Genomic DNA, 43,635 nt, shown 5'->3' with positions numbered 1-43,635 from the left:
ACGGTGATAAGTCGCTGTAGCAATTCGTTATAATCCCATGAAATCCCGAACACAAGCAACACCGCTTGCACAATGAAGAATAACGCGGCTATCGTTGAGATAACCCACGTTTTATTTTTAAATCTTACCTTCCAGTTAATTTTTTTCATTTTGTTCACTCCTTATTTTTAATTAATAATTGCTTTGAGGATAGCTGCGACAATAGCGCCAATTACTACGACGCCCCCAGCAGCAGAAGCCCATGACAATGATTTATAAGCTGTTTTATACTTATCTACTTCTAAATTTCTAATGCGTTCATCTTGTGCTTTTATCTCACTCATTACATCACTTAATCCGTTGCGTACGGCGTTCTCCATCATCAGAGATAGAGTGTCCTCATTTAAAACACGATTGTGTTTCACTTCTTCTAATTCCGCTTGCATTTTACTCATCGCTTCGCTATGTTCTTGTAAATCTTCTTTTAGCGATTCGACATATTTTTCATTGCTTTGTATCCTTTTATTTAATTTAAGATACTCAGCGTTAGAAATTTTTAATTCTTGTTCCATCTCATTTGCTCACCACCTCAATCAATATCTAACGTTATCTCTAACCATAAATTGTAATTCCCTGACGCAGAAACCAACTCGACACGACCGTCATCATGAACATACACAGTAGCGACTGCGCCTGCCGCACCTATGACCATCGCCACCGCAAATCCGTGGCGTTCTGCCGGTCTAAAACCTACTGGAAGCGTAAAAATAGCCCCTGTCGCTGTCGTACGCCCTACAGCACCTTTTATTTGCAGTGTAGACCCTTTCAGTCGATACAGAGGCGGAAATCTACTGTCTAATATAGAAAATCCGCTATTCAGCACAGGCGCCGTCCATGCGGTTTTTGCAATTTTCGGCTCGTACAAACTTGCAGCATCTGTTTTCGCGCCATCAAGCGCTTCATCTGCTTTCGCTTGTGCGCCAACAGTCGTTTCTTTTGCGTTCCAATTCGTTTTATCCGCTGATGTTACGTGAATATCCGCATTATTTACATGTGCATTTAAGTCCGTTTGTTGTGCAAATTGTGACGGATTAAAACTATCGAATTGCGTTTGTAGATTATTCGCTTCTGTTTGCAATTTACTCGTTTCTGTGTCAATTTTTGCGTCAAGTTCAGCTATTTCAGTATCTAATCGCATACTTTCACTTGTCACTTCATCATGTAAGCCTGCGATTTCTGTTTCAACATCATGTATCATTTGTTCTAATCGCTCGAAATCACTTATATAACTTTCAGCAATAACTTTACCTTGAAGCGGGTCTTTCTCTACGTAATAAGTGAAACGAGGCATACCGCTTAGCTCCGTTTTGTCTTTTTTCTGCAAAATAAAACGGGCTGTATCATATACGCCCGGAACTGAAAACGCTTCTTTTACGAAAGTATATTCGAAGTATCCTTCGCTCAATCGGCTAATATCAAAATGTAAATCGTCAATGACATACTCGCTTGTTCCCGGAAGCACCACCGCAAAAGTAGGCGTATAATCAGTTAAGTCCATCCCTTTACCGTCTAGGACGATTCGCGCCGCAATTGTTAATGAATCAATATCGCCCTGAATCGCTTCAATACGTTCAATACTCCAACTTTTTCTGTTCAAGTCTAACGTTGCATTTATTTTTCGTAAGTTGCTCATTTGTTCACCTCATTCACTAATTTATTAACTAAGTCCTTCAGCTCTTTTACTTCTGCTTTTAATGCTTCTTTTTCTGCTTCGTTTTCTTTTGCATATTGATAAATCCATGCAACGGAATTATATAAATCAATTGCCTTTCCGTCTGCGGTGGTCAATGAATCAGAAGCTTGTTCCGCAATAAAACCGATTTTCTTTTCATTAGTTTCATCTGCGATATGTGAATACGTAAAAACATCTGTTTCATTTATGACTTGCTTCGCTGTTTTACCAAAGGCAGTTTTCTTTACTTTACGTATATTTTTCTTGTATTCCTCTGAACTAGCAGTCTCAAAATTACTAGCTCGATGCGGCACATAGCGCAGTTGAGGACCACCGCCAGAAACCCACGTGTGACGATCAATAGAAGCGGTTTTCCCGTCCGAATTAGCACCTATACAACACCAGCCGTCACTTTGAATCAAAGGAGTTTCGATGCCTGCAAACGGTGATAGTCTGACAACTCTGTCCGCATCAATTGCACCTGTATTTTCGTTCACAGCTTCAATCGCAAGACCTAAATCTCCGTTTGTGTTCATCCGAACTTGCATGGCAGGATAAAGCTTACTTGTCGACTGTGCAGTTAAATTAAAACCAGTCCCACCGCCCATTTGAAGTTCTTCGCGATACTGCGGTGCCGGAAGACCTGGTAAAAAACTTGAGTATAAAACATCGAAATATCCGCTTGAACCTGTGATGGTTACGCCCTCAATGTCAATCGCTCGCAACGTACCGGTTCCAATCCAATCTGCGACAAATTTCCCATCAATTCCCCAAGCCGTTTTAGGAGTGCCAGTTATTCCGTTTTGATAAAACGCTATGCCCTCTCTATTCATAACCATCACTTTTTTAGCAGTATTCACATCATCTGTATCCATAAAATACATTGTTGAAGGTTTGAAAGTAGGAAATGTATAAATATTTCCCCCATTCGCACCTTGAATGCTGTCACCTATTGCTTTCAGTTCATTCTGCATCCAATCTTGGGTAGGAACCTCATCGACAACTTTGCTAATGTCTGACTTTAACGTGTCTGTAAAATCAGCTTTAATACTGCCAAGTTCTATTTCTTCATATTTTTCAGTAATGACATTATATTTTGTTCGAACCGCTTTTGCAGTAATATTTACATTCAAATCCGGATGATAAACGGTTACAGTGTCACCTAGTTCAACCATTTCTAAGTTTTTATATTTTTCGTATCCCCTCATTTCAGAGAGGGGTTCAAAAGATACTTTAATATTTATCTCTGGTATGTCAGTTTTAGAATTAGTAAAATATTTTCCAGCTACATTTCTAAGAGTTGTAACATCTGTCACTTCTTCATCAGATGAATAATCGACTGGTAAAATTTTTATATTCGAATATGCATTAATATGTTCACTGTCTAAATATTTTTCAGGTAATACTATTGTCTGTTCATTACCGTTTACATCTTGTTTATTTGCAAACGGATAAATGCGAGTAATTACATTTTCAGTATCTACATCTGTTTCTAAACCAGTCAAATTCTTTCGATATCTAATAGATGCGACGTTATCTCTGCCACGACGTTTTAATAAATTTATACTAAAATTATCACGAACTAACTCCCCACCCCATACGTCCAAGAGCGAGCCTTCCACACCTGCAATAATTTCAAGCGGGTTTTTTCGTTGTATGCTTGTACTTGACAAAGTAGTGATGTCTGACGTTCCAGAAAATTTAGAAGGGTAAGCGGTAGAAGAAAACAATTTACTCAAAGCGGCGCCAGGTGTGATATTTTCGACAGTGAAATCTTCTACAAAATTCGAAGTAGCGTCATTTGTAATATGCCTAGCCTTGACTATGATTGAGCTAGTAAATTCGTCACACGCAATGTTATATGCTCGGAAAAGTTGAAAATTTTGCGCTTCATTTGCCTTCACTTTAAAAATAGATTCATCAATTATTTCATCAAACAATCTAGCTGTCATTGGATATTCAATTGTCAATTCACATGAACCGTTTAAAGTTTCATCCACCGATGCAGAGATAGTATCTTTTAGCAGTCCTAAGCCATTGCTGTCAAAATTAGTACTTTTGGAACTGTATAAAACTGGTATCATTACACATACCTCCAATACGGATTAACTTCGATTTTTTCGACATTTCCAATCCAATCAAAATAATTTTCTCCCGCTTGGAGCACAGGGAAATCTGGAGTAAACATTTTATCGTCAGCTGGAGCAATTACATCATTTACTGTCTTGTATGCCATTAAATTTTCGCAATCGAGTTCTATATATTCATCAATTCCTTTAAAAATAAAGTTATTTCCTGAAATGTTCAAAGTGACATCCCCTGTTGCGAAAATTTTTATATAGGGCTGCGATTCCACACTACCTTCATTCATAAGCAAATCCCCTTTATCAATATCAATAATGCTTGTATTAATATATTGAAATGGATCTAAAGTGAAGATAACATTAAACAATCCGTACTCTAATATCGTATTTTCAGCATCGGCAAATGACACATGGACTATTTTTCTGTAAACATGGGGGTCATCTGAAAACACAAGTTTTTTTCCATTCATAAAATACTTTTTCGCTTCTCTAAATAGTTGTTTGAATGATTTAGTGTCGTCTAAAAAATTGAATGAAATTTCTTCTTCGATATTTTTAAATCCGTACGGAATTACAAAAGCTCCATTTCTTCCTCTGATTTCTCTGACTTCAATGTCCTGTTCTGGTGTTTTTAAAACCGGTCTCTCTGTAACACATAATCCATAATCAGTGCAAGGTGTATCGTCTATTAATATTTGATAATTCAAGATGTTCGCCCTCCCCACGCCGTCGTTTTAGAATTCATTCCATTTGTGATTTCTCGTTTTACCTTGTTGACCAATCTGTCCTCATCAGCAGCACCATATAGATTATTGTTCATATTGATTTCAACTTTTACATCATTATTATTTTCTGATATTTTACCTTGAGCCATTTGCGGTAAAGATGATAGCATTCTATTTGATACAGCATCAGCAAAAGGATCCATGCGTTTTCCTTGAAGAGGCACAGCGGCTTCTGGACCTTTTTCCCCAATGCCGATTACAGAGGCGGAATTAAAGAACCCACCGTTCGCATGCCAATCCACGGAAATACTTGGCACTGTCATTTCTTTTAGACTAAATTTCCCTTTCGTCTTCAAATGAGGCAATTCTGGCATCTCGATCTTTGGGAACTTAATATCCAATTTTTCAAATGTATCTTTGATGTCCCCCAAAATCTTTTTAACTTTATCATATGCATTTGAAATTGGTCTTATAATTTTATCTTCCACTTTAGACCATGCGTTAGAAATATTTTCTTTAATGCTATCAAAAGCAATCTTAAAAGCGGCTTTAAAAGTTGCTAAAATAGCTTTAGCTCTATTATTTGCGTCTCTAATAGGATTAATGATATGATCACCAATCCATTTCCATGCAGATTTTGTAGCATCAGTGATACTTTTCCAAATGGCACCAATGTCAATTCCAAAGGATTTTAAAATATTGTCGACCCATTCGACCGCCGCAAAAAATATACCTTTAATAGCTTCCCAAACAGCGCTTGTCATTTTTCGAATGCCTTTCCATACTCTATCCCAATCCCCTGTAAAAATACCTGCCCAAAAATCAATTAAACCTCCGAGATAGTTTAAAGCAAATTTTACAACAACTAAAATTGCATCCCATACAAATTTGAGTGTGCTTTTCAATCCTTCCCATAAGAATGTCCAAACCGGTTCTAACCAAGCAATGAAATCTACGATATAATTCCACACAGCCTGCAACGCCCCGATAATTGTCGGACCATATTCTTCCCAAAACTTTTTCAACGCGTCCGCAATTGCTTGTATTCCAGGTTGAATATACTCCCATGCGGATTGAAATGCGGATACTATACTTTCCCATAGTCCAATCCAAAAGTTTCGAAATCCTTCACAATTGTCCCATAACCATTTAAATCCAACGATTAATACAGCAATCCCTGCAACAATTCCAGCGATAATCCCAATAACAGGTAACATAGCTGTTCCTAATATGCCTACCATCGCAACAACCGCAGTAACTACGGGCAGCAAAGCGGTAAAACCTATAATTAAAAGCCCGATTATAACAGTTACTTGTCGAATGGGAGCAGGTAAACTATTGAACCAACTCGATACTTTTTGCAAAAGAGATGATAACACATCTAAAATAGGAGCTAGTACCTCTGCTATCGAATTGCCTAAATCTCCCATCGCCATTTTCACATTATTCAATGCGACATCTTGACGATCAATTGGATCCAGTGTTGCTTCAAATGTTTTAGAAACAGTGCCTGTTGCTATTTCTGCTGTTCCTGCTAAGCCATCGAGACTTAAACGACCATCCTCAATGGCTTTGACCATCCGTGGCGCACCTTTTGTTCCAAAAACTTCTGCCGCTATATTGATTTTTTCTGTTTCAGTCTTCGCACCGAGTATTTTATCTTCTAATTCAGATAAGCCCTGGGCAAGTGTTTTATTTTCCTTTGCGTACACCACGCTTGCTTTTGTCAAACTTGATAATGTAGCACTGGAATCCACGCCCGCTTTATCCATGTTTGCCATAAGTTGCGCACCATCGGCAAAAGATAATCCTAACGCCTCAATCTGCGGCGCCCCTTTGACAGCTTTGTCAAAAATATCATCTACACTTTGTCCGGTACCTTGCGCGACATAAGTTACAGAATCTAAAATCATCGATAAATCTTTATTTTCCAGTCCATAAGCTTCCATCGCTTGTTTTGCTTTCAAAGTACTATCAGTAACATCTGAACCATTAATATCAGAGAACTTTAATAATTTCATTGAATTTTTTTCTAATTCTTTTCCTGTAAATCCGAACTGAGTATTCAGTTCTCCTACAGCATCACCAACTGCTTGAAACTCAAATTTAGACTTACCAGCAATGTTATCAAACACTTTCGATAAATCTTCTCCGGCTTTTCCGGTAGCTCCTGTTTTTGTAATAATTGTATCTAATCCTTCGTCTACTTCTCTAAAAGCTTCTAATGCATACTGACCAATTTCTTTCAGTTTTTCACCAACGGCTGCAATTTGCTCCGCCGCTTCCATCATGACAGCGCCAGATAGTTTGTTATTTAATTCATCCATTCCTTGTCCAGCATTATTTGAGTCACCTTTAAACTCTGTTAATTCATCCCCAAGCTTTGAAACAGATGTCTTAGCTTCATTTAGTGATGTTTCCATTTTTAAAGCTTCTGTGCTATTTTCACCATATTCTTGCTTGACAAGTTCTAACTGTTGTTCCATATTTTTAATTTTTTGCTCTGCGACATCTGTCTGATCAGCGAGATACTTTTCTGCTCTTGCCAACTTCTCGGCTTCTGTAGCAGTCCCTTCCATAGCCGCTGATTCTAGTTTATATTCACTCGCTAATTTTGCTGATTGTGCTTCTAAGTTTGATTGTTCTGATTGTAATTTATTTAATGAAGCGACTCGTCCAGATTCTGCTGATTTTGCTTTTTCTAATGCATCAGTTGTTAATTCAATTTTATTCGCTAGTTGCTGTTCTGTGATTTGTGCACTTTTCAATGCTGTTTCCATTTTATTTGCTTCTGTACTGTTTTCACCAAATTGTGTTTTAACTTTCTCTAATTGTTGAGCAGTTTCTTTTGTTTTTTGACTCGCTACATCATATTGTTTTTGCAATCCATTTAAATCAGCTGTTAATTTATCTGTCTCAGAACCAGTAGTTTTCAACTGCTCTTGCTCTAATTTTAATTCTTGTCTGAATTTCTTACTCTCAGCATTCATTTGTGACATCGCACTATTGAAATCTTGATTAAACACTTTAAAAGTTATTTTCGGCTGGTTACTTGCCATTATTTTCCACCTGCCTTTTCATTTTCATAATTGGACCATTTTTCGATTGCTGTTTTTCTTTCCGCAATCATCTGTACAGATTTAAGTGGTAGTTGCCAGACATCATTTCTATCTAATTCGAACACATAAAGATACAATGTGTATAAATCTTCAACGCATTCTATTACGATTTCTGGCAGTTTTATTTTTTTCCTTTTGAACTACCTGTTTTCTTTTTAAATTGTTTTGCAAATTCTTCCCTAGATTTTTTTGTGACAATTGCAAAATATACTTGCATGTCTACTTCTAAATCCATTTGATAATTTTCCATAAATTCTTCAAATTTTTTCGCATCTTTTTTATCATTCGCTTGTCTGTACGCGGCGTATACTCCTTGAGCAATAGAAATAGGGTCTAAATCCATTTGTTGTTGCATAAATCCTTTTAAAAACTTCCCGTCCACTGCGCCATCACCTTCGTTTTGCAAACGATATAAAGTTAACATAGTGACATTTGAATCTAGTTTCGCTTCTGTTCCATCTAAAAACTCTATTGTAAATTCCATTAAAATTCCTCCTATACAAATAAAAAAGACGGGATAAACTACCCCGTCTTACTCTTCTGAAATGTCTTCTTCCGGTACGTATTCTTCTGAATTGTCCCCTATGCTTTCTTCAATAATTTCACTTTTTTCCAGCAATTCTGGGGGAGTTTCAGGGTGTAGCAATAACCATATCTGGTGTGAAATTTGTGTGCCATTGCTTTACAAATGCATCCTTGTCCGCTTCGTCCAACTCAGAAATAATTGCTTCGTAATAACATTTTCTATTATCATCAATCATTGCAGTGAATTCCAATTCAACTTCTGCAACTTCATCCGCACCATTTTCAACTGTTATTTTTAATCCCGTTGCCGCGACACAATTGGAGAACGCAATTAATTTTGTTTGCGCTTCAAACTCATCTAATACATCTGCTGTCAGTACAAAAGGTTTACTCAAGCTATCGGCACCGTAGGAATAAACGCCTGCTTTTAAACCTTCGTTTGAAAGTCCGAAAATATCTCGTAAAACAGGAACTTTCACATGTCCGTTTAATGTTAGTGACATTTTTTGAGGTGTAGTTTTTTTCTTTGTTTCTACTCCCTCACATTTTTTTACTAATTCCAATAACTCTGTTTCTCCTTCGATTGAACCTAAACAACCAAAGGCAATACTTGTAGCATCTTCTGAAAATTTAGTTCCAACGTTCGTAACACGAGTTGCGTCAAATTCTTCAATGATTGTTGCCATTTTTCAATTACCTCCTAATATATTATTAATCTCTTTTAATACATCTTCTTCTAACATTTCTACTATTTCTGCAGTAGATTCTTCTAATCCTAACAACATAAAATCTTGTTTTGTTTTATTATTTTTTCCAACCCCTTGGTCTGGAAAAATCAAGTAATTAAACTTTGGTTTGGAAACTAACTCAAATCCTAAATTGCTCATTTTTGCAACAAATGGTCCAGCTGTTTGCGCGTGATTTTTGTTTAATAATTGTCCTTTCCAATTCTTTGAAAGGTTTATTCGCTTCTCAATATTTTGTTTTGCAAGTGGTACTGCTTTAGTTTCCAAGGTTTTGTTAATTATTTCCTCAGATTTGTTTGGAATTTTACTTATCAATTCAGTTAGTTTATCAACGTCCGCAAAATCTACTGACCATTTAGCACACATACTTAAACGACCTAGTGAAATTCAATTCCAGCGCATCGACATAATTATCTTGTTGTCCTTTTTGAATTTGACCTTTAGTAGAATTTAAAAAATAATATGGACCTGCTCCTGAAATCCCCTCAAGACTTGTAATAATATCAACTTGCAATCCATCAAGGTCATCAGTATTTTCAGTGGCTACTTGAATTGAAATTTCTTGAACTAGTGTAAATTGAGAAGTATCACTTTTTGAAAAACCGCCGGTCGAAAAAATAATGTAATCATAAACTCCATTAAGTTCTTCGTTCAATTCTGTTTCACTCACATTATCTTGATAGACATTAAAACCTGTATTTTCACTTAATTTTGCAATTAAATACATATTAAGTTTTGAAATTCTCTCTTTTGTTGGCTCATTCAATTTCATCACCTGACCTTGTCAAGTACCAAAATAAACGCACATTTCTATCTTTATCAACATAACTAACTTCATATTCAGTGCCTTCAATTTGTATTTTTTGATAGGAGACAGCTTCTTTTCGATAAGGCGTTTTAATTTTTAAATTCAAATCTTTACCCATCGCATTAATTCTCATAACATCTTGATCGCGCATAGAAACTTCTTCATAAAACAATTTCCCCCTGCTAACAAAATTTGTTCCTATTCGTTTTCTGTTAGTATCGCGAATTGTTTCTGACAATCCATAATGCAAAACACCGTCGCTAAATGTATCATGATTGACTTTCTGCATTAACATTCACCGCCACGTCAAATTGTAAACTTTGAATTTCTGAAATAAAGTTTTCTTGAAAATATTCAAAAGAATTATTATATGCGTATCGGACACCATCGAAAAGTAATTGTTTTGCAGCATCTTCTTTTTCGAAAGTAAAAGGCACGCCAGCCAATTGACTGATGCGTGCCGAAACTCTTTCAATTATTTTTCTTAGTCGATTATCTTCCGTTGTGTCTGTCCAAGTGATTCGCAAATAGTCTTTTATTTCTTGCAGTATTTCATCAGACACCTGCATTTAAATCATCCTCCTCTAATTTCAATATCAAGTCGGATTTCAAATCAGAAGTATTATACGGAATTTCTCGCCTATCCAATTCCTCTTTCAATTCAACAACTTTCATGTTGCTGTAACCATTCCCTGCACTAGTCAGCAGGGGTGTCTGAGGGTGTCGCGTCATTCACCACATTTACATCAATCGCAGGTGAACCTTTTAAACCAGTAATATCGAAAACTAAGAAAGAAGTATTGTCTTTAGGTCGTCCATTTGCGTACTGTTTCGCATAATAAAGCGTTTCGTCATCTAATAAACGATATTCAGTTGAAGTGCGAATAACTTGTTCTGAACCAATGCCCATGAAATAATCTTTAGCACGTCCTGCGACAGCTTTTCCTACTGGGACAGCGACAGATTGAATGATTTCCAACGGCACTGGTAAAATTCCGGTCACCCAGGCACCTTGAGGGGTCATGTAAGTTGTAGCTGCGAAAATTTTACTCCAATAATCCGCTGGATTAATAACTAAAATAGCATCATTAACAGACTTTTTCCCATTGTCCGTCAATGGGAGCATGACATCGTTTGCTAAAGTTTGAGGTGTTAAATCCGTTAACGGAGTAGCTGTTTTTTCAGGGTGTCCATCTGTGCTGGAATTGTCCACATCACGCATCATGCCGATTGGTTGGTCTTTTCCAGAGCCATTTACAATACCAGCCTCAAGACCAAGCGCCATTGCTTCGCCTAAAATAGTACGTACATATTGATCTAACCAGGATGGTCCTAGGTCAAGCATTGCATTACAAACAGGGATGTATGCAGATAACTTGTACATTCCAGTTTGAATTTTATCAAATCCGTTATCTAAAATTTCTTTAATCTCGGCACATAAAGGACCCCACCAAGCAGTTGCCACGTCTCCAATGCTAATAATCCATTCCGTTGTAGCAGTAGTATTAACAAAATTAATTTTGCTCAACAGTGGATGTTCTACTGTTAAATCTTCAAACACACGTTCAAAAACGGTAGGCGGTAACAAGTCAGTAACCCCAGCAAAACCATCGCCCGCAATAACGGCATTATAGTATTTACTTTCATCACTGGTTAAAGCGTTGGCACCACGGCTAGCGAGTACATTATTATCGTTCATTTCTCGATTTACTTCCTTACGTGCTTGATTGATAATATTATTTTGAATTTGTTCAGCCATATTTGTAAATGCTGTTACTTGTTCTGCTTCTGTTGCGCCTTCTTTGATTGCGTTTAAAAATGCCGTACTGATATTCAATGTTTCTGAATCTTTTTTATCAAGGTTATTCATTTGTCATTTCCTCCTAATAAAAAAGTATCGCTTCTATTTGCGATACTTTTAAAAATATTATTTTTTGTTTGAATTGCTTTATTTTCAGTTGATGCAACTACTTTATATTTATCAACTATACTTGCTACTGTTACTGCTTCACTTGAATTCTCAGTAACTTGTTCATCATCATTTAATTCAATTTCCCCTATAGAATCACAAAAACCTAGTGCTACACACTCATCAGCTGTTAACCATTCTTCATTGGTAAGTAATGTTACTAACTCTTCGCGCTCCCCAACAAATCGCTCTGTGTAACTTTCCGTCACAGCATGGTCTATCTTATCCATATCATTTGCAACTTTTCTAAACTCGTCTGCATTACCAGCTGCTATTGTCCAAGCTTTATGAATCATCATCATTGCGTTGCTTGGCATAATAATTTCATCACCTGCCATCGCAATTACAGATGCACCACTCCCAGCAAGAGCATCAATATAAATACTGATTTTAGCCGGGTGTGCTTTTAATAGATTATGAATAGCAATGGATTCAAAAACATCTCCACCACCGCTATTGACATGTACATTTATTTGAGAGACGCTAGATGTTTTTAAAAAATTCTGTACTTCACTAGACGTAATATCATCAAACCAGCCACTACCTATTGATCCGTATAAATACAGGTCCGCGATTTCTGGGTTTTCAGAGCTGTTTTTAAACTCTAATCTATTTTCTATTTTAGGAATCTCCTTTATTTTCATTTATGTCACCCCCTTTCAAATCTTCTTCATTCTCACCTAAAGGTGCATAATTTTTCGTAACAAAACGCTCTTGGGTTTCCGGACTCATTACAGGTTCACGTCCAATCATCCTTAAATTATCATCTATTGTATTTACACCAATATGGAACAGTACATCCATTGAACTCGCAATTTCTTGAATATCTTGAACCTTAATTCTTGTAGTATCTAATTTCATGTAGGTTCTTTCTAAAACCGAATCCCTACCATAAAACTTTCTATTTCCTTCATCGGTAAACATTTCGGCGATAGGATTTATACTAAACATTAAGAATGAATTAACTTGCTCGCTTAAACCTACAGTGTCACCTTTCGCCAAACCAAGAGGGATGTTAAAGCTATTTGCAATCATCTCAAAGACGTCATCTATCATTTTTTTTATATCTCTTGACTCTGCAATACTAGAATCCCCATTAAGCTCATCAATTTCCATACCGTCTTCTACGGGTAAAGCGGAATCCCCTTCAGCTAGAAACTTCTTCATCCTCTCAGATAACATAAGTCTCAATTTTTCTTCTTCTTCAGGAGCTTGCCCAAACATACCTTTTAATTTAACTATTATTTTTCTAGAATTTATTTTTTTGTATTTATTCACTGCTGCTGAAATCAAATCTCCATAAAGCAAATAAAACCCATCGATGATGGATTTAATACTTTCATTATTCAAAGTAAGATGTAAAACTTCTGATTCTTTAAATTCTTTGTTTAATGTGAGGTCTTTTAAAGTAACTTCTGTATATGTGTTTTCATACAGTGATTTATCATTTTTAGCAAAACTATCAGCTACATAAATATATTCATCTTGCATAAATATCAAAGCTTCATTATCATACACAAGTTTGTATATTGCTTTCTTCCAAAACTCTGTTGCATTCTGATTTTGATTTGCTTCAACATTAAACATGTACCAATTTTTTTTACGGACTTCTTCACCTTTTTCATAGGTGAGTACCTCTGCACAAGATAGTGTGTTGGCAATTTTATTAGCACAAGAATCAATTGCCCACTTCTTTATAGACAATTCTTTTAGTTTCTCAGAAGGAATAGAACACCACACCGTGTCCGTTAAATTCAATGTTCTTTGTTCTTCATTAAAAAATCCACTCACCCAACTTTTGAATCCCAATATTTATCACCTCCTAATACGTAGTCACATCATACAGTTTTATTTCTCGCGTCTCTGGCAATTCTTCATCAAGCATTAGTGTGTGCAGCAAAGCAAAGAACCCATCCGTTTTACGTGTCTTCGGCTCAATTTTTATATATGTTTTTTCACCACGTGCGTCAAATTTAATAGCTACATTGTTACAATACCAACGCATTAACATGTCATCACCAAAAATGATTTTATGCGAGGCGAACAATTTATCTACCATGCTCGACAGTCTGTTATGCGAATATGGACCAGAGCGGACTTGAACTAGAGGCGCACCTGCATTCGTAAATGCTTCTTTCAATGACTTGTATCTGAAGCTATCCGTTGCAATATTTATTATGCGGTATTCCTTTGCTTGTTCTAAAAACCATTGAAGCGGATAATCTTCATCAATATAATTATCATGTATGATAGTTGCCAATCCTTTTTCCACAGCTTCATGAATCGGAAATTTAAATTTCGTGATCTTCAAGGACTCAGCACAAATGAATGTATGATGTTTAAAGATATACTTACCTCTTTTTTTAAATAACAACCCTACCGCACAAAAGTCTCTAACATCCGCGAAATCAATGCCCCCAATTGCAGGAGCCATTTTCAAATCTGGTATTGGTTGATTTGTTGCTTTAATATCATCCCATTTTACTGCTACAGTGGTTGGATCTTGAGTTGGACAGTTCATTCTTTTAGTCATAAACTCAACCATGATTTCAGAAGATGATTGCGCATCATCCCAGTGTTGGTCAATTTCAATTCGCAATGGTTTGTAGTATAAAATCATAGGATTTGCTTTTGGCCATTTTGTTTTATCTTGAACTTCGTCCGGATTATCCAACTTGCAAATAAAAGGGAACATTTTTGAGTTTGGCTTTTCTCCGTTTAATACTTGTTGTGCTAATACTTTTCTGTCATCTAAAACGCTTCCGCGAACATAACCATCGGTCGTTAAATGGAATCTACGTGACCGTTCTTTTTTACCTAATCCAGAAGTGTGTACTGCATAATTTGAATAATCTTCATATGCGTGTTCTTCATCAAAGGCAACTGCACCAGGTCTTGAACCATCTTTTGTTCTTGCATTTGATGTTTTATATTTGATAGTTGATCCATTTTTCCGATGTTGTATTGCAACTAAATTCCAGCGATAGACGTTTTTCATCGTTTCTTTATTTTCTTCTAACATGTTATAAATATCTTCAAAGCTTGTTTTTGCTTGGTCTTCCGATGTCGCAACAATATCAATATTATAATGGTCCACGCCATGATTTTTAGTTGTACATTCAAAAATCATACAACTTAATAAACCATTTTTACCAAAGCCTCTACCAGCATAAATAAAATAGTCATTAAACATTAATTGCTTATCGCCATCTTCATCTATTTCAAATACAGCAAATACAAATGCATATATGAATTTTTGGAACGGGAAAAGTTTATAAAAATACCGCTCTGCCGTAGCAATAGCGGTATCTAAAGTATCATAATCAATGATTACATTTTTTTGTTCTAACCTGCCTCTGACATATTTCATCAATAATTTTTGTTCTTTACAATTTTCCACTTCATCATTTTCAACCATTCGCATCCACTCTGATATTGCAGGGTGCCATTTATATACATTAGAGGGCTGGGTCATGAAGTTCACTTCCTGTATTCTTTACTTGTTCAGAAGGTGGTTTTAAAGATAGGAATTGTAAAATATCCATTGCTTGCTTAGTGTATTTTTGTAGCAATAATGCACTATCATTTTTGCGAGTCCCTTTTTGACCGCCGCCGTTATCATATTCAACATAAAATCCACGCTCGTTAATATCCCGTAACAGATTCTGTTCCATATCCCAATAATATAGATAAGCATTGACTCTATCCTCATAAATAGGACTAGTTAGATTTTTATCTTTTAATTGCTGTTTTAAATCTTTTTCAATTTTATTTCTTGCAGTTATTAACTCTTTGCCTTCTTTCAATCGCATAAACGACACAATACCACCCCCTCATGTGAAAAATTAACGTTGCATTTTTTGGCGCTACTCTCCCCCGTTGTCACACCCTCTCAAAAAGTTTTAAAATTTTTACCCGGGGGGATTAAATCCGTGGAAAATATTTTTCAATAAAAATAAAAATAGAATTTATTTCTCCATCAGTGAATGAAAGCAATTGATACACTTGCAATCTATTATTATTTATTTTTTCTTTCACTTCTTTTTGCTTCAAGCCTTGACACTTATTATCAGACACAACGGAACGCATCGAACGATATGCTTTATACATTACATTGCGCACTGCACTTTGCTTATACATATCATATTGTTCATAGTCATCTGTGTTGTACTCAATTCCATCAATATCAAACAACAATCACATCACCATCTTTCTTGATTAATAATCTTCTTCTCTTGTTGATTAGGTAAACGCTCGTGCTCTTCGTTATGACATTGATTACATAAACATTCGAGATTACTTAATGTTAATGCAAAAGCGGGAAACTCTTTTACATATTTAATATGATGTACACAGTCTGCTTGACGTTGCTTACCTTTCTTCTTGCATCGTTGACATTCATAGTTATCGCGCTTCAATGCTTCTTGTCTAAGAGCCAACCACTCTTTACATTTATAAAACTTCATCAGCTGATTAGTATTGATTAAGTTATAATGTTTAGATGTCATATGCATATGTGCCACTCCTATATAAAAAAGCCCCGAACTATCGGAGCTGTAATTGTTAATATAATCCGTAGTTATAAAACCACAAAGACTTCTACGGTAGCATTCGTCAATACTTTGTCTTTCTTCTGATTAACCTTTAGTATAGGCTCGCGGACGTCAGAAAGTGGAATCTATAAAACGACCTCGGCTGTGGCACATTATTAAGAGGTGTCCGAAGTTCTATTCAGTTAATATACTCGGCAAGGATTTGCACCTTGCAGTTGGTTGTAATCAGCCCTTTGATATACCAGATCATGCAGGCTTAACGTCTACCTATTCCGTCACGAGTATGCGCTTATAATTATTTATAGACGCTTTTGCTTACGTCTTCCCACACGTGTGTTTAACGTCCGCTATGCGGTTGCAGACGGAGATTGAACAGGAGTGTCGTCGCCTGTTGGGACTAGTGTCCAGATACAAAGCCTCTGTCCGGCAATATAGCAACCTCCCGCTATATCATCATGTGATTATAGATGCTCAGTTCCGTCTAACAGTTCATGTTCCATTGCTTCGATTTCATTATCTGAAGCAACACCTTTAATCGCTGATATGTGAGACATCTTATTCGTTCTTGAGTAATAAGACGGAATGAACCCATTATGTTTGTTTCTTAGTTCTTGACGTTCTTTATATAATGCTTTAATAGAAGGAACAAGACGTCTAATATTTTGTTCAATAAATCTAGTTGGTATTCTAATAATTTCCCAACCGTGTTCAGATTTATTCAAAGTATTAAGGATAAACACATCTCGTTCTGAATCTTTACCAATCCTAAAACGATGGTGCCCTCCATCAATCTCTAATACAACCTTCATGTCTGGCAAAATAAAATCTACTCGTTTGCGCCCTATTCTTTGTTGTGTTTTTACTTTAATCTGATTTCTTAACAATTCGATACAAGCCATTACCTCATGAGCAGAATCAAACTTGCTACTGTCATTTCTATAAAATTGGGCTACTGTGTTATATGGGTCAAGGTATTCATCCATTTTCATACTACAGTATTCTTGCATTTCTATAAGATGTATTGCTCGTTCAAGTGTTGCTTCGATTTTGTGCGCAATATATTCTTTTTTCTTTTCTTCTATTTTTTTTCGATACTTATGTTGGCATTCAACGCATAAGTTTCTACCGCCAGACAAATCTCTGAAATGTACGGAAGCTTCCTGCGAAATATATTGCTCGCATTCCCAACACCTAACTAAATTCATATAGTCCCCTCGACTTTCATTTTTAATAGGCCCTGCCTATAATACTATAATAAACCTTTTTCGATGCCCAAAAGTCTCACTTTCGTCTCACAATTAAAATCCAAGGAACCTACCAATTTCTTTTATTACAACGTCTCGATGTCTTATTGCTGTTGCTCTACCCATATGCGATTTCATTCCAATGTGCTCCCAAGTATATCTCTCACGTGACCAGTAACGAAGCTTAATAACCATCCTGTCATTATCATTTAAGTTTGCAATCACTTTATCAATGACCCTAACAACTTTATTCATACGTTGTATTTGAATATCCATATCTAACAAAGTAACTCTTTGCTCTACTTGATTACTAATATTACCTGAAGAACTACCACCGATATTTTCATCAATATATTCTTGATATATAGATCCCGTAATGACATTCAGTCTTAATTGTTCCAACTCTTTTTTTGTATCGTAGTAATGTCTAAGTTCATCTTCGATATATTGAAATTGTGCTTTAGTTAATCGTTTTGACATTGTATCACTCTCCTTTCAATAAATACGCATGTTCTTTTGTTTTGAAATTTGTAATATAACATTGTCTACATGTGCCGTTTGCAAATAATTTATTCGCCTCAGCTCTCGCTTCTTCTTCTGTTTTATATGAAAACTTGTAACAGAATGAAGTTTCTTTTCTTACGTATAGATCCCACATTATTTACTCTCCTTAAATAAATTCAAAGAAACGGCACATGCTATAATTATGAATAAAAGAGAATTGAATTCCGAATTACTTAAATATCCTAAAAACTGACAAAATGCAAGTATAAATATCATGATTATATAAAACCGAGCTAGTTTATTTTTCATTCTTCTTCCTCCTCACCATAAATATCTAGAGTGGCATCAATAACAGGTAATATTGTCAATGTGTCTACTGTATTTAAACTCATAGTTCGTTCGCCATCTTCATCATCTTTAACTTGTAACATCATGCCCTGTCCATCAGCGAATGGTTGTATTATGGTGAAATCTGTTTCTTTGATGTCATTACCATACAGCTCTTTAGCTACTTTCATCCCCATGTCTGAAAATGTCTTAAGTTGTTTCATCGTATCTAATTCTTTTGTCATTCTTCCCCACTCTCCATTTCTTTAATTAAATCAATTAAATAAAACTGCGCTTTCTTCAAGTCTTCTAAGCCGTTTTTATGTTCATAGCGAGAAACGTATTTAAGTATATTTCCGACCGCATATGACGAATAATCAGATACTTTTGCTTTGATGTAGTCTAACGTTTCAATACCACCGCTTGTATAATGTGCGGGATTGTTTATGTTGTCACTATCTGTATTAATTACAGATGTTTTTACTGCTTTCACAGCATGGTCATACCATGCTTGAACTTCGTCTGGTAATTTACCTTCTGTGATAATGTCAGGTCTATGACTTGGTTCTTCTGTATTTTTCTTCGCTTTGAATTTTTCGATGGTCGTGTCAGGGTGTATATAGTTAGCACAATAAATGTCTCCGTAAGTTATTCTTGATTCTCTTACAAATACAACGGTCTCTCGTTCATACTTTTCCCACATCCACGAGTCATCTGGCATAATAATGTCACCGAACCGCCATCTGTACCCCTCATTTTTCAATTTTCCCAACAAAGCATTAAAATCTCCCTGTGTTTCTGTGTGATATATTTTCATTTGTTTATCCTCCTTGTTCAACGGAATTATCACATCGAGACTCATAAGTTCAATGTATATCCCTTGATTAAATTTCCATCTGTTTATAAATTTTCGAATATGGTTGAACATTGTTATCCCTCCACAATTTGCAATGCTTCTTCTGCACTTCTAGCAACCCCACAAATTGCTGGCGTTATTTCCATTGCTTGTTGAAAATTTTTCTGTTCTTGTCGTAACTTTCCAATCTCATTTTTCACTTCAATAAAAAACATTTTTCCATCTGTTCCACGAAAGCCAAACAAATCCGGAAAACCTTTCGGTAATCCTGTATCAAAAATTCGTCCGTTCGGCATTCTGATTTTTCCCACATTTGCTCTGAAAACATAATGTCCTTTTTTCGCTAAGGCTAAGCGTATAGAATTTTGTATATCCATTTCTGCTGTCATTTTATACCTCCTGAAATCGAAGTTACCGAAAATGAAAAGTTACCGTAATGGGTAACCTTGAAATCGATTGCGACTCTAGTACTTTGGACGTTTTTTATTGAGGTTACCGAAAAATGTCAACTCTTTATATTTTTTACTTTTTTTATAAATAGTATAAAGAGTTGAGGTAAAACGGTAACTCGGTAACTTTTCTTTCTAACGCTTAGAGTCTGTTAGTGTTTCGCGGTTACCCAAATTTTATTTACGGTAACTTACGGTAACTTTTGGGTGTTTTCGGTAACTTTTTTATAAAAATCAAACAACTTTCAATGTATTATTTTTTATGAAACACACATAAGTGACGGAATCCTTTGGTTGTTGGTAACGGTAAGGATGTATTCCTGTTGGAGTATCTGCAGGGTCAAACTTACCGCTTAACTTATGTTTACCTTTTTCCCAACCTTCTTCTGAAAGAATTTCACCAAAACGTTTATAAAACGAGCGATCGCCAACTGGTTTTAAATTATTTGATTCGCAAAAATACTTGTAAAACTCGTAGACAACATAAAGCGGAATTCTAGTACTTTTATATTCTTTAAAAATACGTTCGTAATAATCTAAAATCGGGTCGTTATCTAGTTTATATTCCTCCATGATTTTTTTTGATACATCTGGTTCAACAAATCGTTCAAAATCCATATTGATTGCATGAAATAAAATATATTGTAATACTTCTTTATTCTGTATATATTCATCTTTAATCTTCCAATTGTCTTTTCCACCTTTTAAATTAGCTTTAAATGGAACGATAATAAAACGGCGATATGTTCCATCTGTTTTATTACGCATTTTAGGCATACCATTAGTGGACTGAATCACTGTCATATGAAAATTTGCGCTATATGGGTGTTTGTTTTTTTGCTCCACCATAATTTCATCACCTGTTACAACAGAATTAAAATTGGAAGAATCATCAATATACACACCAGCTGGGACATCGTCACCGATGCAACATACTTTTTCTTCTAAAATTGATAAGGAAAAACGTTCTTGAAATTGCGGTAATTTTAGTGTTGCAATATTAGAATTTCCGATTAAATTACGCAATAACTGTTGAAAAGTCCCTTTACCGTTATTTCCATCTCCTAGCAACCAAATAGAACTTTTTCGTGAATAATTTCCGTTCAAGGATGCGCTGATAACTTGCCACAACAGTGATGTTATTTGTTCATCACCACATGCTATTTCATCCAGCCATGTATGAACATCCCACCCATTTATGTTTTGTTTCGGTGGATTTGCAACATATGGCGTAGCTATTTTGGAAGTGAATACATAATCAGGCGTGAAGGCTTCTAATTTCTTTGTTTTAAGATTGAATACACCGTTTTTAACTGGTATAAGATACTTTGATACTGTTTTTTCTTTTACTTCGGCACCTTTCCACAAATGATAAATAACATCACTCGCTTTATTTGCATTTAGTGTTGGTTCTAAAAATCCGATAAAACGTCGAATGTAAGTTTCATTTTGTGTCCAAATGCCATCTTCTTCTAAATACATAGCTAATCGAGTGTTTTCATTCATATTAAATAGGCAGAAACGGAAGAATTCTTTCAGTATAATAGCGCAACCAATTGGTGATATAACGCTTGGTTGTTTTCCTTTCCCACCACTTATTAACCATTCTTCTTTTAGCTTTTCTAATTCTTTTTTACGTCTTTCATTTAATAATTGCGCCCAATTTTTACGCGACTTTAAGTTGATATTGTAACTGTTGCCACTTTGTTTAGGCGAGTAAACTTCTGAACAACCTGATATAGCTTTACCTAATGTTATTTGTCCATAAGTGTTTTGCCCTCGTTTTTGGTCCCATTTATCACGCATCAACCCTGAATCTCGGAAAATAGTATCCATTTTGTCATAATCTGCTGCTGTCCAAAAAGCTAACATATTTGCAAAAGCTAGATCTGCATCTGACTGCGAAGCGTAATATGCTTCCCAATTTCCCTCGTACAATGTTTTAAAGTATGGACCATTTTGGCTATTATATGCTTTTTCCAATATTTCACTTTCAGACAAATCATTTGATGAATTTTGATGCTTAGTTAGTGATGTGTTTTCAGTTGTTCCGATGTATTTCTCATGCAGTATTTTTATTGCTGATGTCGCTTCATTGACTTGTCTGTAGTTATCAATTACTTGACCCGTCATAACGAAAAACCGACCATCCGGATACATTTCAATATTACCTTTGCGCCGACCACCTTCCGGAAAATCGCCTTTTGCAATAATATGAATACCTGTCCCACTCACACTGTACTCAGTGTAGCTAGCTAACGTTTGAATAAACTCACCAGCAATATTTTCAGTATTTCCATATAAATAATCTTGAATATCGTCTTTTATGTCGTCTATATCCACGCCAAAATACGGCGCCTTGAAGTAAAATCCTAACCCATCGAATTGATACTTTTCGAGTGAAGCAAGGGCAGTTTCAAAATCTGCCCAAGTTCGCTCGTCTACACTATTGCCATATGCTCCAGTATTTGCGTTCATTGGTATCTTTTTATTTTTGCCACGCTCTTCATCCCAAACCAGTTGAAAAGCGCACCACTGTTTTAATCTTCTTAATTCGTCTGGAATTTGTTCATACACGTTTGTGCGCTCCTTTCATTGTTTAGAACGGTAAATCGTTTTCACTTATTTCTACTTGTGTTGGTTCGTTTTCTTTCTTTTTAAACACATGTTGTAGAGGTCCAGTAATTTTGCTTTCAGCCCATGCCTTTACATTTAGATTTTTATAAACTTGTCCATTATATTCAGATTCTTCGTTTTTCACCGTAACTTGGCAGGTTTTAGTCAACAAGTCTTGTAGCAGTTCGTTTACTGTGTTATAGTCTTTTCCATTTGGGAGTTGGATAGCTTTCGCAATTGTATTTAATGCCGTTTGACTATATTCATTTGTTGCTTTTGCTTTCCACACTCTGTGAAAGATATGTGCATTTTGAAATTTTTGATTTACATCGTTGCGAATAATTAAGTCAATATTAATGAACTCAGCACCACTTTTTGTTGCGTCTTCATTTGCATTATATAAAACAACCTCATACGTACCATTTTCTACTCCATTTGTGAAAACATCATTATGATCTACTTTAAACATTTTTAAATTCCTTCTTTCGTTTTTTTATTTGATAAATCCTCGTGCTTTTCCTTGATGGAATGCCCATCCATTTTTATAATTGTGTTCTTTTGCATATTCATATAATTCTTTCATGTTTTTACATTCGTCTGGACTGCTATAATTCACTTTAAAAACGGCTTCTGTTATTTCTTGTAGCTCCGCTGCCTCATCAATTTGTATTGGTTTTAATTCTACTTTGAATTCATGGCCACAATGCTCACATTTTTTATTAGTAGATAAAACTGTCATAAAACAGTCAGGGCAAATTTTTACAGGTGCTTCTGATTTGTTGCTGTTACTTCCTTTTTTCGCTTCTAAGGACCATGTTCGTTCCATGTCTGGCAAACCAAAGCGATTGACATTTCCAACGTGGTCAATAATAATAGCTGTTTTACCAGTTCGATATCGCATACCTCTCATTGATTGCTGAATATACAGGGATAGAGATTGAGTTGGTCTTAGCATAATCACAGTAGAACAATCTGGAACATCGAATCCTTCACCAATTAAATCTAAGTTGCATAGGACCTTTATTTTGCCCTCTCGAAATCGTTTTATAATGTCATCACGAATGGATTTAGGTGTTTTCCCGTCAATATGTGCGGATGTAACGCCAAATGATTCAAAACTCATTGCCATTTTTTTGCTTTGATAAAGGGAAGAGGCATAAAGTATTGCTTGTTCTCCGTTTGCTAACTTTTGATAATGTTTGATGACATCGCCCCAAATCATTCTTTTATTGAATTGCTCGTCAAGCCCTGTCATGTCAAATTCTCCAGTTTGTTTGATATTTAATGTTTCTGTCTGAACGATTTCGGGAGCAAAATATTTGTAAGGTGCTAAGAATTGATTTTCAATTAACCACTTCACATCAACTTTTTCAATTAAAATATCGTTTATATCTCCTAAACCACCCCCATTTATTCTCACTGGTGTTGCTGTAAATCCAACTACTTTAGCATTAGAAAAATGATGGATTATTTTTTTATAACTATTTGCAAGCACATGATGACTTTCATCAATAACAATTAAAGCAGGTTCAGAGGTCTTGTTTAAACGTCTAACTATTGTTTGAACCATCCCCAAATTGACAAAATTCATGTCAACATCATTCATAGTGAGTGTATTTCTGATTTGGTCAATCAATTCTTTTCTGTGAACTAGGAAAAGAACATTATTTTTATTGCGCGTTGTCATGCGAATTATTTCTGATAAAATAACCGATTTACCAGCACCTAACCGCAGGGAGCAACAACGCACGGTCTGTTATATCCCTGTAAAAAAGCCCCCTTTACATCATTTATAATTTCTTTTTGATATTCTCTAAGCTTTAACATCAATATCACCAATTTGGAATAGGTCTTCTTGCAAGGCAAACTCTCTATTATCTAGCTGATTTTTTGCAAAATTACCATTGTTTTCTGTGAGTAAGAAACCCCTCTGACCTGTTTCAGGATTTCTTATTAATCTTGCGACTATAGGAACAATTCCCATAACGTGATTAACTACCTTTTCTCTAATGTCAGGCAAAAATTGATTATACAGTTGCCCACTTTCCATCTGTATTTGACGCGTGTTTTCCCAAGCTGTATATACTATATTTGTGTTTGATAAATTATTAAACACGGAAATCAAATGTATTAAATGTGTGTCAAATATTCCATAGTGTTGTAGTTCTGGTTGACCTGATTTTGTATTTCTCCCATTAAACATTAACCATAATTTTTGATAATGGCTTAAATTATCAATTACTACATTGTCATATTCCTCTGCATGTGCCTTCGCATATCCATAAAAATCAGCCATATCTTGTACGGGATTTCGAGGATCTAATGTCGCAATCGTGATATTAGGTAATCCACTTAATACTTTCGACGTACCATCACAATCCAACATTAATGTTTTTCCTTCTAAATACTTAATCGTCGTTGTTTTCCCTGCTCCCGGTTTTGCATAAATCATAATATTAAAATACTCCGACCTTTTCATTTTTTCTGATTGAATAAATTCCAATGAAATTCCTCCTTATTATTATTTTATTTGTAGTCTTTCTGTTTGGACCAAGATAGCTCCTGGTACTTCAATGCCTTTTTTTAAGTCATCTTTTAACTTAGTTTTATCCAGCTTTTTAGGTTGCTCGACTAAATAATTAATTAACTTACTCTCATCTTCTACAAGCACACTGTGAGGGTTTTTCCGAATATCTAATGTAAATAGATTCGTTTTTATTTTTTGCTTATTAGCAACTAGCATAGCATCATGTAGTGATTGTTTCAGTCGCTTCACATTATTGTTAATCGTGTTTTTTCGTTCTGATAAACGTTTAATTTCTACATCTAAAATAAGTGATTGCCCTTCTAATTCTTTAATGACAAACGTAACATTTTCTGCTTTTGTTTCTAATTCATCTTCAATGCTTTCAAGGGTATCTTTTAATGTCTCCGGATCTAATTGCTCAGCTAAATTTAATAATTGTTGATACTTTTCTTGAATGGAATAAAGTGTTGTCATATTAATCATCTCCTTTCAAAAATGCTGTTGCTGTTATTTTTCCGTTTGTTGCTGAAAACCATTTCACATCCATTGACTGTTCAAATTTAGGTTTTCCAACTTTTGACACAAAATTGGTAGCATCTGAAACATTAGCAAAATACAAGCGGAATTCAACATCATAAGCTTCTTTGTAAAGTTCACTTATTAACTGACTCTCTTCTTTCACTTTCTTCACTTGTCTGCACGGAATATTAAAAGACGAGAAACCATCTGTATCTTCTACTGTAAGCAAACCATCGTTATTGATTAGAACATAAAACTGTTCTCCATCGACACATAAATCAGTCACCCCTGTCCTATCCTGCACTTCTACTTTATCGCCCGGTTGAATAGTCATTTTTTTGCCTCCAGTTCATTTTTATAGTCCCACATGTCTTGTGATAATTTATCCAGTCCAATCGCGAAACGTTCGAGATCTTTAGGTGTTTTGATGATTGATTTACTTAGTTCTTTGCTTTTTCTGTGAAGTAAACTGTTAGCTTCGTTGATAATTATTTGTTCGGTCATTACTATTAATCCTCCTCTACAACAATATGAAAATCTGTTTCATCATTTATTTGTGCAACCATTTCGTCTAGTGATTTTGAACATTTAATGATTTGTTTCACTTTAAATTTGTGTTTATTCACACGATTTACAGAGTGTATGTTTCCTAATCGTTTCAAAATAGCTGTCTTTAAATCTTCCAATGATGTGTTATATTTTGTGAAATCAATCAGCGTTTGTTTTGTACTATTTTCAAAAACGGAAAGTGTGGTGTGGTAGTTTGTCATGATACCAACTCAGATGTGATGTAAGCTATCTCAGATAAATCAATACCATATATTTGTCGAGAACTTTCATCAAAATAATTGAATTCAACTCGTACTATAGTGTCTGTTTGTTTATGTTTGAAAATTCCTAAACTGTCTGTTTTAATTGTTGTTTGTACTGTCGTCCCATTTTTAAAATGATAAGTTAAAATGCTTTTGTTTTTCATTCTTCATCCTCCTTTTCAATTCGAGCATATAATAGGTTGAGTCTCACCCATCGCAAATCATTATAATATTCAATAATATCAGTATTTATATGTTGTCCTTTTTCTAATCTACGCATAATGATAGTCTTTATTTTTGCATATTCACTTGTAACGATATCTATAGCGATAATTAATTTGTTTAATTGTTCGTGTTGTGAGTCTGTTGGGTCGACTTTGTGACAGAACCTACGAGCTCTGTTCATTACGCTTCCTCCCAAACTTCCTCAAAATCTCGTATATCAATCGCTTCTGTCCGAGATATTGTAAAATAATTTGGTAAATAATCATGTCGTTCAGCCCAGTCTCTAATCAAATCTTGCAATTCATTCTGATGTTCTTTTGTCACATCATCTAAATAATCCTCAGCGTAATCTCCAACTTCGTCATAAACATCTTCTGCTATCCTTTCTAATAAATCGTCTGTCCTATTTGGAAATTTCACTTGTTCAACTAGACCAACGCTAAAAATATAAATCGGCTCATTGCTGATAGGTGAAAGAGGTACTGGATATGCACCCATATCGTCAGTTAAGATTTTGCGATTTTTTGCGTCATCGGGATTGCTATTATACTTTCTTAGCATTTCAATCCCAAAATCAATCGCTTCTTCTTTTGTATTAAATCTTGCAGTATCTTCCCAGAAATAGCATTCAACTCCATTTATCATCCATTGTCCTTGGCTCATTTTCCTTCATCCTCTCGTGCAATCAAATCAGCTGTTTTGCCTACATAAGTATCACAATCTACGCAATAAGCCCGCTTTCCAACCTCAGTGATTAAGCTGTCAAACATCGCAGAGTTATCTCCCCACGTGCCGTCTGAATTGTAGGTGGTGATAACACTACCTGTCACTATTTTTTCAGGTGCGTAAAACCCATTTTTTGAACCGCAATTTTTACAAATTAACATGTCGCCACCTCCACCTCTAAAAAAATCCAAATGCCTTTTTCAATCCTACCCGTCCCGCCGAATAATGAAGGCTTATGCGATGAATAATCTACGGTTACGCCGTTCTCCATAGGGGAATAGCTATATCCTCCTTTCATAAATATAGGTTTTATTTCTCGATAGACGGTAGGCGCTTCGATTCGCTCGTTAAGCATTTTTTCATAAGCTTTTAATGCTTTTTCATATAGCCATAAAGCATTCGATAGATCAGCAGTTGTTACGTCCTCGTTATTCCGCAATTTATCTCGTAAATCGTGATACATTTTCTCTCTGTAGCTATATTGCCTTGTCATTTACTCACCCTCCACCTCTTTCTTACGCGCAATTTCACGAGCTAATAACTCTGCTTCCCGTTCTAGATATTTAACCTCTGACGCTTCGACGAATGCAGAGTTTTGCACATCTCTGTTAGATTTAAAGTATGCAAACCCGCTATTATCAAAATCGTAAATAACTTCAACTTTCCCCGCAGCTGCATAGTTCCAGCAAAATGTTCTAAATTCCATGTCCATATTGTATTTTTCTCTTAGTTTCGCATAAGAACTAATTAATTCCTTCATGACCACTTTGGGAGTTAACCACTCGCCTTGATAACGTTTAAATTTCGATAACCATTCTGGTTTAAATTTTTCTAAGATGTTTTTTTGAATAATTAACACACTGCGATTAATACCTATGTTTTTATTTGCTTCAAAGCCGATTAATTCACTCACTTCATCCAGAAAAGCGTCTATATCTTTATTGAAAAGCTTGTCCAAATATTCATATGCACCTGTTCCTTTTGCTATGCTATAATATTTTGTCATTTATTTTTCCTCCACTTCTTCCTTCCAAAATTGGATACTATTCGAAGCAGTTTCGACAACTACTAAATAATCAAAGCTATCTTTCGTAAAGGCGTCCCCTGCTTGGAATTCACCTATTAATAATCGACCGTCGTCGATAAATTGTACTCTGTCACCTTTTTTAATTTCATTATTCTGATACCTCGATTCCGAGAAGATTTTTGTCAAGTGGAACAATAGCGATTTTATTTTGCTTTTGTTTAGCTTCTACATCAATACCACTTACGTCAAAACCTAGATTTTTTAATAATTCATATCCTTGTTTTCCTGTCAGAGCTTTTATTTGACCTTCTAATTTTTGATATTCTTGATAGACAGAATTGACTTCTGAGTCTTGATTATATCTAAATTGTCTAAGTTCTTCGTTTCGTGTAAATTGCAGGTGTGATAGCTCTGTAATCAAAAAATCATAGGACGGGACTATCGACGTATTAGCAGTAGAACTAATTGACCCGAATCCAGTTGGTATATACTCGTACAATTTTCCGGCTAGGCGTACAGCTTCGTTCTTGCATGAAATAAATTCCTTTAAGTCTTCTTCTAAATTGTTGTCTTTTATGATTTGTTCAATTTTCGCTTTAACGTCTTTGCGGTGTTTTTCCTTTAATTTGTTGATACGTTCCTTTTTTGCTTCTTTAATAATTTCGTACAAATCTCTTTTGTAAATTGTCATTCCGCTTCCTCCTTACGTTGTAAAATGTAGTTTGTAAATTCATCTAACGTTTTACGTGTAATAATTTTGTCTGTATCAAAATACTTTTTTATTTCAGCACACAACTGATAGCTTTTGAGTCCTGAAACAGAGTGTATGAGACGCTCTGATAAAAGATGTTCTAAAACAAGTGTATCGATTTGACGATTCGTATTAAATGCGCATATAGCTACTTCAATCGTCCATCCTAAAGTGTTTTTACCACTCACTTTCTTTATTGAATTATATAGTTCTGTTTCAAGCTTAGTGCCATTTATTTTATAATCCTCAATATTTGATTCGTTAATATTCTTGAATAAATCAATGAGCGACAAATAGCGTTTTATCATCTCTATATCGTCCAGAAAGGTGTGAACGAAAGCTGATTTTGTCAACACAATCGCTATATAGATTTCATCGTCTACTTTGTAAGTCACGCCTGCCCTCCTAGTCATCTTCAATTTTTATAACACACAAACCGTTATCCCCAACCCGTTTTTTATAAGCGCTCGACATATAAAACAATATCGTATCGCGAGTTACGTTTTTAAAATCTGCTAGTTCTGTTAGCGTGCCGATTAGTAGTAGATCGTCGCCTTTGTATAGTGCATATTCTGTCATGTTCTCACCGCTTTCTCTTTTTTCTTTTAGCTCAGCAATTCACGTGATATAATTATTGTGAAAGCGAGGTTTTATACAGTATGATTTTTCTTCAAAATAACATAATACCTATTACAGTTTTCATTGTTTCGTTAGTCAGTTTCTATTTTGCATTATCGAATTATTTAAACCAACGCCCTAAACTATATTTGCAACAGCATAATCTACAAAAGACGTCTATTATCATTGAACCAGACCGCGATTCTGACAGTGACCCTGATAAACATCATCACATTCCCTACCGTGTTATTTGCGAAGTTGTATTGACAAATAATAGTTCTTTGCCGATTAGCATTATTGAGTTTAACTTAAACAATGATTTAATTTTCAATAGCTATTCCCAACCCGGAAGTAAATATGAATTTAGCTCAAAAAACATTAAAAATTTACCTGAACACGAGAATATTACATCTGAATTTAAAAACGATATAAAAACACAAGTATTTCCCATTGGTCCATATATCTTAAAGCCAATAATCAAACTCGACCCCTATTCGTCAGTTAGAGGTTACTTGTATTTCAAATTCTATGATAAAGAGCAAGTTCGTGTAGGCGAAAATAAACTTCAAGTAATCACATCACGTAAAACTTTTAACTTCGATATAGTGGTACATGAAGCTCTCTACCGCCATTAAGTTTACCTACAAGATAGATTTGGTCAGGGTGAGCGCCGGCGTTAACATAAAAAAGTTTGTCCATATAATCAATTAAATGTTCTTTATAATCGAACTCGTCAGCAATTATGCTATTTGTTTTTATTAAAAGCTTTTTTATTGATTTTATTTCTTCCATGAGTTCCATATGATTCTGCTTTTTTTGCATTGACTTAACACCTCCTATTTTTTTCTTAAAATTTACTAACAAATTGTTTGGAACAATCTGTATTACCAGTCATTAGAGAAATAATAGAAAAGTCATAAAAGTACATATTAAAAGAGAATAAATCAAATACGTAAGTGACAACTGTTTGTAAATAATATAAAAATATATATTTCCAAAAATTGCTGCTAATATTAATAATAAAAGCATAACTTCATTTATCATTTTATAGATCTCCATTTCACTTAAATTATTTCCTTCAATGTCGAAATCCGTCGTCCCACCAATCATCAACTATTAACGGATTTTCTACGTTCATTCTCTATCACCTCTGGCAAGTAGCATTAACAAAAGAATCAATGCAATAATCGTTATTAATTCAGCCATTTAAAATCAACCCGCTCACGAAAATAATAAATGTAATTAATATGATTGAAGCTAAACCAATCAATGCGTACCTATCTGATTTTTCAATATATTCATTTCCGTTTTCATCTATACTTACTAGTCCAAAAAATCGTAATAACTTCATTTCAAAACCTCATTTCAAAAATAATGTGAACCATCCGAGTAAAATGTAAATTACTGATATAAACATGCCGATTTGTAAGCAAAACAGATAAATTAATAATGTGTTTTCATGTTTTTTGATTAATTTTTTCATTCTCAAAACTCCGTTTCTGTGATATAATTAATTCAAATATTATTTTGTAACTCGCGGTTTTAGTAAGCTCTAACTTACTATTTATAACTGTGAGTTTTTCTTTTACCAATGCCGCTCAAGTGAATTAGCGAAGCGATGTTTGTACTTTGGTCTTTTTTTATATTTAATTTGATGATCTAAATGCTTTGATTGAAGTTCAACTAGCAAATAATTTCCAACTGATTTTGGAACGTAACTTGGGTCGTATTTTCGTATCTCAACAATTAAATCTTGAATTTCTTTGTTCATCTTCACACCTTCTTGTATTTATATTCACCTCTTCAACATTCTCTCCCAAGAATCCAAAACATCTGCTCCTTGATAATAAAGTGTTTTTCCTAATTTACGTGCAGATAACTCTCCTTTTATCTCAAGATTTCTCAATGTTTCATAACCGATACTTAATTGTTTAAGTAACTCTTGTTGCGAATAATAACTGTCCTTGTCTAATTTGATGATCATTTAATGTCAATCTCCTTTCTAATCGACTTCAATTTCTAAAATTTCTGCAATCTCTTTTCTAACTTTCGCCGCGTCTCTTTTGCCGTTTATGATATCTGATAAATAAGGATTGCTAATGCCTAACATTTTTGCTAAATCAGATTGTTTCATGTTTATAGCTTTTAACTTTGCGTATACCGCAACAGCGAAACGCTGATGTTCTACTGACATGTTTTTGCTCCTTTCTATAATTTGTTTAATAATCTTATATGCTGCGCTGAGGCTTCCAGTCTATATTTTGGGTCCACATCGGAAAACATAATCTCTTCCAAGAAGTCCAATTGACGATTGTACCGCTCTTTCTTGTTCAATTTGACAGCAGGTTCTTTTAGTACGGTGATAGTACGTTTATCTCCTTGTCCCGAAACCTCAATATCCCCTCGTGATTTCAATTTTGAAATGGTTACTTTTGCATGATTCTCTTGTATTTCGCAGAAATTAGCGATATCTGAATTGGTTGCTTTAGGATTTTCCATTAAGTAAAATATGATTTTATCGTTTAAAGTCATTATTGTTATCCTTTCTTGTTTAGGTTTTCACGTGTTATAATTTATCTTGAAAGCGAGGTGGTTACATAATGATATGGAAAGATATCGCAACAATTTCTTTGTCTAGTATTGCGGTACTAATATCCGCATTTACTTTATTCAAAAATCGAAAGAATTTAACAGTCGATATTTGTAAAAATCTTGAAGTCATTACAGATGGACAGATTGAACTAATAAACCCAACGGAAGAAATAAACAGCTATGGTGCCGGCTTTTTGTACCAAGTACAAGTTGTAAATCCATCTCCCAATGATATTGCATATTTCGATATCAGAGCATTTAGTCCTGATAATAATCAAAATACTTATTTACTAACCAGAAAATCTTTAGCTCCTAGTGTAAAGGATGCAAAAGTTTTTAAACGTGAAGGATCGGAAATTTTTGAATTAGAAATACCAGATAAAAATCATGGGATTTTCAAAGCTAATTCTTACACACATCTTGATATATTTATCCTTCCACAAGAACACATCAAAAATAATATTATTGTCTCGTTTAAAATTGCAAAAAGTGCAATACTACGTGATGCTTTTGCTGTTACAAAGAGAAAACGTTACAAATTTTATAGTACAAAATTTGATCTTAGCGATCCAGTTCTTCCAGAAGTCCCCATAGAGCAAGACTAACAGCAATTATAGAAATAATGAGTGCTATATTCCCAAACAAATTCAACACCTCCTAATATTTACATGAGATTGTGTTATGAATAAAGCCTTTTCAAGTAAAGCTCTTTGTCTGCCAGATATAGAGCTTTATTTAATTTGATGTAATTTAAATTAGACTCGTCACAAATTTTCTTAACGCTATCAATTACGTTTACAATTTCTGAATCTCTTTCCTCCACCATTTCTCCAATGGTGTCTGCAAGTTGTATTTTTTTCATTTTCTCACCTCCTTTCTATCTTATTAGCTAATTATTTAGCATAATGTTGACAAATTTTAAACTTTAGTGTAGAATCTAGACATAGCTAAATAAGCATACAATTGAGCCATAAATCGTTGGGGAACGAGTATTTTATAGGTTTATTCGTTGACTCGTTTAGCTAAATAATTAGCTTATGAACATAGTATATTAAACTTTAAGTTAGATGTCAACCATTTTCTTTATTAAAATTTAAATTGTTCATAACCAATATGAAAAGGTGTATGATATGACTACATTTGATAGGGTGAAATTTTTAGCCGAGAAACAAAAAATTAGCATTGTTGAACTAGAAGAAAAACTGGGATTTGGTAGGAATTCACTTTATTCCTGGAAGAAAAAAATCCCAAACGGAGAAAGTTTAAAAAAAGTAGCTGATTATTTCAATGTTTCTACAGATTATCTTTTAGGTAGAACTGACAACCCCTATGTCGACAACGACATCCCTCAAGAAGCGGCAACACTTGCAGCTCACATTGATCCATCCGCAACAGAAGAAGATATGAAAAAAATTCTTGAATATATTGACTTGATTCAACAAAAATATAAATGAGAAATGAGATGAATGTATGTATGTGGTTAGATAAATACAGAGAGCAATTTCCTGAACTAACTATTATTGAAGACAAAAATATGCAAGAATTTCATAAAGGATTATATTATAATAGTAGAATATTCGTAAATCCTCGACAAAGTGATATTGAAATGCGGTGCACTATAGTAGAAGAAATTGGACATCACAAATTGACAGTTGGGAATATTATTAATCAAAATACAGTTAATGAAAGAAAACAAGAAAAACTTGCGAGAAATTGGGGTTATGAATCACTTGTCCCTTTACGAAAAATTATTGATGCTTATTACGAGGGTTTCACTGAATACTACGAGGTTTCAGAGTTTTTAGAAGTAACCGAAGATTTTTTAAAGCATTCTATAGAATATTATAAGAATAAATACGGAAATACAGTTGAATGCAACGGATATGTAATCATTTTTAGAAGTAGCATTCAAATTATCGCTTGCTAGGTATTTGCACAAATGTGTTTATATAAAAATTTGATAAAGGGAGAGATGAATTTGGATTCAATTTTTGCGATATTAGGAATTCTGGGGTTTTTAGTTGGGATCGTTTGGCTAATTGTTAATCTTTTTAGAAAGAAACAAAAGAAGGTTCCTATGATTATTTTGATAGTTGGTTTTTCATTATTTTTAATAGGATTGATAATGGGAACATCTGCTATTAATGAAAAGAAAGAAATGGAAAGAACAAAAGACACAGCGGTACAAAATCAGCACAAAGAAAAAAATTCTACAAACTCAAAGAACGATTCAAAAAAGAAAACAGAGCAAGACTTGAAATCAACTAGTGATAAAATAACTAAAGAATTTGATGAAAATTGGGATACCAACTGGAAACAAGCATTTGCCTCAATAGAAACTGACGAAGATCTAGAAACATTAAAATCAAGGTTATCTACACTAATTACAAAATATGAAAGTCAAAAAAACTATATACAATCCTCTAAGATTTTGAAAATTGATTCTGAAACTGAAGAATACGCTAGGAAAATGGAAGAAGCGATTGACTTGCGCATTCAAGCAGCAAATGATGTAAAAAACAATTTGGATAATGGAAACTTTGATAATTTATTAAACAATGTTAAAAATACAATAAGTCAGTCTGATGAAGCCTTGACTAACGCTCTAACTAATTTAGTTAGTAGTGAATATTATCCAAATGATGATGTAAAATCAAAGAATACTACCGAAAAAGAAGAAAGTAAACAAACAGATGCTTTAATTAGTACAAAAAACTATACTATCAATGAAATAAATGAAAATGAAGAAGCACAAGGTAAACATTTAGAAATTGTCATAAATGATAAAATTTCAAAAAAACAATCTGAAGAAATACTAAATAAAGTAATTGACAAATACAAAGACAAAGAAGATGCTCTTTATGTAAATATGCATTACAAAGATGGAGCGTATTCAGCCATTTTAAATGCTCGTCACTCTTATAATAAAAATGGAGTCAAAATAACAGGATTAAAAGCAAGCGAAACAGAGATTGAAATAAATAAAAACTTCAATAAAGATAAATAACAAAAAACGCCCTCTCCGCACAGAGATAAGCGTTTTCAAATACACACATAGGAGTATGCAAATTCATTTTAACATAATTTGCTGTACCCTTCAAAAGAACATACATTCGGTTAGGAGGATAAAAATGGATAAACGTATTAAATCATATTTGAATTCAAAAAATGAAATTCGTTATATGTTTCGAGTTTATGCTGGTATAGATAACATGACTGGAAAACGAAAACAGACCACTCGCCGAGGATTTAAAACAGAGAGAGAAGCTAAAATGGAGCTAAAGCGCATTGAAATGCAAATATTAGAGGAAGGTGGATTGAAAACCAAAAAAAAGGCGCTGAAATTTGAAGAAGTGTATTTTTCATGGTTAGATCTCTATACGCAAACAGTCAAAGAAAGCACGTTAGAACGCACTAAAATATTCTTCAATCATCACATATTACCATTTTTTAGCGATAAGTTTATCGATAAAATAGACATACATTTCTGTCAGCAAGTCATAAACGCATGGTCAAAAACAAATTCGACATCATATAAACGTTTGAAAAATTTAACTTCTCGTGTCTTTAAATATGCAATATCATTACACTTAATTGATACTGATCCGTTTGTGTTTGTCATTATTCCGCGCGGAGAAATGATAGAAAAAGAGGAAAAAGATATTACATTCTATGACAAGTATGAATTACGTTCGTTTTTAGATACTGTCAAAGACGATATTTTCAAATATACATTTTTCTATCTGTTAGCTTTTACGGGATTGAGAAAGTCTGAGGCACTAGCGCTGACATGGAAAGATGTAGATTTAAACAACAAACGTTTGTATATAAATAAAACTCTCTCACGTGGCGAACATGCTCGCATTTTAGTGAATACTACTAAAACAAAAGCTGGTAAGCGAGACATAAGTATAGATGTATCTACAGTTGATGTGTTAAAAAAATGGAAAAAGTATCAACGTGAAAATCATCATATTTTGAGATTAGATAAAGTACAAATCATATTCGACAATGAAGGAAATTATTATAATCCCAGCTCTACTTATTCGTGGTTAGATAACATTTTTAAACATCACACTGAATTAAAAAAAATAACTTCTCATGGCTTCCGTCATACGCACGCTTCACTGTTATTTGAAGCTGGCGCATCATTAAAAGACGTACAAGAACGCTTAGGACATGCAGATATACAAACTACATCTAATATTTATACGCATGTTACGCAAGAAAAGAAAGATTCTACAGCTTCTCTTTTTTCTGATTTTATGCTAAAATAAAAACTGTTGAAATTGATTTGATAGTCAAAATGATAGTCAGAAAATCATAAAGGCTTGTTAAGTCGTTGATACGCCTACATGGAGAAATACCCAAGTCCGGCTGAAGGGGACAGACTCGAAATCTGTTAGGCGGTGTATGCCGCGCCGGGGTTCGAATCCCCGTTTCTCCGTTTTATCAATTCGTAAAAAAGATCATCTTTTATAAAACGGTTCTACAAATCCGGCTTATAAAAGATGATTTTTTCTATTTAAATCAGCATATTTTAGAGAATTTTCACTACGAATTTGTGACGACAGTATGATATTGAATGATTCTATGTAAAGTGCAATACTAAGAATAATTTTTTCGATTTCATTCAACTCTTCGCTTAGTACTATTGTCTTTATCACGTTTTATCTCTAGTAAACATGACAGTGCCAGCGATTTTTGCTTGATATATTTTTCATAAAAAAGAGCAAACGAGTTTATCAACATACGATTTATTTTAGCAATAGTTGTATGATTTTCTGTTGATAGCTGTATTTTGTTTATTCTTTAATTTTAAACCGTTTTGGATTGCTTGTATCGTACATGATTGTAACTACTTTGTTTTCATATAACCATGAGCTATGTTTAGTCTTTATAGTTACCCATCTTTTCCCTTCAAACTCACTTCCATCTCGTAATTTGAACCTTACTGTTAGCTCCACTCTACGGACGGTCTCGCCTTGTGCACGTGATATTTCATCTCCCATTGTTCGGCTAGTGAATCTGCTAGCTACGACGAGAGCATTAGTCTCCTCCCAGTTTGTATTGCTCGCTTTTTTAACTGCAGTCGCAATAATAAGGTATAACGAGATAAAAATAACAATAATTATCCCAACAATAATCGATAAGGTAATAATCAAGTAAGCCACTCCTTCTATTATTCATTTTCACCTGTTCTTATTATAACAATTTTTCAGAAGGTAAAAAAGATTATTAAAAGTACTAAATGAAGCCTTTTGGAAGCGCAAATAAATTGCCCATGTGCAAAATAAATGGATACCAGGAAGCGCCCTAGAGTTTCTTTATTTTGAAATTTCCTTTTCTGAGACTATATTTTTTATTGAAAGATTCTTTCAGATTAGTGGAATAAATACTTCAGTGGATACTCGTTGGAATTCATAAAAAAGTAATAAATTTGGACTTTCTATGCGTGACTGCATTACTTTAGAATAGCTTGTCTATCGTTTTTCAATCACACTAAATAAAAAAATATGTGCGTTTTCCTTTGATTGGACTTGATATACTGCCTTAAAATCATCACAAATTATTTTTCAGTCTTTGATACGTACTTTATGAGCAAGATTACAAAATTAAAAAGCAAATTAGTATACCATCTATACATCAATGAACCGCCCCCAAAAATTTCTTTGGCACGCGGTTCATAGTAATGTTAGACTTGTTTTTCTATTACGTCTTGTTCAAAAAGTGCTTCTGCTTGTTGAGTTTTAAATATAAGCGTTGGAAAGTTAATTTCCTGCATCATTCTCTTACTTACTTCATCAAAGCGTTTATCACGGGTCTCACCTACTTGATGCCACCAGATATCTGCACCTTGACTTGTATATTCCATGAGTTCAGTCATTGTCGGACGTTCCGTGGAGATAAGCAGAAGTTGTTCCCCTGCTTTTTCTAACTTGTCAAACCAGGGATACGCCGCTTTCTCTGCTACTGCTTCGCCAATCAAAATCATCGCTGGATTTTGGATTTGGTTCGTCTGTAGTTTGGAAAGAATATCATCCACTGTCCCAAAAATACGCTTTTGCCGTCCTAAAGTCCCCCATTCAATAATGGCTAGATGGACGTTTGTTTGGCATTCTTTCAACTGAGGAATAAGCGTTTTTAATGCCTCCATGCCCATATATAAACACAGTGTTTGTTCTTTTGGAAAGTTAATGACCTGATTCACTTGATTTTCTTTTAAATGACCTGTGAGAAAAGTCACGCCTCGAGCAATTCCCCGCTTAGTTAATGATAACCCACTGTAGGCGGCACTTCCACTTGCTGCAGTAACTCCAGGAACAATTTCAAACGAATATCCCTCATTTGTCACAATCTCTAGTTCTTCAGATAAACGACCAAAAATTTCTGGGTCCCCACCTTTAAGCCGAACAATCCGTTGATACTTTTTGGGTTTCTCTTTAAGTAGCACATTAATTTCTGTTTGCTTTGTTGAGTGTTGATAAGGGGTTTTCCCAACATAATAAAAATCACATGTAGCTTTACAATGGAATAATAACAGCGGATTGACTAATCTATCATAGATTACTGCATCTGCTTGTTCTAATAGTTGCTGGCCTTTTACTGTCAATAGTTCAATGTCTCCTGGACCGGCCCCTACAAAGGAAATCATTCTTACACCTCCAGATAAACATCATCCCCAGAAATTTCCACTGGATAGATTGTTAACTGTCCTTCATCTGGTTCCTGAATCTCACCAGAAACTAAGGAAATCTTATATTCCCGCATTGGTTCATAGAGAAAATCTCCTGAAACAATCCCTTCTAAAATTGGTGAATCTGTTAACGGGCAATAATCTTCTAATGCATAAACCTTTTCTGTAGTTGTTTGAAAAAGAGCAATTCGTTTCTCTCCAATAGTGACTAAACGTCCAATGCGAGGAATTAATTTTGATTTTTTTGTAGCTAAAACTTTAGTCATTTTATTTTCCTCCTACTAGTTCAGGATTCTCAATAGTATACATTTTTTCTCGTAAGTCGACATCTTCGGTTACCTGTCCCCATGGGTCTTTGCGTCCTTTAGCTGCTGTTGCTTTATTCAAGGCTTCCCATAATTCTTTTCTTTTTTCTACATCTAGTAAAACTGTCTTCACATTTTCAAAGCCCATACGTATTAACCAAGGCGCAGTTCGTTCACCATATATCCCTGTTTCACGATAATATTGTAGCATCGCACCACAAATATCGATGACTTCTTCTTCTGTTTCAGCGGTTGTTAATAATTGCGCTTCAACTAAATCAGTACCGCCATTGCCGCCAATCATAATTTGGAAGCCATTTTCTACACCAATAATGCCAAAATCCTTCACAGCTGATTCAACGCAACTTCTTGGACAACCAGAGACACCGACTTTAAATTTATGTGGGGTATCAATATATTCGAAACGTTCCTCTAATTTGACTCCAAGTCCCATCGTATCTTGTGTTCCATAACGACAGAAGCTTTTTCCAACACACGTTTTTACAGAACGGAAAACTTTACCATAAGCTTGTGCTGACACCATTTCTAGTTCTTCCCAAATTTTTGGTAAATCTGCTTTTTTCACGCCATATAAGCCGATTCGTTGTGAACCTGTCACTTTAACTAATGGCACATGATATTTTTCTGCTACTTGAGCAAGCCGCATTAATTGTTGTGGAGTTGTTTGTCCACCGCGCATTCTAGGTATAACTGAAAATTTACCATCTTTTTGAATGTTAGCATGCATTCGCTCATTGACAACTCGCGACTCACGCTCATCTTCATGCTCAAGTGGCCAAGCAACATTTAAATAAAAGTTAACTGCTGGACGGCATTTCGAACAACCTTCTTCATTTTTCCAATCCAGTGCATCGAAAACTTCTTTCGTACTAGTTAAATGTTTGGCGTAAATTTGGGTCATGACTTGATCACGATTTAAGTCTGTGCAGGAACATATCCCTGAAGCAGTAGTCACATTTTCTCCCAGCTCACTTTCGAGTAGTGTCTGAATCTGTGGTTTACATTTTCCACATGATGTTCCTGCTTTCGTTATTTTTCCAACTTCTGCAACACTAGTTAGACCTTTTTCTCGGATATTTCGCAAAATATCGCCTTTTGAAACACCGTTACAGCCACAAACAGTTTCATCATCTTCCCAAGAAAGAACATCGTCACCCATACCTGCACCTTCACCAACTGCTTGTAAAACAGCAATCGATTGTAAATCCTCAATAGGTTGCTCTTTTTTCATCATATTATAATAGCGACTTCCATCATCTGTATCCCCGTATAAAACGATTCCTTGGATTTTTCCATCTTTCAAGAAAATTTTCTTATACTTTTTCGAACTACTATCAAACGCTTCAATACTATCCATGTCTTCTGTATTTAAAATATTTCCTGCTGAATATAAATCTGCTCCTGAAACTTTCAATGAAGTAAAAGTGGCTGATCCTTGATATGGCTTTGCTTCATTATCTGTTAACACATCAGCTAAGACTTTTCCTTGTTCAAATAAAGGTGCAACCAATCCATAACAGACCCCATTATGTTCGGCGCATTCACCTACAGCATAAATATCGGGTAAACTCGTATGCATGAAGTCATTCACAACAATTCCTCGATTAACTGTTAGACCCATTTCACGGGCTAATTCAACAGCTGGTCTAATTCCAATGGACATGACAACTAAGTCTGTTTCTATTTCTGTTCCATTAGCAAATTTTAAGCCAGAAATGCGTTCATCGCCAAGCACTTCTTGTGTTGCATATTCCATTAGAAACTTCAAGCCTTGATCCTCCAATTCCATTTGTAGGAGTTTCCCAGCCTTTTCATCCAATTGTGTTTCCATTAACCATTTTGCTAAATGAACAACTGTCACGTCCATACCTTGCTCTTGTAAACCTTTGGCTGCTTCTAACCCAAGTAAGCCCCCACCAATAACTACTGCTTTTTTATAGTTAGCAGCAGCTTCTAGCATTTCAGTTGTATCATCGATTGTTCGAAATGCTACAACTCCCGCTCTATCTGCACCTGGAATTGGCAAAATAAATGGATGTGAGCCTGTCGCTATAATTAATTTATCATAAGGAATTCGTACTCCAGATTCAGTAGTGACGCTTTTCACTTCTAGCTCAATTCCTACTGCTGGATCATGATTGATTAAGGCTATATTGTTTTCGTTATACCAATCAAACGGATTTGTAATGATTTCTTCAACAGTCAGTTTTTTTTGTAAAACATTTGATAACATAATTCGGTTGTAATTTGGATATTCTTCTTTACCAATAATCGTTATTTCATAACGCTCTGGGTCACGGTTGATTATTTCCTCGACAGTTCTTACCCCCGCCATTCCGTTCCCAATAACGACTAAACGCTCGCTCATAGGGCACACCTCTTTATAATTTTTAATTGTTATCCTATTCACAATATAATGGATAACAATTACTATTTATATTAGGGAATACCCTATATATTAAAAACCTCAAAAGCATCCCATTATTTTTTAGGGATGCTTTTGAGATTGGGTAGCAACATTTTTAGTAATATATAGCAACGTTTGCTCTCTATATTACCTCATGAACTCTTTCTAAAATAGCTGCTTTTAGTTCGTCGCTATCTTGTAATGTCGGCAAAAATGTATCTTTTGTTCCTCGTTCTGTTTGAATGGTCGTTTTGATTTTGTCTGTTAAAAATCCATCCGTTAAAAATAAAGGCTGAATCAGCAGGCTTTTAGAGTAGTCCTCTAAAAATTCCAAATATGTTTGTTGTCCGATATGATTAGCTGTATAGACGTCTACCGCAACCCCCTGCTCAACAGTCCTTGCTAACTTTTTTAGTTGCTCATATGGTTGCTCGTAATGCGGAGTTCCATGTGCGATTAATAAAACTGCTCGCTTGTCTTCAACATTTGCTGCTTGGATTGTACGAACTAAAAACCTTTCTACTGCCTTAGTAGTAGCTAACGTCTCTAAAATTTGATAGCTCACTGCATCATGTAAAAACGCTTCTATTCGTTCTGGTAAATCTTCTCTAGCGTGGGTTGCTGGAAATAATAATACCGGTACAAAAATAATATTTTTGACCTTTTCTGCAAGAAGTTCCTGCATCGCATGCTCTATTGTTTGCTGCTCTCCTTCTAGTAAGCCCACTTTTCCTAGAATTGCAAAAGGTAACTCGGCAATCACGCTGTCTACAAGTTTCATGTTTTTAGTTGAAAATTTCTCTTTTCGACCATGTAAAACAAAAACAATTCCTTTTTTCATGCTCTTCCTCCTAAAAGTCTACTAAATGGTGCTTCAAGCTATATCGTAGTAATTCTGCGTACCCTTCGATATTTAGTTTTTTGCGGATGTTTGCTTTATGCACTTCTACTGTTTTAACAGAAATAAATAATCTTTCAGAAATACTTTTATTATTATAACCTAATGCAATTAAAGGAAGTATTTCTTTTTCACGTTTCGATAAACTTGCATATAGAGAATCTTCTTTAGAAATTACAATCTCACTTAATTCTTTTTCTGTATAACCATGATAATAGCGCTTTCCTTTGTGCACTGTGCGAATGCCTTCGATTAAAATTTCATTACTTGCATTTTTTAAAATAAAACCATCTGAGTTTGCACTAAGTGATTTACGAACATATGACTCTTCGTCGTGCATCGTTAATATGATGACTTTTATTTCGGGGTAAGATTCCTTGATTCGTTGGGTGGTAAGTAATCCGTTTTCGCCAGGAGGCATGCTAATATCCATCAGAATAATATCTACTGACAAACGTTCTAGCTTCATAAATACTTCATTGCCATCCGCTGCATCACCAATCACCTGCATATCTGATTGTGCATTAATAAAAAACGCCAACGCATTTCTAACCATTGCATGATCATCCGCGATTAGAATATTCATCTGACCCACTCCCTTACTGGTATGGTGAAGAAAACTTTTGTTCCTTGACTTGGTTTCGAATGAATACTCAGATCCCCAGCTACTCCATGCGCTCGTTCCTTCATATCCATTAAACCGAAACCTTTTTCTTCTTTTGTCAAACTAAATCCTTGGCCCAAATCCTCTACTGAAACAACTAATACATTCTCTGTAAAATTCAAATTAATGCTAGCTTGATTTTCTCCAGAGTACTTCATCGCGTTCGCAATTGCTTCTTGGATAATTCGATAAACAGCTGTTCTCGAGGCTTCTGCTAGTGGTCGTTCAGAACCAGTAACCAAAAACGCAATCTCAAAGCCGGTCATTTCAACTGTTCTCTTTATAAACTGCTCCAATGCAGGAATCAAACCAAATTCATCTAGTGACATTGGTCGCAGTTCTCCTGCTAAGTTTTTAATTTCTGTCAATACCTCTGAAAAATGCTGATCAATTTCCTTTAGTTTCTCAATCTGCAAATCACTTTCTATCCATTTTATCCCTCTAGTCTCGAGCATCAAGCTATACACGCTTTGCGCAATACCATCATGCAAATCCTGTGAAATTTTCTTGCGTTCATTTTCCCTAATGCCATTTAAGTAGTTGAAAATGGAATGATTTGATGTCACTTCAGTATCGTTTACGCCTACTTCAATTTGGAGCATTAGTTCCT

Annotated in this window: 62 protein-coding genes, 1 tRNA gene and 1 pseudogene (1 of these 64 cut by a window edge); 6 read left to right on the top strand and 58 right to left on the bottom strand. The window is 34.9% G+C overall.

Translation table 11 applies throughout. The features are described 5' to 3' along the window. The 49 genes from HCJ50_RS07330 to HCJ50_RS07090 all read right to left on the bottom strand — a co-directional run. Positions 1-149, bottom strand: a 149-nt coding sequence (locus HCJ50_RS07330; protein ID WP_187127545.1) for a phage holin, incomplete at its 3' end; no start/stop codon positions are given. 18 nt (positions 150-167) lie between these two features. Next, positions 168-551, bottom strand: coding sequence for a hypothetical protein (locus tag HCJ50_RS07325; RefSeq protein ID WP_185344849.1), 384 nt, complete (start codon positions 549-551; stop codon positions 168-170). A gap of 17 nt (positions 552-568) precedes the next feature. Then, positions 569-1,672, bottom strand: a complete 1,104-nt coding sequence (locus HCJ50_RS07320; protein WP_185395483.1) for a BppU family phage baseplate upper protein — start codon at positions 1,670-1,672, stop codon at positions 569-571. Continuing rightward, positions 1,669-3,795, bottom strand: a complete 2,127-nt coding sequence (locus tag HCJ50_RS07315; protein ID WP_187127544.1) for a phage tail spike protein — start codon at positions 3,793-3,795, stop codon at positions 1,669-1,671. The genes HCJ50_RS07320 and HCJ50_RS07315 overlap by 4 nt, the downstream gene beginning before the upstream one ends. Continuing rightward, a complete protein-coding gene (locus tag HCJ50_RS07310) occupies positions 3,795-4,502 on the bottom strand; it encodes a phage tail family protein (RefSeq protein ID WP_185344843.1) in 708 nt (235 codons plus the stop codon). Before HCJ50_RS07310 ends, HCJ50_RS07315 begins: the two co-directional genes overlap by 1 nt. Next, on the bottom strand, positions 4,499-7,579 hold the full coding sequence (locus HCJ50_RS07305; RefSeq protein WP_187127543.1) for a phage tail tape measure protein: 3,081 nt from the start codon (positions 7,577-7,579) through the stop codon (positions 4,499-4,501). The genes HCJ50_RS07310 and HCJ50_RS07305 overlap by 4 nt, the downstream gene beginning before the upstream one ends. Continuing rightward, on the bottom strand, positions 7,579-7,716 hold the full coding sequence (locus HCJ50_RS07300) for a hypothetical protein (RefSeq protein WP_157943357.1): 138 nt from the start codon (positions 7,714-7,716) through the stop codon (positions 7,579-7,581). The genes HCJ50_RS07305 and HCJ50_RS07300 overlap by 1 nt, the downstream gene beginning before the upstream one ends. A 44-nt stretch (positions 7,717-7,760) precedes the next feature. Continuing rightward, positions 7,761-8,123, bottom strand: a complete 363-nt coding sequence (locus tag HCJ50_RS07295) for a hypothetical protein (protein ID WP_038330192.1) — start codon at positions 8,121-8,123, stop codon at positions 7,761-7,763. A 148-nt stretch (positions 8,124-8,271) separates the two neighbouring features. Beyond that, complete coding sequence (locus HCJ50_RS07290) at positions 8,272-8,850, bottom strand: hypothetical protein (RefSeq protein WP_038330191.1); 579 nt, start codon at positions 8,848-8,850, stop codon at positions 8,272-8,274. 3 nt (positions 8,851-8,853) lie between these two features. After that, complete coding sequence (locus HCJ50_RS07285; protein WP_038330190.1) at positions 8,854-9,276, bottom strand: hypothetical protein; 423 nt, start codon at positions 9,274-9,276, stop codon at positions 8,854-8,856. Continuing rightward, the gene (locus HCJ50_RS07280; RefSeq protein WP_038330188.1) at positions 9,266-9,682 is read right to left on the bottom strand and encodes a hypothetical protein; all 417 of its coding nucleotides are present in this window, start codon (positions 9,680-9,682) and stop codon (positions 9,266-9,268) included. Before HCJ50_RS07280 ends, HCJ50_RS07285 begins: the two co-directional genes overlap by 11 nt. Further along, positions 9,669-10,007 carry a phage head closure protein gene (locus tag HCJ50_RS07275; protein ID WP_038330187.1) on the bottom strand — a complete coding sequence of 113 codons (339 nt, stop codon included), beginning with the start codon at positions 10,005-10,007 and terminating at the stop codon, positions 9,669-9,671. Before HCJ50_RS07275 ends, HCJ50_RS07280 begins: the two co-directional genes overlap by 14 nt. Beyond that, on the bottom strand, positions 9,988-10,287 hold the full coding sequence (locus tag HCJ50_RS07270; protein ID WP_038330186.1) for a phage head-tail connector protein: 300 nt from the start codon (positions 10,285-10,287) through the stop codon (positions 9,988-9,990). The genes HCJ50_RS07275 and HCJ50_RS07270 overlap by 20 nt, the downstream gene beginning before the upstream one ends. Then, the gene (locus HCJ50_RS07265; protein ID WP_157943356.1) at positions 10,274-10,393 is read right to left on the bottom strand and encodes a hypothetical protein; all 120 of its coding nucleotides are present in this window, start codon (positions 10,391-10,393) and stop codon (positions 10,274-10,276) included. The genes HCJ50_RS07270 and HCJ50_RS07265 overlap by 14 nt, the downstream gene beginning before the upstream one ends. Before the next feature lie 22 nt (positions 10,394-10,415). Further along, positions 10,416-11,588 (bottom strand): phage major capsid protein, encoded by a 1,173-nt coding sequence (locus HCJ50_RS07260; RefSeq protein ID WP_185344839.1) that lies wholly within the window; start codon positions 11,586-11,588, stop codon positions 10,416-10,418. After that, entirely contained in the window at positions 11,585-12,331 is a 747-nt protein-coding gene (locus HCJ50_RS07255) for a head maturation protease, ClpP-related (RefSeq protein ID WP_185344837.1), read from the bottom strand. Before HCJ50_RS07255 ends, HCJ50_RS07260 begins: the two co-directional genes overlap by 4 nt. Further along, positions 12,309-13,496, bottom strand: coding sequence for a phage portal protein (locus tag HCJ50_RS07250; RefSeq protein WP_185344835.1), 1,188 nt, complete (start codon positions 13,494-13,496; stop codon positions 12,309-12,311). Before HCJ50_RS07250 ends, HCJ50_RS07255 begins: the two co-directional genes overlap by 23 nt. Before the next feature lie 13 nt (positions 13,497-13,509). Then, on the bottom strand, positions 13,510-15,162 hold the full coding sequence (locus HCJ50_RS07245) for a terminase TerL endonuclease subunit (RefSeq protein WP_185344833.1): 1,653 nt from the start codon (positions 15,160-15,162) through the stop codon (positions 13,510-13,512). Continuing rightward, positions 15,146-15,499: a P27 family phage terminase small subunit gene (locus HCJ50_RS07240; protein WP_221636100.1), complete on the bottom strand. Its 354-nt coding sequence runs from the start codon at positions 15,497-15,499 to the stop codon at positions 15,146-15,148. The genes HCJ50_RS07245 and HCJ50_RS07240 overlap by 17 nt, the downstream gene beginning before the upstream one ends. 112 nt (positions 15,500-15,611) lie before the next feature. Continuing rightward, on the bottom strand, positions 15,612-15,881 hold the full coding sequence (locus tag HCJ50_RS07235; protein WP_261983662.1) for a hypothetical protein: 270 nt from the start codon (positions 15,879-15,881) through the stop codon (positions 15,612-15,614). Positions 15,882-15,889: 8 nt separating this feature from the next. Beyond that, positions 15,890-16,201, bottom strand: a complete 312-nt coding sequence (locus HCJ50_RS07230; RefSeq protein WP_187127541.1) for an HNH endonuclease — start codon at positions 16,199-16,201, stop codon at positions 15,890-15,892. A gap of 500 nt (positions 16,202-16,701) precedes the next feature. Further along, a complete protein-coding gene (locus HCJ50_RS07225; RefSeq protein WP_185395496.1) occupies positions 16,702-17,445 on the bottom strand; it encodes an endonuclease domain-containing protein in 744 nt (247 codons plus the stop codon). A 93-nt stretch (positions 17,446-17,538) separates the two neighbouring features. Then, entirely contained in the window at positions 17,539-17,964 is a 426-nt protein-coding gene (locus HCJ50_RS07220; RefSeq protein ID WP_185395497.1) for a DUF722 domain-containing protein, read from the bottom strand. 329 nt (positions 17,965-18,293) lie between these two features. After that, positions 18,294-18,539, bottom strand: coding sequence for a hypothetical protein (locus HCJ50_RS07215; protein ID WP_221638433.1), 246 nt, complete (start codon positions 18,537-18,539; stop codon positions 18,294-18,296). Between the two features lie 17 nt (positions 18,540-18,556). Further along, on the bottom strand, positions 18,557-19,132 hold the full coding sequence (locus HCJ50_RS07210; protein WP_260443742.1) for a DUF3310 domain-containing protein: 576 nt from the start codon (positions 19,130-19,132) through the stop codon (positions 18,557-18,559). Between the two features lie 113 nt (positions 19,133-19,245). Then, positions 19,246-19,560, bottom strand: coding sequence for a VRR-NUC domain-containing protein (locus HCJ50_RS07205; RefSeq protein ID WP_187127540.1), 315 nt, complete (start codon positions 19,558-19,560; stop codon positions 19,246-19,248). 294 nt (positions 19,561-19,854) lie between these two features. Next, a complete protein-coding gene (locus HCJ50_RS07200; RefSeq protein WP_187127539.1) occupies positions 19,855-22,197 on the bottom strand; it encodes a phage/plasmid primase, P4 family in 2,343 nt (780 codons plus the stop codon). A gap of 22 nt (positions 22,198-22,219) precedes the next feature. Beyond that, positions 22,220-22,705, bottom strand: coding sequence for a DUF669 domain-containing protein (locus HCJ50_RS07195; protein ID WP_011702027.1), 486 nt, complete (start codon positions 22,703-22,705; stop codon positions 22,220-22,222). 24 nt (positions 22,706-22,729) lie between these two features. Next, entirely contained in the window at positions 22,730-23,923 is a 1,194-nt protein-coding gene (locus HCJ50_RS07190; RefSeq protein WP_222713053.1) for a DEAD/DEAH box helicase, read from the bottom strand. 126 nt (positions 23,924-24,049) lie between these two features. Further along, positions 24,050-24,739, bottom strand: a complete 690-nt coding sequence (locus tag HCJ50_RS07185; RefSeq protein ID WP_185395504.1) for an AAA family ATPase — start codon at positions 24,737-24,739, stop codon at positions 24,050-24,052. Between the two features lie 18 nt (positions 24,740-24,757). After that, positions 24,758-25,237, bottom strand: a complete 480-nt coding sequence (locus HCJ50_RS07180) for a siphovirus Gp157 family protein (RefSeq protein ID WP_185395505.1) — start codon at positions 25,235-25,237, stop codon at positions 24,758-24,760. Between the two features lies 1 nt (position 25,238). Further along, positions 25,239-25,616, bottom strand: coding sequence for a hypothetical protein (locus tag HCJ50_RS07175; protein ID WP_185395506.1), 378 nt, complete (start codon positions 25,614-25,616; stop codon positions 25,239-25,241). Next, on the bottom strand, positions 25,613-25,786 hold the full coding sequence (locus tag HCJ50_RS07170) for a hypothetical protein (RefSeq protein ID WP_185395507.1): 174 nt from the start codon (positions 25,784-25,786) through the stop codon (positions 25,613-25,615). Before HCJ50_RS07170 ends, HCJ50_RS07175 begins: the two co-directional genes overlap by 4 nt. Before the next feature lie 5 nt (positions 25,787-25,791). Further along, on the bottom strand, positions 25,792-26,052 hold the full coding sequence (locus HCJ50_RS07165; RefSeq protein ID WP_185395508.1) for a hypothetical protein: 261 nt from the start codon (positions 26,050-26,052) through the stop codon (positions 25,792-25,794). Next, positions 26,049-26,258 carry a hypothetical protein gene (locus tag HCJ50_RS07160; RefSeq protein ID WP_185395509.1) on the bottom strand — a complete coding sequence of 70 codons (210 nt, stop codon included), beginning with the start codon at positions 26,256-26,258 and terminating at the stop codon, positions 26,049-26,051. Before HCJ50_RS07160 ends, HCJ50_RS07165 begins: the two co-directional genes overlap by 4 nt. Further along, on the bottom strand, positions 26,255-26,500 hold the full coding sequence (locus HCJ50_RS07155) for a hypothetical protein (protein WP_185395510.1): 246 nt from the start codon (positions 26,498-26,500) through the stop codon (positions 26,255-26,257). The genes HCJ50_RS07160 and HCJ50_RS07155 overlap by 4 nt, the downstream gene beginning before the upstream one ends. Beyond that, positions 26,500-26,982: a hypothetical protein gene (locus HCJ50_RS07150; RefSeq protein ID WP_185395511.1), complete on the bottom strand. Its 483-nt coding sequence runs from the start codon at positions 26,980-26,982 to the stop codon at positions 26,500-26,502. The genes HCJ50_RS07155 and HCJ50_RS07150 overlap by 1 nt, the downstream gene beginning before the upstream one ends. Next, positions 26,979-27,206, bottom strand: coding sequence for a hypothetical protein (locus HCJ50_RS07145; RefSeq protein WP_185395512.1), 228 nt, complete (start codon positions 27,204-27,206; stop codon positions 26,979-26,981). Before HCJ50_RS07145 ends, HCJ50_RS07150 begins: the two co-directional genes overlap by 4 nt. After that, positions 27,200-27,538 (bottom strand): hypothetical protein, encoded by a 339-nt coding sequence (locus tag HCJ50_RS07140; RefSeq protein ID WP_185395513.1) that lies wholly within the window; start codon positions 27,536-27,538, stop codon positions 27,200-27,202. The genes HCJ50_RS07145 and HCJ50_RS07140 overlap by 7 nt, the downstream gene beginning before the upstream one ends. Further along, complete coding sequence (locus tag HCJ50_RS07135) at positions 27,539-28,051, bottom strand: hypothetical protein (protein WP_185395514.1); 513 nt, start codon at positions 28,049-28,051, stop codon at positions 27,539-27,541. 169 nt (positions 28,052-28,220) lie between these two features. Then, positions 28,221-28,763 (bottom strand): hypothetical protein, encoded by a 543-nt coding sequence (locus tag HCJ50_RS07130; RefSeq protein WP_185395516.1) that lies wholly within the window; start codon positions 28,761-28,763, stop codon positions 28,221-28,223. Further along, positions 28,760-29,218: a hypothetical protein gene (locus HCJ50_RS07125; protein ID WP_185395517.1), complete on the bottom strand. Its 459-nt coding sequence runs from the start codon at positions 29,216-29,218 to the stop codon at positions 28,760-28,762. The genes HCJ50_RS07130 and HCJ50_RS07125 overlap by 4 nt, the downstream gene beginning before the upstream one ends. Positions 29,219-29,228: 10 nt before the next feature. Beyond that, positions 29,229-29,402 carry a hypothetical protein gene (locus HCJ50_RS07120; protein ID WP_185395518.1) on the bottom strand — a complete coding sequence of 58 codons (174 nt, stop codon included), beginning with the start codon at positions 29,400-29,402 and terminating at the stop codon, positions 29,229-29,231. Between the two features lie 630 nt (positions 29,403-30,032). After that, complete coding sequence (locus HCJ50_RS07115; protein ID WP_185344802.1) at positions 30,033-30,263, bottom strand: hypothetical protein; 231 nt, start codon at positions 30,261-30,263, stop codon at positions 30,033-30,035. Positions 30,264-30,639: 376 nt separating this feature from the next. Then, positions 30,640-30,792 carry a hypothetical protein gene (locus tag HCJ50_RS07110; RefSeq protein ID WP_187127537.1) on the bottom strand — a complete coding sequence of 51 codons (153 nt, stop codon included), beginning with the start codon at positions 30,790-30,792 and terminating at the stop codon, positions 30,640-30,642. A 234-nt stretch (positions 30,793-31,026) separates the two neighbouring features. After that, positions 31,027-31,212, bottom strand: coding sequence for a hypothetical protein (locus HCJ50_RS07105; protein ID WP_185389897.1), 186 nt, complete (start codon positions 31,210-31,212; stop codon positions 31,027-31,029). Between the two features lie 24 nt (positions 31,213-31,236). Then, positions 31,237-31,425 (bottom strand): hypothetical protein, encoded by a 189-nt coding sequence (locus HCJ50_RS07100; RefSeq protein ID WP_185389899.1) that lies wholly within the window; start codon positions 31,423-31,425, stop codon positions 31,237-31,239. Positions 31,426-31,443: 18 nt separating this feature from the next. Continuing rightward, on the bottom strand, positions 31,444-31,635 hold the full coding sequence (locus tag HCJ50_RS07095; RefSeq protein ID WP_069002501.1) for a helix-turn-helix domain-containing protein: 192 nt from the start codon (positions 31,633-31,635) through the stop codon (positions 31,444-31,446). A gap of 14 nt (positions 31,636-31,649) precedes the next feature. Then, positions 31,650-31,973, bottom strand: coding sequence for a hypothetical protein (locus HCJ50_RS07090; protein WP_025370566.1), 324 nt, complete (start codon positions 31,971-31,973; stop codon positions 31,650-31,652). Between the two features lie 68 nt (positions 31,974-32,041). On the opposite strand from HCJ50_RS07090, the gene HCJ50_RS07085 reads away from it, so the two are divergent. Beyond that, positions 32,042-32,638: a hypothetical protein gene (locus HCJ50_RS07085; protein WP_031660120.1), complete on the top strand. Its 597-nt coding sequence runs from the start codon at positions 32,042-32,044 to the stop codon at positions 32,636-32,638. 74 nt (positions 32,639-32,712) lie between these two features. Here HCJ50_RS07085 and HCJ50_RS07080 read toward each other — a convergent pair whose 3' ends face one another. Then, on the bottom strand, positions 32,713-32,895 hold the full coding sequence (locus tag HCJ50_RS07080; protein ID WP_049963070.1) for a hypothetical protein: 183 nt from the start codon (positions 32,893-32,895) through the stop codon (positions 32,713-32,715). A gap of 268 nt (positions 32,896-33,163) precedes the next feature. Here HCJ50_RS07080 and HCJ50_RS07075 point away from each other — a divergent pair, with 268 nt between their 5' ends. From HCJ50_RS07075 to HCJ50_RS07055, 5 genes are all read left to right on the top strand, one after another. After that, positions 33,164-33,487 carry a helix-turn-helix domain-containing protein gene (locus HCJ50_RS07075; RefSeq protein ID WP_187127536.1) on the top strand — a complete coding sequence of 108 codons (324 nt, stop codon included), beginning with the start codon at positions 33,164-33,166 and terminating at the stop codon, positions 33,485-33,487. Between the two features lie 20 nt (positions 33,488-33,507). Continuing rightward, entirely contained in the window at positions 33,508-33,960 is a 453-nt protein-coding gene (locus tag HCJ50_RS07070) for an ImmA/IrrE family metallo-endopeptidase (RefSeq protein ID WP_187127546.1), read from the top strand. Positions 33,961-34,011: 51 nt separating this feature from the next. Next, a complete protein-coding gene (locus HCJ50_RS15780) occupies positions 34,012-35,040 on the top strand; it encodes a hypothetical protein (RefSeq protein WP_261983660.1) in 1,029 nt (342 codons plus the stop codon). Positions 35,041-35,164: 124 nt separating this feature from the next. Then, on the top strand, positions 35,165-36,310 hold the full coding sequence (locus tag HCJ50_RS07060; RefSeq protein ID WP_185344794.1) for a site-specific integrase: 1,146 nt from the start codon (positions 35,165-35,167) through the stop codon (positions 36,308-36,310). Positions 36,311-36,390: 80 nt separating this feature from the next. Further along, a tRNA-Ser gene (locus tag HCJ50_RS07055) sits at positions 36,391-36,480 on the top strand. Positions 36,481-36,838: 358 nt separating this feature from the next. On the opposite strand, the gene HCJ50_RS07050 is transcribed toward HCJ50_RS07055, so the two are convergent. From HCJ50_RS07050 to HCJ50_RS07020, 8 genes and pseudogenes are all read right to left on the bottom strand, one after another. Next, positions 36,839-37,198, bottom strand: coding sequence for a DUF3592 domain-containing protein (locus tag HCJ50_RS07050; RefSeq protein WP_185344792.1), 360 nt, complete (start codon positions 37,196-37,198; stop codon positions 36,839-36,841). A 113-nt stretch (positions 37,199-37,311) separates the two neighbouring features. Continuing rightward, positions 37,312-37,642 (bottom strand): annotated as a pseudogene (locus HCJ50_RS15775) (transposase); the annotation flags it as partial. Between the two features lie 86 nt (positions 37,643-37,728). Next, a complete protein-coding gene (gene cobA / locus HCJ50_RS07045) occupies positions 37,729-38,688 on the bottom strand; it encodes a uroporphyrinogen-III C-methyltransferase (RefSeq protein WP_185344790.1) in 960 nt (319 codons plus the stop codon). Between the two features lie 2 nt (positions 38,689-38,690). Beyond that, positions 38,691-38,996, bottom strand: a complete 306-nt coding sequence (locus HCJ50_RS07040) for a nitrite reductase (NAD(P)H) small subunit (RefSeq protein WP_185344788.1) — start codon at positions 38,994-38,996, stop codon at positions 38,691-38,693. Position 38,997: 1 nt separating this feature from the next. Further along, a complete protein-coding gene (gene nirB / locus HCJ50_RS07035; protein ID WP_185344786.1) occupies positions 38,998-41,424 on the bottom strand; it encodes a nitrite reductase large subunit NirB in 2,427 nt (808 codons plus the stop codon). A 181-nt stretch (positions 41,425-41,605) separates the two neighbouring features. Next, on the bottom strand, positions 41,606-42,304 hold the full coding sequence (locus HCJ50_RS07030; RefSeq protein WP_185344784.1) for a sirohydrochlorin chelatase: 699 nt from the start codon (positions 42,302-42,304) through the stop codon (positions 41,606-41,608). 10 nt (positions 42,305-42,314) lie between these two features. After that, complete coding sequence (locus HCJ50_RS07025; protein ID WP_187127535.1) at positions 42,315-42,947, bottom strand: response regulator; 633 nt, start codon at positions 42,945-42,947, stop codon at positions 42,315-42,317. Next, positions 42,944-43,635 carry the 3' portion of a sensor histidine kinase gene (locus HCJ50_RS07020; RefSeq protein ID WP_185344780.1) on the bottom strand. It continues 298 nt past the right edge of the window, so the window shows 692 of its 990 coding nt (coding positions 299-990); its start codon lies off the right edge, out of view; the stop codon is at positions 42,944-42,946. The genes HCJ50_RS07025 and HCJ50_RS07020 overlap by 4 nt, the downstream gene beginning before the upstream one ends.

The organism is Listeria immobilis (genome assembly GCF_014322765.1).
GTDB classification, from domain to species: domain Bacteria; phylum Bacillota; class Bacilli; order Lactobacillales; family Listeriaceae; genus Listeria; species Listeria immobilis.
Note: the sequence above shows the minus strand (reverse complement) of the source record. Positions and strands in the feature narration are given on the sequence as shown.

Bases quoted from the DNA above. Each gene is read 5' to 3' on its own strand.
- HCJ50_RS07230 (WP_187127541.1), bottom strand. From the start codon at position 16,201: ATGCATATGACATCTAAACATTATAACTTAATCAATACTAATCAGCTG.
- HCJ50_RS07225 (WP_185395496.1), bottom strand. From the start codon at position 17,445: ATGAATTTAGTTAGGTGTTGGGAATGCGAGCAATATATTTCGCAGGAA.
- HCJ50_RS07215 (WP_221638433.1), bottom strand. From the start codon at position 18,539: ATGAAACAACTTAAGACATTTTCAGACATGGGGATGAAAGTAGCTAAA.
- HCJ50_RS07135 (WP_185395514.1), bottom strand. From the start codon at position 28,051: ATGACAAAATATTATAGCATAGCAAAAGGAACAGGTGCATATGAATAT.
- HCJ50_RS07275 (WP_038330187.1), bottom strand. From the start codon at position 10,007: ATGCAGAAAGTCAATCATGATACATTTAGCGACGGTGTTTTGCATTAT.
- HCJ50_RS07240 (WP_221636100.1), bottom strand. From the start codon at position 15,499: ATGCGATTGAAAGAAGGCAAAGAGTTAATAACTGCAAGAAATAAAATT.
- HCJ50_RS07305 (WP_187127543.1), bottom strand. From the start codon at position 7,579: ATGGCAAGTAACCAGCCGAAAATAACTTTTAAAGTGTTTAATCAAGAT.
- HCJ50_RS07265 (WP_157943356.1), bottom strand. From the start codon at position 10,393: ATGAAAGTTGTTGAATTGAAAGAGGAATTGGATAGGCGAGAAATTCCG.
- HCJ50_RS07295 (WP_038330192.1), bottom strand. From the start codon at position 8,123: ATGGAATTTACAATAGAGTTTTTAGATGGAACAGAAGCGAAACTAGAT.
- HCJ50_RS07060 (WP_185344794.1), top strand. From the start codon at position 35,165: ATGGATAAACGTATTAAATCATATTTGAATTCAAAAAATGAAATTCGT.
- HCJ50_RS07210 (WP_260443742.1), bottom strand. From the start codon at position 19,132: ATGAAAATATATCACACAGAAACACAGGGAGATTTTAATGCTTTGTTG.
- HCJ50_RS07120 (WP_185395518.1), bottom strand. From the start codon at position 29,402: ATGACAGAATATGCACTATACAAAGGCGACGATCTACTACTAATCGGC.
- HCJ50_RS07320 (WP_185395483.1), bottom strand. From the start codon at position 1,672: ATGAGCAACTTACGAAAAATAAATGCAACGTTAGACTTGAACAGAAAA.
- HCJ50_RS07280 (WP_038330188.1), bottom strand. From the start codon at position 9,682: ATGAAATTGAATGAGCCAACAAAAGAGAGAATTTCAAAACTTAATATG.
- HCJ50_RS07170 (WP_185395507.1), bottom strand. From the start codon at position 25,786: ATGACCGAACAAATAATTATCAACGAAGCTAACAGTTTACTTCACAGA.
- HCJ50_RS07205 (WP_187127540.1), bottom strand. From the start codon at position 19,560: ATGACAGCAGAAATGGATATACAAAATTCTATACGCTTAGCCTTAGCG.
- HCJ50_RS07070 (WP_187127546.1), top strand. From the start codon at position 33,508: ATGTGGTTAGATAAATACAGAGAGCAATTTCCTGAACTAACTATTATT.
- HCJ50_RS07255 (WP_185344837.1), bottom strand. From the start codon at position 12,331: ATGAAAATAAAGGAGATTCCTAAAATAGAAAATAGATTAGAGTTTAAA.
- HCJ50_RS07325 (WP_185344849.1), bottom strand. From the start codon at position 551: ATGGAACAAGAATTAAAAATTTCTAACGCTGAGTATCTTAAATTAAAT.
- HCJ50_RS07195 (WP_011702027.1), bottom strand. From the start codon at position 22,705: ATGTTTAAAGTAGATCATAATGATGTTTTCACAAATGGAGTAGAAAAT.
- HCJ50_RS07115 (WP_185344802.1), bottom strand. From the start codon at position 30,263: ATGCAAAAAAAGCAGAATCATATGGAACTCATGGAAGAAATAAAATCA.
- HCJ50_RS07160 (WP_185395509.1), bottom strand. From the start codon at position 26,258: ATGAAAAACAAAAGCATTTTAACTTATCATTTTAAAAATGGGACGACA.
- HCJ50_RS07075 (WP_187127536.1), top strand. From the start codon at position 33,164: ATGACTACATTTGATAGGGTGAAATTTTTAGCCGAGAAACAAAAAATT.
- HCJ50_RS07220 (WP_185395497.1), bottom strand. From the start codon at position 17,964: ATGTCAAAACGATTAACTAAAGCACAATTTCAATATATCGAAGATGAA.
- HCJ50_RS07130 (WP_185395516.1), bottom strand. From the start codon at position 28,763: ATGACAATTTACAAAAGAGATTTGTACGAAATTATTAAAGAAGCAAAA.
- HCJ50_RS07155 (WP_185395510.1), bottom strand. From the start codon at position 26,500: ATGAACAGAGCTCGTAGGTTCTGTCACAAAGTCGACCCAACAGACTCA.
- HCJ50_RS07040 (WP_185344788.1), bottom strand. From the start codon at position 38,996: ATGACTAAAGTTTTAGCTACAAAAAAATCAAAATTAATTCCTCGCATT.
- HCJ50_RS07270 (WP_038330186.1), bottom strand. From the start codon at position 10,287: ATGCAGGTGTCTGATGAAATACTGCAAGAAATAAAAGACTATTTGCGA.
- HCJ50_RS07175 (WP_185395506.1), bottom strand. From the start codon at position 25,616: ATGACTATTCAACCGGGCGATAAAGTAGAAGTGCAGGATAGGACAGGG.
- HCJ50_RS07030 (WP_185344784.1), bottom strand. From the start codon at position 42,304: ATGAAAAAAGGAATTGTTTTTGTTTTACATGGTCGAAAAGAGAAATTT.
- HCJ50_RS07140 (WP_185395513.1), bottom strand. From the start codon at position 27,538: ATGACAAGGCAATATAGCTACAGAGAGAAAATGTATCACGATTTACGA.
- HCJ50_RS07100 (WP_185389899.1), bottom strand. From the start codon at position 31,425: ATGATCATCAAATTAGACAAGGACAGTTATTATTCGCAACAAGAGTTA.
- nirB (WP_185344786.1), bottom strand. From the start codon at position 41,424: ATGAGCGAGCGTTTAGTCGTTATTGGGAACGGAATGGCGGGGGTAAGA.
- HCJ50_RS07110 (WP_187127537.1), bottom strand. From the start codon at position 30,792: ATGAAGTTATTACGATTTTTTGGACTAGTAAGTATAGATGAAAACGGA.
- HCJ50_RS07080 (WP_049963070.1), bottom strand. From the start codon at position 32,895: ATGAAAAAAATACAACTTGCAGACACCATTGGAGAAATGGTGGAGGAA.
- HCJ50_RS07150 (WP_185395511.1), bottom strand. From the start codon at position 26,982: ATGAGCCAAGGACAATGGATGATAAATGGAGTTGAATGCTATTTCTGG.
- HCJ50_RS07285 (WP_038330190.1), bottom strand. From the start codon at position 9,276: ATGTGTGCTAAATGGTCAGTAGATTTTGCGGACGTTGATAAACTAACT.
- HCJ50_RS07180 (WP_185395505.1), bottom strand. From the start codon at position 25,237: ATGACAACACTTTATTCCATTCAAGAAAAGTATCAACAATTATTAAAT.
- HCJ50_RS07105 (WP_185389897.1), bottom strand. From the start codon at position 31,212: ATGAACAAAGAAATTCAAGATTTAATTGTTGAGATACGAAAATACGAC.
- HCJ50_RS07260 (WP_185344839.1), bottom strand. From the start codon at position 11,588: ATGAATAACCTTGATAAAAAAGATTCAGAAACATTGAATATCAGTACG.
- HCJ50_RS07245 (WP_185344833.1), bottom strand. From the start codon at position 15,162: ATGACCCAGCCCTCTAATGTATATAAATGGCACCCTGCAATATCAGAG.
- HCJ50_RS07165 (WP_185395508.1), bottom strand. From the start codon at position 26,052: ATGACAAACTACCACACCACACTTTCCGTTTTTGAAAATAGTACAAAA.
- HCJ50_RS07290 (WP_038330191.1), bottom strand. From the start codon at position 8,850: ATGGCAACAATCATTGAAGAATTTGACGCAACTCGTGTTACGAACGTT.
- HCJ50_RS07095 (WP_069002501.1), bottom strand. From the start codon at position 31,635: ATGTCAGTAGAACATCAGCGTTTCGCTGTTGCGGTATACGCAAAGTTA.
- HCJ50_RS07090 (WP_025370566.1), bottom strand. From the start codon at position 31,973: ATGACTTTAAACGATAAAATCATATTTTACTTAATGGAAAATCCTAAA.
- cobA (WP_185344790.1), bottom strand. From the start codon at position 38,688: ATGATTTCCTTTGTAGGGGCCGGTCCAGGAGACATTGAACTATTGACA.
- HCJ50_RS07025 (WP_187127535.1), bottom strand. From the start codon at position 42,947: ATGAATATTCTAATCGCGGATGATCATGCAATGGTTAGAAATGCGTTG.
- HCJ50_RS07085 (WP_031660120.1), top strand. From the start codon at position 32,042: ATGATATGGAAAGATATCGCAACAATTTCTTTGTCTAGTATTGCGGTA.
- HCJ50_RS07190 (WP_222713053.1), bottom strand. From the start codon at position 23,923: ATGACAACGCGCAATAAAAATAATGTTCTTTTCCTAGTTCACAGAAAA.
- HCJ50_RS07145 (WP_185395512.1), bottom strand. From the start codon at position 27,206: ATGTTAATTTGTAAAAATTGCGGTTCAAAAAATGGGTTTTACGCACCT.
- HCJ50_RS07315 (WP_187127544.1), bottom strand. From the start codon at position 3,795: ATGATACCAGTTTTATACAGTTCCAAAAGTACTAATTTTGACAGCAAT.